At 72.3% G+C, this 57369-nt stretch carries 52 protein-coding genes and 1 riboswitch (2 of these 53 running past the window's edge); of the genes, 24 read left to right on the top strand and 28 right to left on the bottom strand.

The window, feature by feature from the left end; genetic code table 11:
* Positions 1–103: the 3' end of a mycothiol transferase gene (locus ACX27O_RS21920; RefSeq protein WP_210859231.1), read on the top strand. Its footprint begins 407 nt before the window's first position; 103 of the gene's 510 nt are visible here — the last part of the coding sequence; its start codon lies beyond the left edge, outside the window; its stop codon occupies positions 101–103.
* A 9-nt stretch (positions 104–112) separates the two neighbouring features.
* Here the strand turns inward: ACX27O_RS21920 and ACX27O_RS21915 are convergent, their stop codons facing one another.
* Positions 113–1159, bottom strand: a complete 1047-nt coding sequence (locus ACX27O_RS21915) for an NAD(P)-dependent alcohol dehydrogenase (protein ID WP_030335882.1) — start codon at positions 1157–1159, stop codon at positions 113–115.
* Positions 1160–1323: 164 nt separating this feature from the next.
* Between ACX27O_RS21915 and ACX27O_RS21910 the strand changes: the two genes are divergently transcribed.
* Both ACX27O_RS21910 and ACX27O_RS21905 read left to right on the top strand, forming a co-directional pair.
* A complete protein-coding gene (locus tag ACX27O_RS21910; RefSeq protein WP_458939998.1) occupies positions 1324–1803 on the top strand; it encodes an SCP2 sterol-binding domain-containing protein in 480 nt (159 codons plus the stop codon).
* On the top strand, positions 1800–3857 hold the full coding sequence (locus ACX27O_RS21905) for an amylo-alpha-1,6-glucosidase (RefSeq protein ID WP_030335878.1): 2058 nt from the start codon (positions 1800–1802) through the stop codon (positions 3855–3857). Before ACX27O_RS21910 ends, ACX27O_RS21905 begins: the two co-directional genes overlap by 4 nt.
* A 40-nt stretch (positions 3858–3897) precedes the next feature.
* Here the strand turns inward: ACX27O_RS21905 and ACX27O_RS21900 are convergent, their stop codons facing one another.
* Entirely contained in the window at positions 3898–4401 is a 504-nt protein-coding gene (locus tag ACX27O_RS21900) for a DinB family protein (RefSeq protein ID WP_030335876.1), read from the bottom strand.
* Positions 4402–4535: 134 nt separating this feature from the next.
* On the opposite strand from ACX27O_RS21900, the gene ACX27O_RS21895 reads away from it, so the two are divergent.
* Positions 4536–5441, top strand: a complete 906-nt coding sequence (locus tag ACX27O_RS21895; RefSeq protein ID WP_051708761.1) for a DUF72 domain-containing protein — start codon at positions 4536–4538, stop codon at positions 5439–5441.
* Between the two features lie 37 nt (positions 5442–5478).
* Here the strand turns inward: ACX27O_RS21895 and ACX27O_RS21890 are convergent, their stop codons facing one another.
* Together ACX27O_RS21890 and ACX27O_RS21885 are read right to left on the bottom strand one after the other, a co-directional pair.
* On the bottom strand, positions 5479–5850 hold the full coding sequence (locus tag ACX27O_RS21890) for a hypothetical protein (protein ID WP_030335872.1): 372 nt from the start codon (positions 5848–5850) through the stop codon (positions 5479–5481).
* A 217-nt stretch (positions 5851–6067) separates the two neighbouring features.
* The gene (locus ACX27O_RS21885) at positions 6068–6697 is read right to left on the bottom strand and encodes a hypothetical protein (RefSeq protein WP_210857746.1); all 630 of its coding nucleotides are present in this window, start codon (positions 6695–6697) and stop codon (positions 6068–6070) included.
* A gap of 198 nt (positions 6698–6895) precedes the next feature.
* Between ACX27O_RS21885 and ACX27O_RS21880 the strand changes: the two genes are divergently transcribed.
* Entirely contained in the window at positions 6896–7066 is a 171-nt protein-coding gene (locus tag ACX27O_RS21880; RefSeq protein WP_210857745.1) for a hypothetical protein, read from the top strand.
* A 30-nt stretch (positions 7067–7096) separates the two neighbouring features.
* Here ACX27O_RS21880 and ACX27O_RS21875 read toward each other — a convergent pair whose 3' ends face one another.
* The 3 genes from ACX27O_RS21875 to ACX27O_RS21865 all read right to left on the bottom strand — a co-directional run bounded on the left by ACX27O_RS21875 (position 7097) and on the right by ACX27O_RS21865 (position 10204).
* Positions 7097–7960, bottom strand: a complete 864-nt coding sequence (locus tag ACX27O_RS21875) for an alpha/beta hydrolase family protein (protein ID WP_358130613.1) — start codon at positions 7958–7960, stop codon at positions 7097–7099.
* Positions 7961–8086: 126 nt separating this feature from the next.
* Positions 8087–9343: an SGNH/GDSL hydrolase family protein gene (locus tag ACX27O_RS21870; protein WP_357638669.1), complete on the bottom strand. Its 1257-nt coding sequence runs from the start codon at positions 9341–9343 to the stop codon at positions 8087–8089.
* 174 nt (positions 9344–9517) lie between these two features.
* Positions 9518–10204 carry a hypothetical protein gene (locus ACX27O_RS21865; protein WP_030335864.1) on the bottom strand — a complete coding sequence of 229 codons (687 nt, stop codon included), beginning with the start codon at positions 10202–10204 and terminating at the stop codon, positions 9518–9520.
* Between the two features lie 278 nt (positions 10205–10482).
* On the opposite strand from ACX27O_RS21865, the gene ACX27O_RS21860 reads away from it, so the two are divergent.
* A complete protein-coding gene (locus ACX27O_RS21860) occupies positions 10483–12540 on the top strand; it encodes a DNA gyrase/topoisomerase IV subunit B (protein WP_458939997.1) in 2058 nt (685 codons plus the stop codon).
* A 32-nt stretch (positions 12541–12572) separates the two neighbouring features.
* Positions 12573–15056 carry a DNA gyrase/topoisomerase IV subunit A gene (locus ACX27O_RS21855; RefSeq protein ID WP_458939996.1) on the top strand — a complete coding sequence of 828 codons (2484 nt, stop codon included), beginning with the start codon at positions 12573–12575 and terminating at the stop codon, positions 15054–15056.
* Between the two features lie 260 nt (positions 15057–15316).
* Here ACX27O_RS21855 and ACX27O_RS21850 read toward each other — a convergent pair whose 3' ends face one another.
* Positions 15317–18130 (bottom strand): AfsR/SARP family transcriptional regulator, encoded by a 2814-nt coding sequence (locus ACX27O_RS21850; RefSeq protein WP_458939995.1) that lies wholly within the window; start codon positions 18128–18130, stop codon positions 15317–15319.
* Positions 18131–18479: 349 nt separating this feature from the next.
* Here ACX27O_RS21850 and ACX27O_RS21845 point away from each other — a divergent pair, with 349 nt between their 5' ends.
* Positions 18480–18818, top strand: coding sequence for a peptidoglycan-binding domain-containing protein (locus ACX27O_RS21845; protein ID WP_458939994.1), 339 nt, complete (start codon positions 18480–18482; stop codon positions 18816–18818).
* A gap of 146 nt (positions 18819–18964) precedes the next feature.
* Here the strand turns inward: ACX27O_RS21845 and ACX27O_RS21840 are convergent, their stop codons facing one another.
* The 7 genes from ACX27O_RS21840 to pseB are packed head-to-tail and all read right to left on the bottom strand — an operon-like array spanning position 18965 to position 26281.
* Positions 18965–19600 (bottom strand): alpha-ketoglutarate-dependent dioxygenase AlkB, encoded by a 636-nt coding sequence (locus tag ACX27O_RS21840; RefSeq protein ID WP_030335857.1) that lies wholly within the window; start codon positions 19598–19600, stop codon positions 18965–18967.
* Between the two features lie 55 nt (positions 19601–19655).
* Positions 19656–20711, bottom strand: a complete 1056-nt coding sequence (locus tag ACX27O_RS21835) for a PseG/SpsG family protein (protein WP_358130638.1) — start codon at positions 20709–20711, stop codon at positions 19656–19658.
* Complete coding sequence (locus ACX27O_RS21830) at positions 20708–21472, bottom strand: glycosyltransferase family protein (protein ID WP_307857804.1); 765 nt, start codon at positions 21470–21472, stop codon at positions 20708–20710. Before ACX27O_RS21830 ends, ACX27O_RS21835 begins: the two co-directional genes overlap by 4 nt.
* Positions 21469–23295, bottom strand: coding sequence for a methyltransferase domain-containing protein (locus tag ACX27O_RS21825; RefSeq protein ID WP_458939993.1), 1827 nt, complete (start codon positions 23293–23295; stop codon positions 21469–21471). Before ACX27O_RS21825 ends, ACX27O_RS21830 begins: the two co-directional genes overlap by 4 nt.
* On the bottom strand, positions 23285–24133 hold the full coding sequence (locus ACX27O_RS21820; protein ID WP_210859779.1) for a hypothetical protein: 849 nt from the start codon (positions 24131–24133) through the stop codon (positions 23285–23287). Before ACX27O_RS21820 ends, ACX27O_RS21825 begins: the two co-directional genes overlap by 11 nt.
* Positions 24134–24143: 10 nt before the next feature.
* The gene (locus ACX27O_RS21815) at positions 24144–25301 is read right to left on the bottom strand and encodes a DegT/DnrJ/EryC1/StrS family aminotransferase (protein WP_458939992.1); all 1158 of its coding nucleotides are present in this window, start codon (positions 25299–25301) and stop codon (positions 24144–24146) included.
* Positions 25301–26281 carry a UDP-N-acetylglucosamine 4,6-dehydratase (inverting) gene (pseB, locus tag ACX27O_RS21810; protein WP_030335851.1) on the bottom strand — a complete coding sequence of 327 codons (981 nt, stop codon included), beginning with the start codon at positions 26279–26281 and terminating at the stop codon, positions 25301–25303. Before pseB ends, ACX27O_RS21815 begins: the two co-directional genes overlap by 1 nt.
* A gap of 365 nt (positions 26282–26646) precedes the next feature.
* On the opposite strand from pseB, the gene ACX27O_RS21805 reads away from it, so the two are divergent.
* Positions 26647–28383: a hypothetical protein gene (locus tag ACX27O_RS21805; protein ID WP_458939991.1), complete on the top strand. Its 1737-nt coding sequence runs from the start codon at positions 26647–26649 to the stop codon at positions 28381–28383.
* A gap of 102 nt (positions 28384–28485) precedes the next feature.
* Here ACX27O_RS21805 and ACX27O_RS21800 read toward each other — a convergent pair whose 3' ends face one another.
* A complete protein-coding gene (locus ACX27O_RS21800) occupies positions 28486–28995 on the bottom strand; it encodes a GNAT family N-acetyltransferase (RefSeq protein ID WP_458939990.1) in 510 nt (169 codons plus the stop codon).
* Positions 28996–29095: 100 nt separating this feature from the next.
* Here ACX27O_RS21800 and ACX27O_RS21795 point away from each other — a divergent pair, with 100 nt between their 5' ends.
* Genes ACX27O_RS21795 through ACX27O_RS21780 form a run of 4 tightly spaced genes read left to right on the top strand, consistent with a single transcriptional unit; the run spans position 29096 to position 31817 of the window.
* A complete protein-coding gene (locus ACX27O_RS21795; RefSeq protein ID WP_030335845.1) occupies positions 29096–29347 on the top strand; it encodes an acyl carrier protein in 252 nt (83 codons plus the stop codon).
* Complete coding sequence (locus ACX27O_RS21790) at positions 29344–30609, top strand: AMP-binding protein (protein ID WP_458939989.1); 1266 nt, start codon at positions 29344–29346, stop codon at positions 30607–30609. The genes ACX27O_RS21795 and ACX27O_RS21790 overlap by 4 nt, the downstream gene beginning before the upstream one ends.
* Entirely contained in the window at positions 30602–31357 is a 756-nt protein-coding gene (locus tag ACX27O_RS21785) for an SDR family NAD(P)-dependent oxidoreductase (RefSeq protein ID WP_458939988.1), read from the top strand. Before ACX27O_RS21790 ends, ACX27O_RS21785 begins: the two co-directional genes overlap by 8 nt.
* Positions 31341–31817 (top strand): hypothetical protein, encoded by a 477-nt coding sequence (locus tag ACX27O_RS21780; RefSeq protein ID WP_245233725.1) that lies wholly within the window; start codon positions 31341–31343, stop codon positions 31815–31817. Before ACX27O_RS21785 ends, ACX27O_RS21780 begins: the two co-directional genes overlap by 17 nt.
* Positions 31818–31885: 68 nt before the next feature.
* Here the strand turns inward: ACX27O_RS21780 and pseI are convergent, their stop codons facing one another.
* A complete protein-coding gene (gene pseI / locus ACX27O_RS21775; RefSeq protein WP_387221908.1) occupies positions 31886–32938 on the bottom strand; it encodes a pseudaminic acid synthase in 1053 nt (350 codons plus the stop codon).
* Between the two features lie 121 nt (positions 32939–33059).
* Positions 33060–34220 (bottom strand): glycosyltransferase family 2 protein, encoded by a 1161-nt coding sequence (locus ACX27O_RS21770; protein WP_458939987.1) that lies wholly within the window; start codon positions 34218–34220, stop codon positions 33060–33062.
* A gap of 287 nt (positions 34221–34507) precedes the next feature.
* Between ACX27O_RS21770 and ACX27O_RS21765 the strand changes: the two genes are divergently transcribed.
* The 4 genes from ACX27O_RS21765 to ACX27O_RS21750 all read left to right on the top strand — a co-directional run bounded on the left by ACX27O_RS21765 (position 34508) and on the right by ACX27O_RS21750 (position 38660).
* Positions 34508–35737: an acyltransferase family protein gene (locus ACX27O_RS21765; protein WP_458939986.1), complete on the top strand. Its 1230-nt coding sequence runs from the start codon at positions 34508–34510 to the stop codon at positions 35735–35737.
* 92 nt (positions 35738–35829) lie between these two features.
* Complete coding sequence (locus ACX27O_RS21760; RefSeq protein WP_357638651.1) at positions 35830–36252, top strand: hypothetical protein; 423 nt, start codon at positions 35830–35832, stop codon at positions 36250–36252.
* A gap of 129 nt (positions 36253–36381) precedes the next feature.
* Positions 36382–37152, top strand: coding sequence for a hypothetical protein (locus tag ACX27O_RS21755; RefSeq protein ID WP_458939985.1), 771 nt, complete (start codon positions 36382–36384; stop codon positions 37150–37152).
* Between the two features lie 284 nt (positions 37153–37436).
* A riboswitch (cyclic di-AMP (ydaO/yuaA leader) is annotated at positions 37437–37578 on the top strand.
* Positions 37579–37811: 233 nt separating this feature from the next.
* Positions 37812–38660, top strand: coding sequence for a C39 family peptidase (locus tag ACX27O_RS21750; RefSeq protein WP_458939984.1), 849 nt, complete (start codon positions 37812–37814; stop codon positions 38658–38660).
* Positions 38661–38733: 73 nt separating this feature from the next.
* On the opposite strand, the gene ACX27O_RS21745 is transcribed toward ACX27O_RS21750, so the two are convergent.
* On the bottom strand, positions 38734–39771 hold the full coding sequence (locus tag ACX27O_RS21745) for a hypothetical protein (protein WP_458939983.1): 1038 nt from the start codon (positions 39769–39771) through the stop codon (positions 38734–38736).
* 136 nt (positions 39772–39907) lie between these two features.
* On the opposite strand from ACX27O_RS21745, the gene ACX27O_RS21740 reads away from it, so the two are divergent.
* Positions 39908–40654, top strand: a complete 747-nt coding sequence (locus ACX27O_RS21740; RefSeq protein WP_458939982.1) for an alpha/beta fold hydrolase — start codon at positions 39908–39910, stop codon at positions 40652–40654.
* A 4-nt stretch (positions 40655–40658) separates the two neighbouring features.
* Here ACX27O_RS21740 and ACX27O_RS21735 read toward each other — a convergent pair whose 3' ends face one another.
* The 4 genes from ACX27O_RS21735 to ACX27O_RS21720 all read right to left on the bottom strand — a co-directional run bounded on the left by ACX27O_RS21735 (position 40659) and on the right by ACX27O_RS21720 (position 45732).
* Complete coding sequence (locus tag ACX27O_RS21735; protein WP_458939981.1) at positions 40659–42329, bottom strand: CDP-glycerol glycerophosphotransferase family protein; 1671 nt, start codon at positions 42327–42329, stop codon at positions 40659–40661.
* 33 nt (positions 42330–42362) lie between these two features.
* Positions 42363–43880: a D-ribitol-5-phosphate cytidylyltransferase gene (locus ACX27O_RS21730; protein WP_458939980.1), complete on the bottom strand. Its 1518-nt coding sequence runs from the start codon at positions 43878–43880 to the stop codon at positions 42363–42365.
* Between the two features lie 147 nt (positions 43881–44027).
* Positions 44028–44804: an ABC transporter ATP-binding protein gene (locus ACX27O_RS21725; RefSeq protein ID WP_036412239.1), complete on the bottom strand. Its 777-nt coding sequence runs from the start codon at positions 44802–44804 to the stop codon at positions 44028–44030.
* Between the two features lie 34 nt (positions 44805–44838).
* Positions 44839–45732: an ABC transporter permease gene (locus tag ACX27O_RS21720; RefSeq protein ID WP_458939979.1), complete on the bottom strand. Its 894-nt coding sequence runs from the start codon at positions 45730–45732 to the stop codon at positions 44839–44841.
* Between the two features lie 180 nt (positions 45733–45912).
* On the opposite strand from ACX27O_RS21720, the gene ACX27O_RS21715 reads away from it, so the two are divergent.
* From ACX27O_RS21715 to ACX27O_RS21705, 3 genes are all read left to right on the top strand, one after another.
* A complete protein-coding gene (locus ACX27O_RS21715; protein WP_210857973.1) occupies positions 45913–46551 on the top strand; it encodes a TetR/AcrR family transcriptional regulator in 639 nt (212 codons plus the stop codon).
* A gap of 125 nt (positions 46552–46676) precedes the next feature.
* Positions 46677–48791 carry a DUF6077 domain-containing protein gene (locus tag ACX27O_RS21710; RefSeq protein ID WP_458939978.1) on the top strand — a complete coding sequence of 705 codons (2115 nt, stop codon included), beginning with the start codon at positions 46677–46679 and terminating at the stop codon, positions 48789–48791.
* Positions 48792–49019: 228 nt separating this feature from the next.
* Positions 49020–50777 (top strand): CDP-glycerol glycerophosphotransferase family protein, encoded by a 1758-nt coding sequence (locus ACX27O_RS21705; RefSeq protein WP_357638637.1) that lies wholly within the window; start codon positions 49020–49022, stop codon positions 50775–50777.
* 122 nt (positions 50778–50899) lie between these two features.
* Here the strand turns inward: ACX27O_RS21705 and ACX27O_RS21700 are convergent, their stop codons facing one another.
* Entirely contained in the window at positions 50900–51238 is a 339-nt protein-coding gene (locus ACX27O_RS21700) for a DUF952 domain-containing protein (protein ID WP_030335806.1), read from the bottom strand.
* A 113-nt stretch (positions 51239–51351) separates the two neighbouring features.
* Here ACX27O_RS21700 and ACX27O_RS21695 point away from each other — a divergent pair, with 113 nt between their 5' ends.
* From ACX27O_RS21695 to ACX27O_RS21685, 3 genes are all read left to right on the top strand, one after another.
* Complete coding sequence (locus tag ACX27O_RS21695; protein WP_030335804.1) at positions 51352–51663, top strand: hypothetical protein; 312 nt, start codon at positions 51352–51354, stop codon at positions 51661–51663.
* Between the two features lie 98 nt (positions 51664–51761).
* Positions 51762–52418, top strand: a complete 657-nt coding sequence (locus tag ACX27O_RS21690) for a response regulator transcription factor (protein ID WP_030335802.1) — start codon at positions 51762–51764, stop codon at positions 52416–52418.
* A gap of 9 nt (positions 52419–52427) precedes the next feature.
* On the top strand, positions 52428–53873 hold the full coding sequence (locus tag ACX27O_RS21685; protein WP_358130772.1) for a sensor histidine kinase: 1446 nt from the start codon (positions 52428–52430) through the stop codon (positions 53871–53873).
* Positions 53874–53882: 9 nt separating this feature from the next.
* On the opposite strand, the gene ACX27O_RS21680 is transcribed toward ACX27O_RS21685, so the two are convergent.
* From ACX27O_RS21680 to ACX27O_RS21665, 4 genes are all read right to left on the bottom strand, one after another.
* Entirely contained in the window at positions 53883–54830 is a 948-nt protein-coding gene (locus ACX27O_RS21680) for a TAXI family TRAP transporter solute-binding subunit (RefSeq protein ID WP_387221899.1), read from the bottom strand.
* 71 nt (positions 54831–54901) lie between these two features.
* The gene (locus ACX27O_RS21675) at positions 54902–55645 is read right to left on the bottom strand and encodes a hypothetical protein (protein WP_245233724.1); all 744 of its coding nucleotides are present in this window, start codon (positions 55643–55645) and stop codon (positions 54902–54904) included.
* Between the two features lie 107 nt (positions 55646–55752).
* Positions 55753–56550: a peroxide stress protein YaaA gene (yaaA, locus tag ACX27O_RS21670; RefSeq protein ID WP_358137702.1), complete on the bottom strand. Its 798-nt coding sequence runs from the start codon at positions 56548–56550 to the stop codon at positions 55753–55755.
* Positions 56551–56614: 64 nt separating this feature from the next.
* Positions 56615–57369, bottom strand: partial view of an ArnT family glycosyltransferase gene (locus tag ACX27O_RS21665; protein ID WP_458939977.1) — the end only. The gene runs 931 nt beyond the window's last position; the window shows 755 of its 1686 coding nt (coding positions 932–1686); the start codon falls outside the window, past its right edge; the stop codon is at positions 56615–56617.

Genomic DNA, 57369 nt, shown 5'->3' with positions numbered 1-57369 from the left:
TCCGCCGGTCACCCTCGGCGTCCGGTTGGTCAGCGTCGTCGAGGACGACCTGCAACACGTCGGCCAGGCCGCCTACGTGCGTGGCCTGCTCGAGGCCGGCTGACGGCCGGGCTCACGGCACGATCACTGCCCGGCCCTCCAGGGTCCCGTCGCGCATCTGGCGGTACGCGTCCAGGGCGTCGTCCAGCGCGAAGGTGGTGATGCTCGGCCGGACCAGGCCCCGGGCGCCCAGGTCGAGCACCTCCACCAGCTCGGGTCGGCTGCCCCAGTAGGTGGTGGCGATACTCAGCTCGTACGGCACGGAGAAGAACGACACTCCCACGGTGCCGCCGCCGATCCCCACGATGGTCAGGTCGCCCACGGTGCGGGCCGCCGCCACGCCGAGCGCCAGGGTGCTGTCCGCGCCGACGAAGTCCAGCACCACGTCGGCGCCCCGCCCTCCGGTGGCATCCCGGATCTCCTCGGCGGCGGTCGGTCCGGAGGTCACCGTGCGATCCGCGCCGCACTCCTCGGCCAGCCGCAGCGCCTCGGCCCGGGTGTCCACGGCGATCACCCGCGCGGCGGTGGTGGCCTTGAGGATCTGCACGCCCACGTGCCCCAGCCCGCCGACCCCGATCACCACGGCCGTGCTGCCCGGTGGCAGCTTCGGCCAGGAGCGCCGGACGGCGTGGTACGGGGTGAGCCCCGCGTCGGTCAGCGGTGCGGCTTGCACCGGATCCAGACCCTCCGGTAGAGGTACGACGTGCCGCGCGTGCGGGACAAGTTCGAACTCGGCCATCCCGCCGTCCAGTCCGAGCCCACCGCCTCCGCTCGGCACCGGCGCGGCGGAAGGGTTCTCGCAGTACGGGTCGATCCCGAGCCGACAGCGGGCGCAGGTGCCACAACCCCATGCCCCGAACACCGCGACCGGTTGCCCGACGGACAGCCCGGTCACCCCGTCGCCGAGGGCGTGCACCCAGCCGGCGTTCTCGTGACCGAGGGTGAACGGCGGGTTCCAGGGCACCGTGCCCGGCTCGAACTCGTCCATCAGGTGCAGGTCGGAGTGGCACGCGCCGGCACCGCCGATCCGGACCACCACCTGACCCGGCCCGGGCGTCGGGTCGGGGACCTCGACCAATTCCGGTTCCGACTGCCACTCCCGCAACCGCAGTGCACGCATGCCGGTGCTCCCGTCTGTGTCGGCTGAACCACTGGCCTGCCCACCTCGTCGCGCGGCAAACGGGCCGCCACCGGCGCGACCCCGGGGCACCCTCACCCGTTCCGGGTGAACCGGCCTCACCCGGGCGCGGGTGATCCTGCGGGGAACCGTGGGGAGGGGATCTGATGGGTGCGACGGCGGAGCAGTACCTGCGACAGCTGGACACCGGTCGGCGACCCGACCTGCCGGAGACCACCGCGGGGACGCTGCGGTTGGATGTCCGTGACGACGGCAGCACCGACCACTGGTACCTGACCATCGCCGACCAACACGTCCAGGTGACCCGTTCGGCCGAGGACGCCGAGCTGGTGGTGCGGGCCGACCGGGCGGTCTTCGACCGGATGGTTCGCGGCGAGTTGCACCCCGGAGCGGGCCTGCTGCGCAACGAGGTGACAGTGCACGGCAACGTGCAACTGCTGATGCTGCTGCGGCGGATCTTCTCCGGGCCGGACGGCGCCCGTCACCCGCGCGAGCTGGGCCGGGCCGCGCTTGCCGGCCGAACCACGCCTGCCGGCGGGGGCGCGCCGGCTGGCTGGGCCGCGCCGGCCGGCGGGGCCGTGTCTGCTGGCCGGGCCGTGACGACCGCTCGGGGTGGTCGGCCGTGAAGCAGGAACTGGTGCACGTCATCGCGGGCAACATCTTCGCCATCACCGACGCCCAGGGCGACATCGAGCCCGACCCGCAGCTCCCGGTCGGACTCTTCGCGTACGACACCCGGTTCCTGTCGCACTGGGTGCTGCGGATCGACGGTGAACGGACCAACGCCCTGTCCCGGGACGACCTGACCTACTTCGAGACCCGGTTCTTCCTGGTTCCCGGCACGGCGAGCCACTACATCGACGCCGACGTGTCGATCATCAGGCACCGTTCGGTTCACGACTGTTTCCACGAGAACATCACGGTGCTCAACCACTCGTCGCAGCCCGCCGAATACACCGTCCGGCTGGAGATGGCCAGCGACTTCACCGACATCGTCGAGGTCGGGCAGGTGCGGCAGCGGGCCGTCGAGGTCGCCGCCGACCCGGCGCGTCAGCAGCTCGTGCTGCGCTACCAGCGGGAACGGTTCATCCGGGAGACCACGGTGTGCAGCACCGTCCCCGCCGACGTGGACGAGCAGGGGATGACCTTCCGGATCCGCATCCCACCCGAGGGGAGGTGGGAGACCGACCTGCACGTCACAGTGACCATGGGCGGCGAGGAGGGTCGGGATCTCCGCGCCGACCTGCAGTCGCACCAGCACGCCCTGCGCACGGGGATGGACGAGGACCTGAGCCGGTGGCTGGACCGTGCGCCGCAACTGGTGGCCGAGCGCGCCGGCCTGGAAGAGCTCTACCAGGGCAGCCTCGCGGACCTGGCAGCGCTGCGCTACCAGCCGTTCTCGTACCGCGAGCGGGTGCCGATCGGTGGTCTGCCGTGGGCGATGGGTCTGTTCGGGCGGGACAGCATCATCACGTGCCTGCAGACGATGGCGTTCACCCCCGAACTGGCCCCGTCGACGCTGCGGATGCTGGCGCTCGTGCAGGGCGGTCAGCTCGACGACTGGCTGGAAGAGGAGCCCGGCAAGATCCTGGCCCACCTGCGGTACGGCGAGACGGGGGCGTTCCGCGAACGGACGAGCGCGTTGTACTACGGCGCTGCCGACACCACCCCGCTCTTCGTCGTCCTGCTCGACGAGTACGAGCGCTGGTCCGGTGACGCGGACCTGGTCCGCGAGCTGCGCCACCCGGCCCGGATGGCGCTGGACTGGATCGACGAGTACGGCGACCTGACCGGCGACGGCTACGTGCGCTACCAGCGCCGCAACGAGCGCTACGGCGCGGTCAACCAGAGCTGGAAGAACTCCCCGGACGCGATCGTCGACGCCCACGGTCGACAGCCCGCCTTCCCCCGCGCCACCTGCGAGTTGCAGGGTTACGCGTACGACGCGAAGCGCCGGGGCGCCCGGCTGGCCCGCGAGTTCTGGGGCGACCTCGCGTACGCCGACCGGTTGGAACGGGAGGCGGCAGCGCTGAAGGAGCGCTTCAACCGGGACTTCTGGTTGCCACACCGGGGGTACTACGCGTTGGCGCTCGACCCGTACGGAGAGCCGGTCGACGCGCTGGCGTCCAACATGGGGCACCTGCTCTGGAGCGGGATCGTCGCTGACGACCGCGCGGAGGCGGTAGCCGAGCACCTGGTCGGGCCGCGACTGTTCAGCGGTTGGGGGGTACGCACGTTCGCCACCGGGCAGCGCACCTACAACCCGGTGGGCGCGCACCTGGGCGCGGTGTGGCCGTCGGACAACGCGGTGATCGCCGCCGGGCTGCGTCGCTACCGCCTCGACGCTCAGGCGGCCCGGATCGCCGCCGGCGTCTTCGACATGACGCTGACGCTCGGTGGCGAGGTGCCGGAGGTGATCGCCGGCTACGAGCGCAGCCTGACGACCTACCCCGTGCAACTGGCGACGAGCTGCCGCCCGCAGGCGTGGTCGTCGGGGTCCCTGCTGATGCTGCTCGCCACCGTGCTGGGCCTGCGGCCCACCGGCGACAACCTGCTGGTCGACCCGGCGGTGCCCGAGGGGTTCGGCCGGCTGGAACTGCTCGACATCCCCGGCCGTTGGGGTCACTCCGACGCCTACGCGAGAGATCGGAGCACCGAACGCCGGCACCGCCTGCGGTGAGGCCGAGAATCAGCGCAGGCGGTGGCGATGACGGTCGGCGTCAGCCCATCGTCTTGGCGCCGTCGATCGACTCGCGCAGGATGTCGGCGTGCCCGGCGTGCTGGGACGTCTCGGCGATGAGGTGCAGCAGCACCCGGCGGACCGTCCAGCTCGCCCCCGGCTCGAACCAGGGAGCCTGCGGCAACGGGTGCGCCGCGTCCAGGTCGAGGGTGGCGACCAACTCGTCGGTCCGGGCGGCCACCTCCTGGAAGCGCTCGACCAGCCCGGCCAGTGTCTCACCCGGTGCCATCTGGAACTGACCGACCCAGTCGACCTCCTCGCGGCCCATCGCCTCCGCGCCGCCCACCGCGAAGAGCATCCACCGGTGCTCGACGCCGGCCACGTGCTTGATGAGGCCGCCGAGGCAGAGACCGCTGACGGTGGGGCGACTGGCCGCCTGCTCGTCGGTGAGCCCGTCGACGGTCTGCAAGAGGAAACCGCGGTGCCTGCGGAGCGCCTGCAGGAGATCGGTGCGCTCACCGGTGAGCTGCTCAGTGCTGGTCATGCCGCCACCCTTTCGTCGATGTCCACCCGGTGCCACCGTATTGCCGGGCACCGACACTTCCCGGGCACGGCACCAGGTCGACGGAGGACCGCCAGCGGTTGCCGATCCGCGTCGATGGCGGTCCACTGAATGACATGGCTGTGATTAAGGTGGGCACGTCGTCCTGGGCGGACCAGTCCCTGCTGCGCTCCGGGTGGTACCCCCGCTCGGCCAGCACGCCGGCGCGTCGGCTGGGCTTCTACGCCAGCCAGTTCCCGTTGGTCGAGGTGGACACGTCCTACTACGCCATCCCGGTGCCGGAGACGACCCAGAGCTGGGTGGACGCCACACCGGACGACTTCACCTTCGACGTCAAGGCGTTCAGCCTCTTCACCGGTCACCCGACGCCGGTCACCGTGCTGCCCCGGGATCTGCGTCCGGCCGCCGGCCCGAGCCGGATCCGCCGCCGTGACCTGCCGGAGCGGGCGTACGACGAGCTGTGGACCCGGTTCCGCGCGGCCCTGGCGCCGATCGCGGCGGCCGGCAAGCTCGGTGTGGTGATGTTGCAGTTCCCGCCGTGGCTGGTGCGCAGCCCGGCGGCCGAACGCCGGATCGTCGAGCTCGCGCAGCGCTGCCGGCCGTGGCGGGTCGGTGTCGAGCTGCGGCACGGCTCCTGGTTGGACGACGCGGCCGCGGCGGACACCCTGGACCTGCTCCGCGCCCACGACCTGTCAGTGGTCTGCGTCGACATGCCACAGGGACACCCGTCGTCGGTGCCGCCGATCCTGAGCATGACGGCGGAGCCGGCGGTCGTCCGGTTCCACGGTCACAGCGACGCCTGGGTCGAGGGCGACAAGCAGGAGAAGTTCCGCTACGCCTACGCCGAGGACGAGCTGCGGCACTGGGCGGGACGGCTGGCCGAGTTCGCGGCTCTCCCCGACGAGCTGCACGTGCTGTTCAACAACTGCTGCGCCGGGCAGGCCCAGCGCGACGCCACCCGGCTGGCGCAACTGCTCACCGAGACGATGGTCGCCGATCACGCCGTCCCGACGAACGGTTGACCGGCGCACCTGCCGGCCGGCCGGGGCGCGGGTCCGGTCAGGACCGCCGTCCCCGGCTGCGCAGCGCGTCCTGGGTCGACTCGCCGATCTCCGCGTCGTCGGGGAAGGTCCGGCCACTGGGCGCGGGATCGGGTGGGGCGCCCGGCCCGGCCATCGGCGTGCGCGTCGGCTCGACCGAACCGAAGCCGTGTCGACCCGCCGGGCCCGTCCGACCCGCCGGGGCACCCGCCCGCCGCTCGCCGCGCCGGCCCTCGGGCACCGCTGTCTCCTCGCTGCCCTCGTCCATCGGTGAGTCGTCGTCGGTGCCCCAGGGCGCGTCGGCGTCGAAACCGTCGCCGGTGCCCCACGGGTTGGTCGCCTCCGGCTCCAGCCGGTCGTTGTCGCCGCTGCGTCCCTTGTGCGCCGTCATGGCCACCCCGCTCGTCGGTCCGCCGCCACCGGCGGACGATGTGCCGTCCTCGGGCCGGTCTGCCCGCCCGCCCTCGCCGCCCGACAGGTCACCGGCACGCCGCCGCACGGGCGCCGACTCGTCGTCGCGCGGGATTCGTCGTCGCTCCGGTACGCGCGCGGGGCCGGCCAGCGCCCCGCCGTCGAGGTGGCGGCGGGACGCCGGCCGGCCCGACGCTTCAGCGTCCGGCCATCGCCATCGGCCGCTTGCCGTTGCTCATTCCCGCCATCTTGATCATGCTCTTGGACGCGCCCTTCATCCCACCCGCGCGACCGAGCATCCCGCGGAACACCTGGCCGGGCTTCTGCTGCTCACCCATGTACGCGGTGACCACGACCAGCGTCCCGGTCAGCGCCGGAATGGCCCACTGGAGCAGCTTCATCTGCCGTTGCGACGAAGCCACACTGGCCGGGGTCTGGTGGTTCGGCTCGGTGGCACCGCTCACCGACGGGCCGCCGGCCTTCTCCAGCCGCATGCCGACCAACCGGCTGTAGCCGGTGACCGCGAGCGCGCCGATGGTCAGCGCGGTCTTGATGGCGCTGGCCCGGCCGACGCCGGACTGGGCCGCCACCCGTGGGCTCTCGGTCACCAGTTCGCCGACGGCGCCGGCCAGGTGGGCGCCGATCGCCGCCGCGTTGACCGGCGTCCACTTGGACCATCCGGCCGACGCGACCGGGAGCCGCTGGGTCGAGTCGCTGATTTTCGCCGCTGCGCCGTTGACACCGAAGGCACCCATGAGGGAGCCGCCAAACCAGGCCGCCAGGCCCAGATCGTGCATCGAACGCAGTGCGGTGTGCCGTTCGGACATGTGATCCCCTTCCGCCGTGTCGGGCGGTGCGGCTTACCCGCCGCTCGGGCGGCTAACCCCGGCCCGCCAGGGCCGATCCGCGCCGTGGCGGGCAACTACGGGACATCCGTGGCGTCGGTGCGTCGGCCTCGTCCGGGCAGGAGTCGTTCGCCCGGTGGCGGGTAGATCCTCCAGCGACGCCGACGAGAGGGGAACGCGATGTCGCAGCCGGACGAGAGCCGGGAGAAGACCCCCAAAACAGACGCGGTGCTCATGCACCCCGACAACGACCCGAACCGGAACACGGCCGAGGTCGCGCCCCGCAAGGAGCACGCCGAGATCCAGGTCGAGCGGGACGGTGAGCTGGTGCCGCTGGACCAGGACGAGTGAGCCGACCCGCCCCCGACGGGCCGGTACGGCTCAGCGGGGCGGCAGGTCGGTGGCGAAAGCGGCGATCCGCCGCGCCAGCGGAACGCCCGCGCGGACCCAGGTGAAGTGGTCCAACGGCGCTCCGGCCTGCGCCACTGTGTACCGTTCCCGGGTCACCGGCGCGTCGCCGAGCTTCGCGCAGAGGTGGTCCATGGTCTGGTGCGGCGTGTACTGGTCGTCGTCGACGCTGACGGCCAGCACCGGTGTCCGTACCGCGCGGACCGCGGCCTCGGTGTCCGTACCGTTGAGCCGGGGGAACCGACCGGTCCGCGCGGTGTACGCCCAGTCGCGGATCACGCCGCGCGCCTGCCGGCCACCGAAGCCCCAGCCCGGCCAGACGCCGAGCAGCGCCGCCGTGGCGGCGATGCCCTGGGTGTAGGGCAGCACGCCGAGGCCGCGCCGGCCCGGGTAGCTCCGCCAGTGCGGGATGCCGACAGCTACCAGCGCCAAGCCGTCCACCTCGCCGCCGCCGTGCAGGGCGAGGTGCAGCAGCGCGGCCTGCCCGCCGAGTGAGTGCCCGAGAAGCACTCGGGTGCGCCCGTCCAGCCGCGGCTTGAGGGCGGCCAGGACGGCGCCGACGTCGTCGGCCAGTTCGGCGTAACCGTGCCGGTCCGCCCGACTCGGCGCGGGCGTGCTCGCCCCGGTGCCGCGCAGGTCGGCGACGACCACGGCCAGCCCCGCGGTGCGCAGCGCGGCGGCGAAGGGCCGGTAGTAGCGGGCCCGGACGCCCATCGCGGGCCAGATCACCACCACCGGTGCGCCGGTCACTCCGGACGGTTCCGGATAGACCTGCACACCCAGCCGGCCACCGTCGACGTCGACGAACTCCTGCGCGTACTCCAGATCCCCGTTCACCGGCCCAGCCTACGGCCCTGACGTTACCGGCGGGTAGCAGCAGGCCGTCGACGACCGGGGCGCAGCTGACGCCGCACGCGACGGAGGGCCCCGCCACCTGGCGGAGCCCTCCGACCGACGCTGCGCTCAGGAGACCGAGATGGCCCCGTTGCTGGCGCGCACGCAGGCCACCGAGCGGGCGCTGGTGGAGGCCGCGCCGCTCAGGCACTGGCCGAGCACCTGGTGCCCGGTGGCGTTCGGGTGCCACGACTCCTGGCAGGTCTGGAAGTAGCTGACGCAGGTGTTCGCGATCCGCTGGATGGCGATCTTGTCCTTGCCGGCGAGGCTGGTGACGAAGGTGCCGGTCGCGCCGTCCTGAAGCCGGATCGGAGTGGCCAGCGCGCCGGTCGGGCTGCCGGTCTGCTCGCAGAGCCGGGCACCGTTGAAGGCCTGCTGCACGTTCAGGTACACCAGGTCGTCGGCCGGGAACTCGGCGGCCAGCGTGTCCCTGGTGGACTTCACGATGCTGCCCAGGCCTTGGGAGAAGCGGTGCCCCGGCGCCAGGCTGGCCCGGTGGATCGGGCACCCGCCCGCGTACCGCTCGGCGCCGAGGTCACGGAACTTGTCCCGGGTGTCGTCCCGGCCGTCCTCCTCGTGGAACGTCTGGTTCAGGTCCAGCGGCAGCGGGTTCGTGTAGTCCTGGAACACCACCCGGTGCTGACCGTCCGCGTCCACCTGGTCGAGGGTGGTGAGGATCTGGCGTACGGCCGCCGTGGTCTCCGCGGTCGCGGCGCTGAGCTGCGCGGCGGTGGCCAGGTCGGCGTCGCTGCACGGCTTCTGCTCCACCGGGCCGTTCAGGTACGCCCAGAACTCCCACCAGCCGGTCCAGGCGTCGGCGATGAACCGGTTGGCGCACTTCTCCGCGACGCTGCCGAAGGTGAACGAGCTGTTGTTGGAACCGAGGCCGATCAGCACCAGGTCGATGTCCTGGGTCTGCGCGACGGCGCGCAGCTGGCTCAGCTGCGAGGCCACGGTACGACCGTTGGCCCGCGCCTGGGAGGCGTTGGCGATGTCGTGCGGCTGGCCGCCGGAGCAGGCCAGGTTGAACCGGTTCTGGATGCCCGGCAGGTTGGCCTGGTGGAGCGAGGCGTTCGCCGAGCGGTGGCAGAAGAACGCGTTGTTGTTCGCCGCCGTCCAGCCGGGGAAGCCCTGGCTGACGCCGTTGACGTCGACCACCGGGGTGTACGCCCCGGCGCCCTCGCCACTGATGAAGCTGTCTCCGAGCGCCACCGCGGCGGTGGGCAGCGCGGCGGACGCGGGTGCGGGCAGCGCGACGGCGGTCGACAACGCGGCCATGGCGATCGTGAGTCCCGCGGCGAGCGCGGTACGCCGGAACCTGGGCATGGGGCTCCCATCCATCGAAAGATGAAAGATTCTCTGAGGGCGCGATCAGATCACCCCTGCACGACGGACGTCAATGGCCCGTAACAGATTCGTTCGATGAAAGACACGCGCGCGTAGGCAGGACGCGGTACCGCGTCGAGGTCGGCGTGCGGTGGTGGGTGGTGGCGCGCGGCGCTACCGGGCGACCCGGCCGCCGCGGTTCAGCACCGCCGCGCCGGCGACGTTCAGACCGACACCCCAGATCAGGAGTACGCACAGCCACTGCACCCACCGCAGCGCCGTCATCTCTCCCGAGAGCAGGTTGCGCACGCTGCCGAACGGGGTGAGCCACGGCTGCGCGGCCTCCACCCCGCCCAGCAGCGCGAACAGCCCCAGCGGCAGGACGATGGTGGCCAGGAACGCCACCGCCGCCGAGCGCACCAACAGGCCCAGCCCGGTGCCCACCAGCCCGGCGACGAACTGCACCAGCACACTGCCCACCGCTACCGTCCAGGCGTTCCGCCACGGCTCGTCGGCGACCTCGGCCGTGGTGAGGGCGAGCGTCGCGGCGCAGATCAGCACGCCGATGACGCCGATGACGACCGCCGGCAGCCCCACCGCGAGCACGGTGGGCAGGATCGCCGGGCGCACCGGCGCCCGGCGCAGGTCGCTGACCAGCAGGATGCCGAAGAGCGGGGTCGCCACCGACATCAGGCTCTGGACGGTGCCCGAGAGTTCGGCGAAGGTCCGGTCGGCCGGAGCCACCGCCGCGACCAGCGCCACGGCGGCCAGCAGCCCCGCCACCAGGGTGCCCACCAGCAGCCACCGCCGGGCCCGGGTGCCAAGGGAGCGCCGCAGGGCGTCGCGAAACGTCTCGGTCACCGCAATCGCCTCCCGATCTCCTCGACCCGGACCGGCGCGCACCCCGCGCGCACATCGGCCGCGATCACGGCTGAGCGTACCGGCGGCGCTGTCTCTGCGTGGCCCCATGATCACCCGCCGGCTGTTCGTTGGCTCACGTCCCGAGGGACCCGCGCGGCGGGTCGCACAGGGCCTCCGACACTTGTCCTAGCCTCGGGCTAGGCTCGCTGCGGCGCGCCACGCCGGCTGATGTCGCCGGTGACCGGCAGCACACCGCCGAGACCGGGGAGTACGACCAGTTGACCGCAGAGCCTGACACCCTGTACGGGGCCGATGACCTCACCCACCTTGAGGGGCTGGACGCTGTCCGCAAGCGGCCCGGCATGTACATCGGTTCCACCGACAGCCGTGGCGTGGGTCACCTCGTCAACGAGATCCTCGACAACTCCACCGACGAGGGAGTCGCCGGCCACGCCAGCCACGTCGAGGTGATCCTGCACCCCGACGGCTCCGTGCAGGTCGACGACGACGGCCGGGGCATCCCCACCGACGTGCACGCCAAGTCCGGCATCTCCGGCGTCGAGCTGGTGCTGACCCGGCTGCACGCGGGCGGCAAGTTCGGCGGCTCCGGCTACAAGACCTCCGGCGGTCTGCACGGCGTCGGCGCGTCGGCGGTCAACGCGCTGTCCCGCCGCTTCGACGTGACCGTCCGCCGGGCCGGCAAGATCCACACGATGTCGTTCCGGCACGGCGTCCCGGGCATCTTCGACGGCGACGGGCCGGACGCCCCGTTCACCGCCGGCCCCGGCCTGCAGGTGACCGGCGCCATGAAGCGCGGCCAGCGCACCGGCACCTCGATCCGCTGGTGGCACGACGCCCGCTACTTCGAGACCGGTGCGGCGCTCGACGTCGACGCCGTCCGGATGAAGCTGCGCAACACCGCGTTCCTGGTCCCCGGCGTGACCTACCTGCTGCGCGACCTGACCGGTGAGGCGCCCGCCGAGGAGCGGTTCCACTACCCCAACGGGCTCAGCGACATGGTGGAGTTCCTCGCCCCGGCCGGCGACCGGCCGGTCTCCGGCATCCTGCTGGTCAACGGCGAGGGCACCTACCGGGAGAACGCCGCCGACGCCAACGGCGTGATGCAGTCCAACGTGCAGCGGCGGGCCGAGGTCGAGGTGGCGTTCCGGTGGGGCACCGGTTACGAGCGCACCGTCGAGTGTTTCACCAACACCATCCGCAACGCGCACGGCGGCACCCACCGCAAGGGCTTCGAGCGGGCCCTGGTCCGCGCGCTCGCCGACGCGATCCGCAACACTCGCGGTCTGCTCAAGGCCAAGGAGGAGCCACCCATCCTGGACGACGTCCTGGAGGGGATGACGGCCGTGGTGCATGTGCGGATCCCCGAGCCGCAGTTCACCTCCCAGACCAAGGACGAGCTCTCCACCACCGGCATCACCAAGGTGCTCCAGTCCCTGGTCGACGCGCACGTCAAGGCCTGGCTGGAGGACCGGCGCACCAAGGCCGAGGCGCGCACCGTCCTGCAGAAGATCGTCGACGCCGCCCGGGTGCGGCTCACCCAGAAACAGCAGAAGGACGCCGCCCGGCGCAAGACCGCCCTGGAGGGCGCGTCCATGCCGCCGAAGCTGGTCGACTGCCGGGCCACCGGCATCGACCGCAGCGAGTTGTTCATCGTCGAGGGTGACAGCGCCCTGGGAACGAGCCGGATGGCCCGCTCCTCGGAATACCAGGCGCTGCTGCCGATCCGCGGCAAGATCCTCAACGTGCAGAAGGCCAACCTCCAGCAGGTTCTGGACAATGCCGAGTGCGCGGCCATCGTGCAGGTGCTCGGCGCCGGCTCGGGGCGCACCTTCGACCTCTCCGCGCTGCGTTACGGCCGTGTGCTGATCATGGCCGACGCCGACGTGGACGGCGCCCACATCCGGACGCTGCTGATCACCCTGTTCGCCCGGTACATGCGGCCGCTGATCGAGGCCGGTCGGCTCTACGCCGCGATGCCGCCCCTGCACAAGATCACCACCAGGGGGCGCAACCCGCAGACCGTCTACACCTACACCCAGGCCGAGATGGAGACGACGGTCCGCAAGCTGGAGAAGGCCGGCAAGCAGATCGTCACCCCCATCCCACGGTTCAAGGGTCTCGGTGAGATGGACGCCGACGAGCTGTGGGACACCACGATGAACCCGGCCACCCGTGCCGTCCGCCGGATCACCCTGGACGACGTCGAGGCCGCCGAACGCATCCTCGAACTGCTGATGGGCGAGAAGGTCGAGCCGCGCCGCAACTGGCTGATCGACTCCGCCGACCGGGTCGACCGGGAAGCGATCGACGCGTGAGCATCCGTCTCGCTCTAGTGGAAAGCTGAGTCATGGCACGCCGTAAGGAAAACAAGGTCGACCTCTCCTCGTTCGACCAGGCCGGCGCGCGGGTCTTCGACAATCCGCTGGTCACCGAGGTTTCCGACTCCTACCTGGAGTACGCGTTCTCGGTCATCCACTCCCGCGCCCTGCCCGACGCCCGCGACGGCCTCAAGCCCGTGCACCGGCGCATCCTCTGGTCGATGTACGAGCAGGGGTACCGCCCCGACCGTGGGCACGTGAAGTCCGCCCGAATTGTCGGGGATGCGATGGGTAAGTACCATCCGCACGGCGACACGGCGATCTACGACGCCATGGTGCGCCTCGCCCAGGACTTCTCGCTCAACGTGCCGCTCATCGACGGGCACGGCAACTTCGGCAGCCCTGACGACGGCCCGGCAGCATCGCGGTACACCGAAGCGCGGATGTCCCGCGAGGCCATGCTGCTCGTCGGTGAGCTGGGCGAGGACACCGTCGACGTCGAGCCCAACTACGACGGGTCGCTGACCCAGCCGACGGTGCTGCCGGCGGCCTTTCCCAACCTGCTGGTCAACGGCGCGTCCGGGATCGCGGTCGGGATGGCCACCAACATGATCCCGCACAACCTGGCGGAGGTCGTTTCCGCCGCCCGCTGGCTGATCAACCACCCGGACGCCACTTTGGACAAACTCATGGAGTTCGTCCCCGGCCCCGACCTGCCCACCGGCGGGGTGCTGCTGGGCCTGGACGAGGTGCGCCGGGCGTACGAGACCGGGCGCGGCGTGGTGCGGATGCGCGGCAAGGTGGAGATCGGCCCGATCGAGGGCAGCCGGGGCCGCCAGGCGATCACCGTGGTCGAGCTGCCCTACGGCGTCGGCGCGGAGAAGGTCATCGCCGCGATCACCAACGAGGTCACCAAGACCAAGCGGCTGACCGGCATCGCCGACGTCAAGGACCTCACCGACCGGGAGAGCGGCACCCGGCTCGTCGTCGAGTGCAAGGTCGGCGTCAACCCGCAGGCGCTGCTCGCCGACCTCTACCGGCTGACCCCGCTGGAGCAGTCGTTCGGCGTCAACAACCTGGTCCTGGTCGACGGGCAGCCGCGCACGCTGGGTCTCAAGGCGCTGCTGGAGGTCTTCCTGTCGCACCGCTACGAGGTGGTCACCCGACGCACCTCGTACCGCCGCCGCAAGCGTCAGGAGCGGCTGCACCTGGTCGACGGTCTGCTGATCGCGCTACTGGACATCGACGAGGTGGTCCGGCTGATCCGGGGCAGCGACGACGCGCAGGCCGCGAAGGACGGGCTGATGAGCCGGTTCGGCCTCTCCGACATCCAGGCCACGTACATTTTGGACACCCCGCTGCGTCGGCTGACCAAGTTCGACCGGATCGAGCTGGAGGCCGAGCAGGAACGGCTGCGCGGCGAGATCGCCGAGCTGAGCAAGATCCTCGACGACGAGCGGGTGCTCCGCAAGGTGGTCTCCGACGAGTTGGCGTCAGTGGTCAAGCAGTTCGGCACCGACCGTCGGACGACGCTCGTCGACGGTGACCTGAAGGAGGTGCTGGCCGCGTCCGCGCCGGCCGGCCCGCTGGAGGTCGCCGACGATCCGTGCCAGGTGATCCTCTCGGCTACCGGGCTGGTCGCCCGGACCGCTGCCGAGTCGGAGGAGAGCGCCGAGGGGCGTCGCCGCAACGGCCGGGTCAAGCACGACACGGTACGCGCCATCGTGCATTCCACCGCCCGGGGCCGGGTGCTGCTGTTGACCAGCGCCGGTCGGGCGTTCAAGGTCGACGTCCTGCCGCTGCCGGTGCTGCCCGAGCAGGCGGGCACGGTGTCACTGCGGGGCGGTATGTCGGCGGCCGAGCTGGTGCCGTTGGCGGCGGGGGAGACCGTCGTCGGCCTGGCGCCGCTCGGCGGGCAGGCGGATGGCTCCCCGGGGCTGGCGTTGGGCACCCGGCAGGGCGCGGTGAAGATCTGCGCGCCGGAGTGGCCGGTGCGCTCCGACGAGTTCGAGGTGATCGGTCTGCGCGACGGTGACGAGGTGGTCGGTGCGACCTGGCTGACCGACGGCGCCGAGACGTTGACGTTCGTCACCTCGGAGGCGGCGCTGCTGCGCTTCCCCGCCGGGTTGGTCCGCCCGCAGGGCCTCAAGGGCGGTGGTATGGCTGGCATCAACCTGCCGGCTGGCGCGCGGGTGGTGTTCTTCGGCGCGGTGCGCACCGACGATCCGGGGCATGGCGATCCGATGGTGGTGACCTCCACCGGCGCGACGGTGAAGGTGACGCCGTTCAAGGCGTACCCGGCGAAGGGTCGGGCGACCGGCGGCGTGCGCGCGCACCGCTTCCTCAAGGGTGAGACGGACGTGGCCGTTGCCTGGGTGGGCCCGCGACCGGTCGGCGCGACCGGCACCGGCGACCCGGTGGAGCTGCCCGCGGCGGATCCTCGGCGCGACGGCAGCGGCTTCGCGGTGATGCTCGGCCCGACGGTGGTGGGTCACCTGATCGAGCGCGACTGACCCACCCACCTGCGGCGTCGCCCGAGCGTGCCAGGTCCGCCGAAGATCGTGCTCGATCCTGGAAGTAGTGGCATCACCGACGCGGTGATGCCACTCGATCCTGGATCGAGCACGATCATGGGGAGCGGGGTCTCCGGAAGAGCGCTATGGTGGGGCCCTCTGTTGTCGGCGGCGGTGGAGATCCCGATGGTCGGCCACGGCTACAGCCTGAACGTCGCGGTAGCCGGCTCCCTGGTCCTCTACAAGTTAGCCGGCCTCCTCTAGCACAAGGCGAGACGTTCGAGGCGGCGGCGGACCTCCTCGGCTGCGGGGTCGCGCACGTCCTCGTAGATCCGCGCGGCCAGGCGCCAAGCGGCAGCGGCGGCGTTCCGGTCGCCCATCCCTTCCCGGGTGTCCCCTAGCCGGATGAGGGTTTCCGCCTCGTGGTACCGGTCCGCGGAGGCGCGAAAGAGGTGGATCGCCTGCTCGTAGCAGTCGACCGCGCGGTCGCGTTCACCGAGGCGGTCGTAGGCGAAGCCGAGGCTGTCCAGCGTCGCGGCCTGACCGTTGCGGTCGTCGGTCCGGCGTTGCTGGTCGAGGGCCTCGCTGCAGCTGGCGATGGCCTGGACGTAATCGCCGGTGGTGGCGAGCAGCCAACCGATCGCGTTCAGGGTCCGGGCTTCGCCCGCATGGTTGCCGACGAGCCGGTAGAGCCGCAGCGCCTCGCGACCGTGTGTGAGCGCCTCGTCGAGCCGGCCGTCCAGGTAGCAGAGTTCGCAGTAGTTGTGCAGCGTCTGGGCCTGGCCGATCGGGTCGCCGAGCCGTTCGTGCAGCTCAAGCGCGCGCTTGAGCCGGTGCTCGGCCGTGGTGCGGTCGCCCAGTCGGATCAGTGCGCGGGAGAGCAGCCGGTTGGCGACGGCCTGTCCGGCGAGGTCGTCGATCTTCTCCGCGGCCGTCAGCGCGACACTCTGGATGGCGAGTTGGTCCTGCCAGAGGCCGCGCGGCGCCGAGAAGGTGGTCAGCGCCCACGCGATCTGCCAGGCGTACGCTTCGAAGCCGTTCTCGGCGGCCTGTCGGACCACCCGGACCAGCACCCGATGCTCCGCCGTGAACCAGGCGAGTGCGCCGTCGTGATCGGTCACCGGCCGCCTGGCGGGTACGGGAAGCGGGGCCACCGGCTCGATTGCGGGCCACTGCGGCTGCAGCAGCAGGGCGGCCGGGTAGGCGGCGTGCAGGTAGTGGTCGTACAGGCGCTGTCGGGCTGCGACGTGTTCGTCGCCGCGTTCCGACGACTGCGCGAGTTCGGCAGCGTAGGCGCGCAGGAGGTCGTGGAAGGCGAACCGGCCGGGCGTGTGTTCCGTCAGCAGGTGGAGCCGGGTCAGTTCCCGCAGGATCGGTGTGACGGCGGTGGCCGGCACGCCGGCGAGCGCCGAGGCCGCGGCGGCGGTCAGGTCCGGGCCCGGATGCAGCCCCAGCAGGGTGAACAGCCGGGCCGCGTCCGCACCGAGGGCCAGGAACGACCACGAGAAGACGCGCCGGACGTCGCCGTCGGCCAGCGCGTCCAGCCGTGCCTCGGCCGAGTGCAGTTCGGCGGCGATCGCGCTGAGCGGAAACGTGGGATGGGTCGCGGCACGCGCCGCGACGATCGACAGTGCCAGCGGAAGCCGGCCTGCGGCCTCGATGATGTCGGCCACGGCCCCTGACGCGGAGGTTAGCCGGTTGTCCCCGAGACGTCTGGCCAGCAGGCTCATCGACTCCTCCGCCGTGAGCACGTCCAGTGTCAACGGCGTGGCGCACTCGCTGGCGACCAGGCCGCCGAGTCGGTCACGGCTGGTTACCACGACCATGCAGCGGCCCGCGCCGGGCAGCAGGGCGCGCACCTGGGCGGAGTCGCGAGCGTTGTCGAGCACCAGGAGCATCCGACGGGAGGCCAGCAGGCTGCGGTAGAGACCAGTCCGCGCCTCCGTGTCGGAGGGTATCCGCGCGTGGGGCACGCCGAGCGCTTCGAGGAAGCCGGACAGGGCGTCGGCCGGGGACACCAGGCCGACTTCGTCGTAGCCGCGAAGGTTCACATAGAGCTGGCCGTCCGGGAAACGGTCGGCCACCCGGTGCGCCCAGTGCAACGCCAGGGTGGTCTTGCCGACTCCGGCCATGCCGGACACCACAGAGATGGTCACGCTCGTGGGCAACTCGGCCCCGCCGCTCAGCAGCCTGTCGAGGCTCGCCAACTCGACGCTGCGTCCGACGAACTCCGGCACCGCACGTGGCAGTTGCTCGGGACGTTGGTGGAGCGGCCCCACCGCCGTGCCCGACGCCGGCCGGTCCGGCCCCGTCGGTGGTTGCGCCGTCAGTCCCGGGCGGTGATGCAGGATGTCGTCGTAGAGTGCGACGAGCTCGGGTGCGGGATCGAGGCCGGTCTCCTCGGCCAGTTTCTGTCGGGCCTGCCGGTAGGCGTCCAGCGCGCCGGCCACGTCTCCGATGCGGTACAGGCCCACCATCAGTTGGCCCCACGCCCGCTGTCGCAGCGGGTGCCTGTCGAGCAGGCCGCGTAACCGGTGCACGACGTCGGCCGACGCGCCGAGGGCCAGCATCGCCTCGGCGTGGTCCTCCTCGACGAGCAGCCGGCGTTCCTCCAGTTGCGCCACTCGCCGCGCCAGCCGTGGGCGCAGTGGCAGGTCGGACAGTGGTGCACCACGCCACAGGCGTAGCGCGTCGGAGAGTTCGGCCTCGGCCCGGTCCAGGTCGGACGCCGCGAGCGCCTCACGACCCCGCGCCGCGGCGGCGTCGAACAGGTCCAGGTCCCGTTCGCCGGGGCCCACCCGCAGCAGGTAGCCGCCGGCCGCGGCGGTTATCCCATCCCAGCTCGCCCCACCGCCCAGCGACCGCCGCAATCCACGCACGTAGGTGCGCAGGTTCGCCGCGGCAGACGCCGGCGCGTCGTCGCCCCACAGCATCGCTGTCAACTCGTCGGTGCCGACGACCTCATTCGGGCGCAGCAACAGGGTCGCCAGCAGGAGACGCTGCTTCACCGAGCCCAGTGGAACCGACCGGCCGTCGTGGTACACCCGGAACGGGCCGAGGAGTTCGAAACGCAACCAGGCACCTCACCTGTGGGCACTGCCATGTGCTGCCACGTTTACAACACCCGGACAACGCGGGCGAGCGGATGTCTGTACGCCAGTTGTGCGGCGGTTGTACGGGGCCCACCGTACCGTTCTACCGTCCGCACCGCCCCATCCACGAGCGTCCACCCCTTGCCCCCGGTCGACTCGTCTCGTCGTGCCCGGGGTGGGACCGCGTGGCCGGCCGCCTGAGGGCCGATGTGGCCGGTTTGACCCCTCGTCATCATCCCGACGACCTGAACATCAGATTGGATCACACTCAATGAAATCCAGGATTGCCGCGCTACTGACGGCCGTCGCACTGGCATTCACAGCAATGGTCGTGACAGCAGGTCCGGCCTCCGCCGCCACGGCCCCGTGCCGCCAGTACAGCTACGGCTACGGCGGAACCGGCAACTGCGTCAAGGCCATTCAGGGCATCGCGAACGTCCTCTCGATCACCAACGGGGCGCGGTCCGAGGCGGGTCCGGTCGCCCGGGACGGTCGCTTCGGCTCCCAGACGCAGGCCGCGATCATCAAGATCCAGCGTGCGGCAGGCATCGCCGTCGACGGATACGTCGGCCCGCAGACGTGGCGGGCGCTCTGCTACTACGGGGCGTTCTGGGGACACGACATGCAGGCCAAGGCCGACTACCGCTGGGCGAAGTCGTACGCCTGCTGATCCGCCCATCAGCCGGCTGCGACGCACCTGCCGACCAGCGACTCGCAAGGTAGGTCCGGACGCGGGGGGTGTCCGGACCTATCTTGCGGCTCCCCCGGCCTCATCGCCGTCGCGGCGGTGGGGCGGCTGCCGCCCGGGGGCCAAGGTCAGGCGACGTTGTGGGGGCGGAACTGAACGCTCACCCGAGGGCCCACCGGGCGGGTGGTCTTGGGGATGGCGTGCTCCCAGGTGCGTTGACACGAGCCGCCCATGACGATCAGGTCGCCGTGGCCCACCGGGAAGCGGAGGCTCTCACCGCCGCCGCGTGGGCGGAGCAGCAGCGGTCGGGGCGCTCCGAAGGAGACGATCGCGACGATGGTGTCGCTGTGCGCGGAGCGGCCGATGGTGTCGCCGTGCCAGGCCACGCTGTCGCGCCCGGAGCGGTAGAGGCACATGCCGGCGGTGACGAAGGGCTCGCCCAACTCGGGCGCGTAGTGGCTGGTCAGCGCGGCCCGTGCGGCGGTGAGCACGGGGTGGGGGAGTTGCCGTGCGCCGTCGTACCAGCAGAGCAGCCGGGGCACGTCGACCTCGGCGTCATACATGGTGCGCCGCTCGGCCCGCCAGGGCACCTCGGTGAGCAGGGTGTCGAGGACCGAGTCGGAGCCGCGCACCCAGCCGGGGAGGTGGTCGACCCAGGCGCCCCGGCTGAGCTGGTGTCGGCGGATCTGGCCGGGCAGTGGTCCCAGTGTAGGCCCGGCGTCGGCCAGGTCGAGCATCGACGGCTGGTAGGCGGCCTGCGTCATGCAGCCACCCTAGCAGCAGTTTCGTACACCCGTGCGAATGGTGGCGGTGGCGCGGTCAGCGCGGCACGGCGACACGCACCGCGTCGAACACCGCGTCCACGACCCGGGCCCGACCCTGCCCGTCGACCGTGGACCAGGCGCGCGCGGCGAGCGTCGCCCGCCGCTGCGGCGAGCTGAGCAGCCTGTGCAGGGTCCGCGCCGCCGTGGCGCGGGCGGCGCGTCCGGCGACACCGCCGGCGGTCAGCTCCGGCAGTTCGCCGAGGCCGGCGGCCAGGCCGTGCCGCACCACCCGGGTGTACGACTCACGTTGGTTGTCGACCACGCAGACCAGGGCGCTGGGGGCGCCCAGGCAGCAGAGTTCCCAGGTGGACGTGCCGGCGGCGCTGACCACCAGGTCGGCTCCGGTGATCAGGGCCGGCAGCGAGGTGGTGGGCGGGACCGGTCGGATGATCTGCCCCCGCCCGGGGGTGACGTCCTCGATCTCCGCTTCGATCTCGGGTCGCCCGACGATGACCGTGAGGTCCATCGGGTGACCGGCGGCCACCAGCACCCGGGTCAGCACCGGGGCGGCACCCACCGCGTCGGTGCCGCCGAAGAAGGCCAGCACCCGGGGGCGGCTGACCGCCGTGGCGGGCGGGGCGACCGGCGGCCGGGCGTTGATCACGCTGTCGCGCAGCAGGGCGTACCCGCTGCCGGCGAGCAGCCGGCCCGGCAGCCCCGGCAGCTCCGCGCCGAAGTTCTGGTCGAGGTAGAGATCGGCGACCTGGCCCCGGCTGTCGCCGTCGATGATGGCGACCGTGTACACACCGGCGGCGCGAAGCGCGCCCGCGCCGGCCGGGTCCAGGTCGTAGGAGTCGAGGACCAGCACGTCCAGTTCGTGTCGGCGGGCCGCCTCGACCAGATCGGCCGCCGAGTCCGGGCCGGGGAGCAGCGGGATGCCCCGCGCGGCCAGCTCCGCGGTGGCCCAGTCGAGCCGTTCGACGGTGCCGAACACCGTGACGTCGGCGCCCCGGGCGAGGAACTCCTCGGCGAGCGCCAGGCAGCGGACGAGATGGCCGACACCGCGCCGGGGGCCGGCGTCGCAGCGCAACCCGACCCGCACAGTGCTCAGGACTCCTCCAGTTGCTTCTGTCGGACGTCGGCGTTGAGCGCGCGCAGCCGGGGCTGACCGTCGAGCCAGTCGGTGAGCTTGGCCAGCGGCACGCTGACGTCCCCGAAGTGGTCGATGATCGCGCTGACCAGCGCCCAGTCCTGCTCGGTGTCGAGGGTCAGCCGCAGTGCGGAGCGGTCCGGGGTGAGCGTCACCCCGAGCACCCGGAACAGCTCCGGGTGGGTGTACGCGTACGAGGTGACGTGTACCCGGTGGTGGTCGGTGGCGAGCCGGCCCAGGGTGCGGAGCGTCTCCGCTCGGATGATCTCGACGTCCAGCCCACGGGGCAGGGTCCGGGCGATCGACGTGCTCGCGTAGTCCAGCCCGGGGACCGCCCGGTACACCGACGCGACCAGGTTGATGATCTCCGGGTCGAGCAGCGGGCAGTCGGCGGTGAACCGCATGACGGCGTCCCCCGGGTGCGCCGCGAGGGCGCCCACGAACCGGTCCAGCACGTCGTCGACCGGCCCGCGGTGGCACGGCACGTCCAGCCGCGCGCACTCGTCGGCCACCGCGTCGTCGACAGTGTCGGTGCTGGTGGCGACCACCAGGTCGGCGAGGACGCCGCTGTCCTGGGCGGCGCGGACCACCCGGCCCAGCACGGACCGTCCGGCGAGCGGGCGGAGCACCTTGCCGGGCAGCCGGGACGAACCCATGCGCGCCTGCACGATGCCGACGATCCGTGGCCGCGTGCCGGTCCCGGGCGGCGGTAGGCCGGTCACTGCTGCTCCTCCTGCTTGGGGGCGAGCACCGCGATGGCCCGGCGTTTGGCGGCGCGGGCGCCCCGCTTGGCCAGCCGGGCCGGGGTGATGGCGAGCCGACCCACCCGGTAGCTGATCGACCCGCTGAGCAGGCTGATCGTGGTCTCGGCCCGGCGCAGCGCCCGTTCCCGTGAGGTGAGCAGTTCCTCGGTCCACGCGGTCAACGCGGCCAACCGGGTGAGTTCCTCGCGCTGGCGCAGCCACGCCTCACGCAGCTGCTGGTAGCTGTGCCCGCCGATGGGTGGGTCGGTCGGGGCGACGGCGTGCAGCTCGGTGGCGAGGTCGGCAGTGCCGGCGGCGTCCAGCCCGTGCAGGGCCGCGGCGATGGCCGCCTCGGCCTCGACCGCCTCGCTGACTGTCGCCCGGTCGAGGTCGTGGCCGGCGAGGCCGCCGAGCACCACGGTCAGGCCCGCCACGTCGAGGGTGGACGGCCACGGATGGGCGTACCCGCCGGTGAGCAGGCCCGTGGCGAAGCGCCACAGCGCGCGGGCGAGCACCACGTCGGCGGGGAGCGCGGCGGTGACCCGCCAGCTGGGGTCGAGCACCGCGTACCGCTCGCCGTCGAACACGACGTTGTCGGTGCCGGCCAGCGCCGCAGCGCCGGCGATCCGGCCGTCGGCGTCGGCCTGGTCGGTGAGCCAGCCCGCGTACCCCCGCAGCAACGCGCGCACCGTGCCCAGGTCGCGGCGCACTGCCGCGTCGAGCAGCACGGTACGCAGCAGCCGGCCGGACGGCACCGGCCCGGACAGCGCGTCCGCGTCCCGGTAGGCGGCCTTCCCGCTGGCGAACGGTGCGCCGGCCGGGGTCCTCGGGTTGCTGGTGGGGATGAGTCCCCAGCGCCAACCGGAGGGGCCGTGCAGCACCTCGAGCACGCCGATCCCGGGACGGCCGGTCTGCACGAGCGCCACCGGCAGGTCCCGGTCGGCGGTCGGCGTGCTCGGGTCCTCCGGGTCGGCGGGGCGGTGGGCGAGGGTCAGCCAACCCGGCGCGAGGTCGGCGGCGCGCCCTGCGTGCAACGCGTCCACCGCCAGCCGGGCCGGGTCCTGGAGCACTGTGGCGCTGGTGAAACCCCCGGCGCAGGCACCGTGCAGCACCGCGTCGAACAGACCGGAGCCGGCGTCCCGGTCGAGGTGGTCGGCGTCCAGCAAGGCCGTCGGGGTGCTGACATCGGGGTACGCGGCCCAGCACGTGGCCGGCATCAGCCCCGCCACGCTGAGCCGCTCGCGCAGCTGGTCCCGGTTGGCCGGGCGGGCGCGGTCCAGCACGCCGCCGATCGCCCAGGCGGCATCGTCGCGGCGGGCGTACCAGGGGGTGGTGTCGACCAACCGGTGCAGGCCCAGTGGGTTGTCCAGGCGCAGCAGCAACGCGCCACCCGGTCGCAGCACGGTGACCAGTCGGGCCAGCACGCCGTCCCAGCCGAGCTGGGTGCCCTCCACCGACTCCACCGGGTCCAGTCCGGCGGCCGCGATCACCACGTCGTACGTCTCGTCCTCGGGCAGCCCGGCCGGGCCGCCCACCACCAGGCGGGCCGCCCGGTGCGCCAGCGCCACCGCGTCCGGGTGGCTGCGCAGCAGGCAGGTCACCTCGGCGTGGGCGAGCTGGTCGAGCAGCGCCGGGTCGTGTGGACCGGCCACCAGGACCCGGGCGCCGGGCGGCACCAGCCGGGCGGCCAGCGCGGCGAGCGGCCCGCCGTCGGCCAGCCGTTCCTGCGGCAGGTCGGACCAGGCCAGCATCTCGCCGCCCGGCAGGGTGATCCGGCCGGCGGGTGCCGTCTCAGTCGTCACGGTCTTCCTCTTCCTCCTGGAGGTTCGCCCAGCCGAGCAGCTCGCGCAGTTCGGCCGGCGTGCAGCGGTGGTCGGTGCCCAGCTCGGCGCGGGCGATCTCGACCGCGGTGGGCAGGTCGACAGTGCTGCCGTGCAGCTGCGGCCACTGCCGCCGGATCCGCGCGGTGCCGCCGAAGGTGGGGTCCTCGTTGGACAGGATCATCGGGTCGCCGTAGACGGCTGGTTCACACCCCGCCGCGATGCCGTAGAAGATCGCGCTGGTCAGCCGGTTGGAGGCGACCCGGCGGTGCCGGCGCAGCTCGGTGAGCTGTCGGTCGAGGAAGTCCGGGTCGGTGTCCTTCCACCAGTGCCCCCGGTAGCCGTGGCAGATCACCCGGAATCCGGCGCGTTCGTAGAGCCGGCGCACGTTGCGCATGCGGTACTCGTGCCAGTAGAGGCAGACCGTCACCGGGCCGGGTTCGGTGTCCCGGATCAGGGCGATCAGTTTGCGGTGGTCGCCCTTGACGTGCTGCCCCTCCCAGCCGTGGAAGGGGTACCAGATGGTGCCTTCGCGCTCTTCGGCCGGTGGGTCCTCGGGTCGCAGGGCCAGCAGGTAGACGAACGGCGCGCCGATGACGACCACGTTGCGTCGCCCCACCGACCAGGCACGGCGACGGGTCTGCTCCGACCAGAGCAGGCTGGGGGTGCGCTCGGCGTACGGGTGCCCGGGGGCCAGACCGTCACCGATGTTCCAGCCGTGCTGCACGTACCCGTTGATCCGGGGTGGGTGCCGGTCGCCGAGGCCGGCGTAGCGGGCCAGCACGTGCGCGTGGCCGTAGAAGTGGTTGGCGTGGTGCATCAGGTTCCCATCAGGCGGCGGTACGCACCGAGCCGACCCGCACCGCGGCGGTCAGCGCGTCGATGACGCGGTCCTGGTCGGCGTCGCTGAGCCCCGGGTAGAGCGGCAGCGACAGCTGTTGGGAGTAGAACGACTCGGCCACCGGGCAGGAGCCACGTCGGTAACCCAGGTCGGCGAAGGCCGGGTGCCAGTGCACCGGGATGTAGTTGACCTGGACCCCGATGCCGGCGGCCCGCATCCGGTCGTACACCTCGCGGCGGCGACCGTCGAGCACCCGGATCGGGTAGAGGTGCCAGGCCGGGTCGGCCCACGGTTTGCGGGTGGGCAGCAGGACGCCGTCCAGGTCGGCCAGCGCCTCGTCGTAGCGGGCGACCAGGGCGCTGCGCCGGGCGGTGAACTCGCCGAGGCGACGCAGTTGGCTGCGGCCCAGGGCGCAGAGCACGTCGGGCAGCCGGTAGTTCAGCCCGAACTCGTGGACCTCCTGGTGCCAGCCGCCCTCGTCCGGGAACCGCAGGTCGTCGCGTTCGCGGACCACGCCGACGCCACGGAACCGGCGGGCCCGTTTCAGGATCTCCGGGTCCAGCGCCGCGACGGCGCCGCCCTCGGCGGTGGTCAGGTTCTTGGTGGGGAAGAACGAGAACGTGGTCAGGTCGGCGAGCGAACCGACCGCCCGACCGTGGTACGTCCCGCCGATCGAGTGCGCCGCGTCGGCGAGGAGCAGCGCGTCACTGCCCTCGACCGACGTGCGCAGCGCGTCGTAGTCGGCGGGGTGGCCGGCGTAGTCGACTGCGGCGACGACAGTGGTGCGGGAGGTGACAGCGGCGGCGGCCGCCGCCGGGTCGAGGCAGAACGTCTCGTCGTCGACGTCGGCGAACACGATTTTCGCGCCGAGGGCGACCGCGCTGCTCGCGGTCGCCACGAACGTCATCGGCGGGACGACCACCTCGTCGCCCGGTCCCACCCCGGCTGCCGCGTACGCCACGTGCAGCGCCGCGGTGCCGTTGGAGACGGCGGCGACGCCGACCCCGCCGGTCCACCGGGCCAGGTCGGCCTCGAAGGCGTCGACCTGCGGGCCGGTGGTGAGCCAGTCGCCGCGCAGCACGTCGGCGACCGCCGCGATGTCGTCCTCGTTGATCGACTGCCGGCCGTACGGGAGCATCCCCGTCATCAGTTGATGCCGAGCATGTCGCGCAACTGCTCGACGGTGAGCCACTCGTCGTTGGTGTCCGACTGGTAGGCGAAGCCGTCCGGCACCGGGTCGCAGTCGACCGGTGCCTGGTAACCCCAGGTGGCGATGGTCGGCTGGACGATGAACCGCCCCTCGGCGCGCAGCGTCCGCCGGCTGTCGTCGGGCGCGATCATCTCCTCGTGCAGCTTCTCGCCCGGCCGGATTCCGATCTCGTGCGTGGTGGCGTCCGGGGCCACGGCCTCGACCAGGTCGAGGATGCGCATGCTCGGGATCCGTGGCACGAACAGCTCGCCACCCTGCATCTGGTCGAACGAGTCCATGACGAACTGCACGGCCTGGTCGAGGGTGATCCAGAAGCGGGTCATCCGCTTGTCGGTGATCGGCAGGCTCTTGCCCTCGGCGGCCAGCCGACGGAACAGCGGGACGACCGAGCCGCGGCTGCCCACCACGTTGCCGTAGCGCACCACCGCGAACCGAGTGGGGTGCTGGGCGGCGTAGTGGTTGGCCGAGACGAAGAGCTTGTCGCCGACCAGCTTCGTCGCGCCGTACAGGTTGATCGGGCTGGACGCCTTGTCGGTGGAGAGCGCGATGACCTTCTTGACACCGGCCTCGATCGCCGCGTCGACGACGTGCTGCGAGCCGGTGATGTTGGTCGCGATGTACTCCGAGGGGTTGTACTCGGCGGTGTCCACCTGCTTGAGCGCGGCGGCGTGCACCACGTGGTCCACACCGTGCATGGCCCGGGTGAGGCGGTGCCGGTCCCGGATGTCGCCGATGAACCAGCGCAGCCGCGGGTCGTCGCCGAGTTGCTGGCGCAGCTCGTACTGCTTGAGCTCGTCGCGGGAGAACACCACCACGCGGGCGGGGTCGGCCTCGTTGAGGATGTGCCGGAGGAACGTCCTGCCGAAGGAACCAGTTCCCCCGGTGATCAGAATGGACGATCCATTCAACTCACTCAATGTGGTGCTCCCGTGTTCGTGGATGAACGAGCGGCCCTGGGCCAGCCGACCGGGGTGACACGCTAGCCATGGCGGGTTAACTCCCCGGCGCTCGCGGGTGAACCGCAACCTCTGCTCCTGTGAATGCCGGACACCGCGCAGGCGAACACTTCCGGTCGCCCCGGATGTGGGCTGACCTGGGCGGATCCGACCGCTACAGTGGCCGCGCGAACGACCGGCGGCAGTGCGTGCGACCCGGTCCCGCGTTCACCCGACATCCACACCAGCTCGGTGCGAGCGGGCCAGCCAGTGCGGCACCGACGCCAGCCGACGAGCCCGACGGGCCGGCGCGGGGCCTGGTCCGGCCGGCAATTCTGGAGGCGTTGATGGCACCCGGTAGTGACGTGATCGACCGGCCGGTGGTGGTGGCCGAGACGCCCAGCGGTCCGCCCGCCAGGCGGTGGCTGGTGCCGCTGGTGCTGCTGGCCGGGTGGGTGCTCAGCGTGGCCTGGCGGATGTGGTTGTCCCGGCACATCGTGCTGCCGATCGCCCACACCGACGAGGACAGCTACCTGAACACCGCCCGCGCGCTGGCGGGCGGACCGGGCGGCTTCAGCAGCGAGAACGATCTGCTGCGTCGGGTCGGCTACCCGATGCTGATCTCGCCGGCGTTCCTGGGGGACCGGGATTTCACCGACAGCTACCGGATCGTCCAGCTGATCAACGCGATGGTGAACTCGACGCTGCTGCCGTTGGCGTACCTGTTCGGTCGCCGACTGTTCCAGCTGCGCCGGTCGTACGCGCTGCTCGGCGCGGTCGCGGCGGCGACGCTGCCGGCCACCGCCTTCTACGCGGGCGTCGCCATGATCGACGCGGTGTTGGCGCCGCTCGTGGTGGCCTGGCTGCTCGCCGTGCACCGCTGGATCGCCCGGCCCGGCCCGGTCGCCGCCGCCACCGTCGGCCTGCTGGTCGGTGGGTTCCATCTGCTGCACTCCCGTGGCCTGGTGATCGTGGCCGTGCACGCCGGACTGGTGCTGCTGCTGTTCGTCCGCCGCCGGATCAGCCCACCCGTGGTGCTCGCGGCGCTGCTGCCGGTCCTCGCCATGGCGCTCGTCAACGAGGCCGCCATCCGCCACCTCGGCGGCAGGGTCTACCTGCTCGGCAGCACCCCCGACGGCAGCACCTTCGAGGCGCTCGCCTCCGCCCAGGGGCTGGTCCGCACGAGCGCGGCGGTCGCCACCCAGCTCTGGTACCTCGTGGTGATCACGTTCGGGATGGCCGGGGTGGCCTGGGCCGGTGCCGTGCGCGAGCTGTGGCGCCCCCGGCACGGCGACGCGGGCCGTTGGACGATGGGGGTGGCGCTGGTGGTGACCATCGGGGTGGCCGGTGGCGCGTCGGTCATCCTGTCCGGAGTCACCGGCAAGCCGTTGGACGCCATCTACGGCCGCTACGTGCAGATGCTGGCGCCGTTCTGGCTGCTGGTCGGCCTCGGGGTGCTGTTCACCGCCGGGTGGCGGGAGGTGCAGCGCCGGGCGGCCGTCGCGGTGGCGCTGCTGGTCGGTGGCGGTGCGCTGGTCGCCGCTCGACTCGCCTATGTGGCCAGCCAGGGCCACCGGTTGCGGTACGGCGGTTTCAGCGCGCCGGACCTGATGGCGTTGACCGGGGGCTGGCGGGAGCTGCGACCGGTGGTCGGTTCGCTGGTCGGCATCGCCGGCTGCGTGCTGCTGGTCGCCACGGTCCGGGTGCCCCGCCTGCGGCTGCCGATCCTCGGCGTCCTCGTGGCGGCCAACCTCGTCACGATGCAGGTGATCGACCAGCGGATCGTGCGGCCGACCGCCGAACGCACCCAGCCGACGCCCCGGGTGGCCGACGTCGGCGTACGCCCCGGTGAGCGGGTGTGGGCCTCGACCGGTGTGCAGTACATCCTCCGGTTCAACCTCAGCCACCAGGTGACCTGGACCGACGTGCGGTGGTTCGACGACGGGCGACCGCCGGCCGTGGCGCAGGTGGTCTTCGCCCGCTGGGCGCCCGGGCAGGCCGACGACTGGGACGGCACGGCGTACGGCTTCGTCCGGCTCGGCGGCAACCCGCAGCAGCACTGGGCGGCGTGGCGGCGGGTCTGATCCGCCAGGCCCCGGTGGACACCGCTGTCCGTGAACGGCGGATGTCCACCGGAAGCACTGTCGGTTAATGATTCCGGTCCATTGCGCGAAAGTGTCCGACAATCAGCGCTGGCGGCGATCCTCCCGAGCCAGGGAAATCGGGATGACGGTGATTTCCCGGCCGTCGGTCAGCTCCTGTTTCGGGGTGCCCTCGACGAATCGGAAACGCCGGTTCATCTGTCGTACGACGGTATTGTGGCCGAGCACCTCGCCGTCGAGCCGGTCCAGGTGCAGGCCGTCGAAGGCGTACTCGACGGCCTCCCGCATGACCCCCAGCCAGGCGGGCAGCGTCTCATCCCGCCCGGCCAGCCCCTCGGCGTCGAGATAGAACCCCCACGCCCCGGTACGCGGGCCGTCCAGCTGCAGGTCGAAGAAGGTGACCACGCCGCAGGGGCGGTCGTCGCGCACGTACACCAGCACCCGTCGGGACGGGTCTTCGCGGACCGCCGACCACCACCGGGCGTGCTCCTCGGCGGTGATCTCGTGACTGGTCTTGCTGACCTGTCGATTGGTTTCCTGATTACGCCAGGACAACATCAGATGAACGTCGTCCGTCGTCGCTTCGCGCAGCACGTGCGTCTCGCTTTCCTAGCCGTTCACGTCGGGTGCCGGCACCTTACCCGGGCCTACCGGGAAATGGGATACGCATTCATTGGGTTGTAGACTGCGGCGCATGAACGAATTGAGTCGCGCGCAGATCCGCGACCTCATGGCTCAGGTGCTGAAAAACCAGGACAAGGAGCTGCCGGGCGACGACGCCGCCCAGTTGCGGGAGATCGGCTTCCGGTCGCTCGACTTCTCCGAGCTGGCGCTGCGGGTGGAGGACGAGACGGGGGAGGAGCTCAACTTCGACGCCCCCGGGCTGCGTCGCATCGCCACCGTCGGGGACGTCCTCGACTTCCTCGTCGAGTTGCAACACCAGTGACCGTCGCGACGTCGCGCCACAGCGCCCCCGCGCCCGCGGAGCCGGCCGGTGTGGACAACCGGCTCGTCGTCGGTGGCACCGCGCTGACCTGGCGGTCGCTGCCGACCCCCACACTGCCCGACCCGGCGGCGGTGCTCGCCCACTCGGCGGTGCACGCGCTCACCGCGGCGCGGCAGCACGCCGTGCACGGCACCGAGCTTCTGCTCAGCACCGCGAGCCGGGTCGACGCGGCGCTGCGTACGGAGCTGCTGCAAGCCGGGTTCACCGTCGGCGTCCTCGACGACGACGGCCTGCACCCGGGCGCACCGGCCCGGCCGCGAGCCGCCGAGCCGGGCCGGCTCTGGCTGCTGACCTCGGGCTCCACCGGGCGTCCGAAGCGGGTCGGGCACACCCTCGACACGCTGACCACCGTGCGGGTCGACCAGCCCGGCCGGACCTGGCTGTGCCCGTACGCCCCCGGCACGTACGCCTGGTGGCAGGTGGTCACCCTGTCGTTGACCCAGCCGGGCCAGCACCTCGTGGTGGTCGAGCCCGACGAGTTGGACGACTGGCCCGGTGTCGCCGCCGCGCACGGGGTCGACGCGGCCTCGGGCACCCCGACCTTCTGGCGGCGCACCCTCTACCGCGACGCCGAGGCGCTGGCCCGGGTGCCGCTGCGCCAGATCACCCTCGGCGGTGAGCCGGTGGACCAGGCGATCCTGGACCAGCTGCGGGAGGTCTTCCCGGCGGCCCGGGTGTCCTGGATCTACGCGTCCTCGGAGGTGGGGGCGTCCATTGTGGTGCACGACGGGCGGGCCGGGTTCCCTGTCGACTGGCTGGACCGGGACACCCCGGGCCGACCGACGCTCTCCGTCGTCGACGACGAGCTGGTGGTCACCTCCCCGTACCACGGTGCCGGTCTCGCCGGCCCGGTCCGCACCGGCGACCGTGTGCAGGTGCTCGACGGCCGGGTGCTGATCACCGGCCGACTGGACTCCGACGAGATCAACGTCGGTGGCAGCAAGGTCTCCGCCGGCATGGTCCGCGGCGTGCTCGCCGGTCATCCGGCGGTGGCCTGGGCCCGGGTGACCGGCCGCCGGGCCCCGGTGCTCGGGCGGATGGTGGTCGCCGAGGTGGTCCTCGCCCCCGCCGCCAGCGGTGTGCCGGACGAGGCCGCGCTGGTCCGCTGGTGCGCCGACCGGCTTCCCGAGCACGCGGTGCCGCGCCGCATCCGCGTCCTGACCGACATTCCCGTCAAGGAGACCCTGAAGAGCGATGTCTGAGCCCGCCGACACCCAGCTCGTCCCACCCAGCTCCGTGGTTCTCGTCTCCGGCGGGTCCCGTGGCCTGGGCCTGGCCATCGTCACCGACCTGCTCGACGCGGGCGTACGGGTGGCCGCGTTCGCCCGCACCATCACCCCTGAGTTGGAGAAGCTCGCCGCCGAGCACCCCGACCGGGTGCACGTCGGCGCCGTGGACGTCACCGACCTGCGGGCCGCGCAGAGCTTCATCCGCGAGGTGGAGCAGCACCTCGGCCCGATCGACGGCATCGTCAACAACGCCGCGATGGGGCAGGACTCCCTGCACGCGCACACCGCCAATGACGACATCGCCCGGATCATCGAGACCAACCTGACGGCCCCGCTGCAGCTGACCCGGCTGGTGATCCGCCGGATGCTCGCCAAGGGGCTGCGCGGGCGGATCGTCAACATCACCTCGATCTGCGGGCAGCGCGGTTTCCCCGGCCTCGTCGCCTACTCGGCCACCAAGGGCGGCATGGACGCGGCCACCCGCTCGCTGGCCCGGGAACTGGGCGGCCGGATGCTGGTCAACTCCGTCGCGCCCGGCTTCTTCGCCTCGGAGATGTCCGCGGTGCTCGGTCCGACCCAACTCGACCAGATCGTGCGCCGTACCCCGACCGGTCACCTGACCGAACCGGCGGAGGTCACCCCGGTGGTGCGGATGCTGCTGCGGGAACACACGAACATCAACGGCCAGGTCATCGTGGTGGACGGTGCCGCCTCCGTCTGACCTGCGACCGGTTCTGGGGCCGGCGCGGCACGGCGACGTCGCCGTGCCGCGTCCGGTGCCGGGGCTGCTCGCCGCCGCCGAGCAGCATCTGCGGATCGGGTCACCGGCCACGATGGCCGACGCGGTGACCCGTAGTCACGTCGACGATGGACGGTGCGTCGGCTGGTACGGCCCACCGGTGCCCGGCTGGCGGGTGGCCATCGACGCGGAGCGCGCGGACGCCCCGGTGCCCCCGGCGCTGGCCCGCCGCTTCGGCACCGGTGACTTCTGGGCCCGCTGGACCCGGGCCGAGTGCTGCTGCAAGCTGGCCGACGTGCCGATAACGCTCTGGTGGCGCCGACACGGCCTGACCATCCCGTCCGACGGCGCCGCCCTCTGGCGAACCCTCCGCCCGCAGAACCTGGTCATCACCGTCGGCTTCGCCCCCACCCTCCCGCCCTCGCGATCTTGCACTTTCTGACGCCGAATCGCGGCTGATGCGCCTTTCGTCGGGACAGTAACTGCAAGATCGCGGGGGTGGGGGCGGGGTTAGATGAGGTTCCAGGTGAGGGGGGTCCCTCGGGGGACGTCGGTGGTGAAGGTGCGGCCGAGGACCCGGTCGATCTCCACCGGGGGGAGGCCGCCGGCTGGGCGGATCGAGCGGACGTTGTGCGCGGTCACCGGGTCACCGGCCCGGACGTCCTCGACCACGAAGAGCGACCGGCGGAACCGCAGCCCCTCCCGCTCGGCGGGGGTCGGGCCGATCGCGGTGCCGCCCAGGGCCGCGTACGCGCGGCCGGACTCGGCGACCAGGGCCGAAAGCTCCGCCGGGTTCAGGGAGAAGTCCGAGTCCACGCCACCGTCGGCCCGGTCCAGCGTCACGTGCTTCTCGATGAAGCAGGCGCCGAGCGCCACCGAGGCGACCGCGACCCCGATGCCGGGCGTGTGGTCGGAGAGCCCCACCGGCACGTCGAACGCACCGGCCAGCACCGGCAGCCGGCGCAGGTTGCTGTCGGCCGCCGGCGCCGGGTAGGACGCGGTGCAGGCCAGCAGGATGATGCCCGCCGCGCCACCGGCGCGGGCGGTGCGCACGGCGGCGTCGATCTCGGCGACCGTCGCCATTCCTGTGGAGATCACCATGGGCTTGCCGGTGCTGGCCACCAGTCGGATCAGCGGCAGGTCGACCAGCTCCGACGAGGCGATCTTGTACGCGGGCGCGTCCAGCGACTCCAGCAACTGCACAGCGGTCGCGTCGAACGGTGACGAGAAGACGGTCAGGCCACGCTCGCGGGCCCGTTCGAAGATCGGGGCGTGCCACTCGTACGGGGTGTGCGCGCGCTCGTAGAGGCGGTACAGGTTCTCCCCGCCCCACAGCTCGTGCCCACTGGAGATCCGGAACGCTGGGGCGTCGACGTCGATGGTGATGGTGTCCGGCCGGTACGTCTGGAGCTTCAGTGCGTGCGCCCCGCTGTCGGCCACCGCGTCGACGATGGCCAGCGCCCGATTCAGATCGCCGTTGTGGTTGCCGGACATCTCGGCGACCACGAACGGTCGCTCACCGGCACCGACCGCGTGCGGTCCGATCTTGATTGTCGCCGTCATTCCGACCTCTGCTCAGGTACGCCCGCACCGGAGTGCGGTGGTGCTGTCGTCGTCCACCCGGCGGGCGGACGACCTGGAAAACCACGGTGCCGGGTGCCGCCTCGGGGTGCGGTGGGGTCGATCACGTCAGCCGGCCGCCGGCCAGCGCGTCACGGCGCTCCGGGGTGGGCGCACCACTGCGTGTCGGCGCGTTGTCCGCCCGTCGGCCCGGTTCCTCGTCGACGGCTGGCGAACCGCCGTCGGCAGCCGCCGGGCTCGGCCGACGCAGCCGACCGGCGACCCGGTGGGCCTGGCGCAGCGCCGAGTACGCCAACCAGTCACCCCGCCCGACGAGGCGGTGCTTGAGCCCCGTCGCACCGGGGGGCAGCGGGTAGCCGCCGCTGGGCAGGTACCGGCGGTAGTGCGCGGCGGCCCGGTGGAAGAAGTCGCGCCGCAGGTGCGGGTGCAGCCGGCCGTCGTTGCCCACCACCACCAGGTAGTGGCTGATCATCAGCTCGAAGAGTTCGGCCTGCAACCGCTCGTCCGGGTGTTTCCGGGCAACCCAGTCCATCAGCCGCTCGTACTGGGCGAAGGCGTCGAAGTGCCGGCCGCTGCGGGTGGAGGTGATCGCGCCCTGGCGGCCCTGCCGGTACAGGTAGCAGACCCGGTCCAGCACGGAGATCTTCTCGGCCCCGATCAGCAGCGGGTGGCTGAACGGGATGTCCTCGTACCAGCCGGGGAAGAAGCGCAGCTCCAACTCGTCCATGAAGCCTCGGCGGACCACCTTGTTCCAGGCGGTGTGCTGCACCCGCAGCAGGCGCGGCTGGTCGGCCAGCCGGGTGACGCCGGTGATCCCGCGCAGCAGCGGGCTGCTCGCGTCGATCTCCCGCCGGCCGTCCTCGTGCACCCGCAGGTGGTCGAGCATCAGCACGTCGGGCTGGTGCTGGCGCAGCCGGTCCAGCACCTCCGCGATGGTGCCCGGCGGCAACCAGTCGTCGCTGTCGACGAACCAGACGTACCGGCCGCTGGCCACGTCGAGCCCCGCGTTGCGGGCCAGCCCCAGGCCCACGTTGCTGCTCAGATGCACGACGCGGACGCCGTCGCGACCGGCCGCGTACGCGCGGAGCATGTCGCCGCAGCCGTCCGGGGAGGCGTCGTCGACGGCGATCAGCTCGACCGCGTCCGACTCGCCCGCCGGGATGTCGGCCCGGATCGACTCAAGGCACTGGTACAGGTACGCCTCGACGCTGTACACGGGCACGACGATGCTCAGCAGCGGTGCGTGCGTCGGCTCATTGACCACGCCCGCCACCTTCGACGACCCGGGTGGCCGGCCCCGGAACCTGACGTTGCCGCCGATGGTGGAGTCTCTGAACTCCCGGGCAGCGGAAGGTTAACGCCGACTGGCGGGTGGTGCCGTGGCGCGGAAAACGGCGGGTGGGACGCGTCCGGTTCACCCAGGAGTGACCCGGTAGGGTGCCTCGGTGCGGCCCTGCCGGGCCGTCGCGGGCGTCGCCGTCGCGCCGTCCGACGCCGCGCCGAGGAGGCTACGACAGTGCTGGTGACCCCGCCGAGCGCCGGGATCCCGGCATGACGAGCGTCGCCGCGACGTCGGCCGCCCCACCAGCACCCGCCCTGCCCCGGCTGCCGTCGCTGACCGGGCTGCGCTGGATCGCCGCCCTGCTGGTCTTCGGCTTCCACGCGGGCACCATGCGGATCATCGCCGAGCCGGACTACAAGGCCGTGGTCGACGCCCTGTTCACCCTGGGCCTCTCCGGGGTGCAGTTCTTCTTCATCCTCAGTGGTTTCGTGCTGGTCTGGTCGGCCCGGCCGGGTGACTCCCGGCGGACCTTCTGGCGGCGGCGGGTCGCCAAGATCTACCCGAACCACCTGGTGCTGTGGGCGGCGACGCTGGTGGTCGCCTGGTGGTTCGCCGACCCGGTCCTGCCGGCGGCCGCGCTGGAGAACCTGCTGCTGCTGCAGGCCTGGGACCCCCGGCCGGGCTGGTTCTACAGCATCAACACGGTCAGCTGGTCGCTCTCCTGCGAGTTCTTCTTCTACCTCTGCCTGCCGCTCGCCCTGCCGTTGCTGCGCCGGGCCCGGCCGAAGCTGCTCTGGGCGCTGATCGTCGCGCTGCCGCTGCTGATCCTCGCGCTGTGGCCGGCGCAGGAGTTGGTGCCGGAGGTGAGTCGGTGGTGGTTCACCCAGATCTTCCCGCCGGTCAGGTCGCTGGAGTTCTGGTTGGGCGCGGTGGCCGCCGAGTTGATGCGCCGAGGGCTCTGGCGCGGGCCGGGTCTGGCCGTAGCCAGCGCGATCTTCGTGGTCACCTGGGTGGCGGCCGCGCAGTGGATCCGCGCCGAGTTGTGGACCACGTTGCTCGCCGTCGCGTACCTGTTGGTGATCACCGCTGCCGCTGACGCGGACGTGCGGGGTCGGCGCTCGCCGTGGCGTTCCCGGCCGTTGATCTGGCTCGGTGAGGTCTCGTTCGCCTTCTATCTGGTGCACGTGCTGGTGATGACGAGCGTGCTGCGCTGGAGCGGGGACTGGGGGACCGGCTTCGCGGGCTGGCGTGGGCCCGCCGTGGTGCTCGGCTTCCTGGTGGCGAACCTGATCCTCGCCGGGCTGCTGCACCGCTTCGTCGAGACCCCGATGATGCGCCGGCTCGCACCGCGCCGTCCGGCCCGGCCGGCGCCCGTCCCCCGGCAACGCACGGCCGGTGCCCCGACCGCCGGTGACGGCGACGCCGAGGGCGGGGCCGCGGGGGCCGCCGACGAGGTCGGTCCGGCCAACGGCCGATCACCGTACGCCGACCGGCGCTGACAGCGTCCACCCTGGTCAAACGGGTCGGCGCGGCGCGATCCGACACGCCCGTGGTCGGTGCGCCCGCCTCGGCGTGACGGTAGCGTGGGGATGTGCTTCCGGTCGCGTTCACCTGTCCGCTGTGGTGGGTGGCGCGCTGGGCGACGCGGGTGCTGACCAGCCTCGCCGTCGTCGCGGCCCTGGCGCTCGGCGCAGGCCCGGCCACGGCCGCCGCGTCGACGCCCAGCCCGGTGCCACCGTCGAGCGTGGTGTCGGCCTCCGTCGCCGCCGGGCCGCTGGCGGCCTCCGGTCGGCACGTCGGGGCGCACGCTGCGGCGCGCCCGGCAGCGGCGATCCCACCGGACGCCGTCGAGGAGGCCGTTCCCGCCTGGGCCGTCGACTCGCCCGGGGCGCTCCCCGAGGAGCACTGCGTCACCGCGACCGGCGTGCTTCCGGTCCGCGCGGCGGAGTCCGACCGGCTGCCCCTCGTCGACAGTGCGAGCGGTCGGGCCTGCCGGGCCCCACCCCGGCGCTGAGCCACCGGGACGATCGTCCCGCCGCCGCGCCTGTCGCCCCACCCGCTTCCCACCCGCCGACCGGTGGCCCGCCGTGGCCCGCCGGCCGGTGTGGCCCCATCGCACTGCTCTCTCCCCGAGGTGCCGACCATGGAGACCGCCGTCTTCTACCAGTTCGTGACCGAGGTGCCGCGAGCCGCCGCCATCTGGTCGACCCTGGTCCTGCTGACCCTGGGCCTGCTCACCGTGCTGGCCGCCCGCCCCGAACGGGACCGGCCCGCCGACGACCCGCTCCCGGCCGCGCCCACCGCCCGGGAGGTGGCCGCCGCCGAGGCCGCCGACCTGCGCCGCTACGCCGAGGAGGTGGCCGTCGCCGCGGCCGGCGCGGCGACGACAGCCAGGCGGCGACGCGCCGCCTGGCTGAGCGCCCAGGAGCAGATGGAGCGGGCCTGGACCGGGTACGACGCGGCGGACACCGCCGCGCGTCGCTTCGCGGGCGCCGGGGCGCTGCCCACCCCACGGACCCCGCACACCCCCGCCGAGTACGCGGCCCGGGAGCGCTATCTGCACCGGGCGGCGATGGCGGCGTACTGGCGGGGTGACCTGAGCATGGCGCAGCTCGGTGACGTGTTCGGGCACCGGCACGGCTGGGATCCCCGACGCCACCCGGTCGAGCAGGAGGTGTTGATCAGCCGGGTGGTCCGGGATGCGCGGCTGGCCGACTACCAGGCGGCCGCCGACCGTGAGCGGGCCGCCTGGCGTGACGCGGAGCTGGCCGCCGAGTCGGCTCGTACCCTCGCCGAGGAGGCGTACGCGGCGGCGGCCCGGCTGCGCCCGCACCCGGTGGCCGCCCGCCGGACGGTGGCGGGGGCGTTGCGCCCGGCCGTCGTGGCACGGTGGCGACCGGCCCGGGCGGGTTGAGCCCGATCTGTGATGTGAGGCCGGTCACGCAATTGTGAAATCGGACGTCCGACGCGAGCCGCGCCATTGTTCCCGCGATTATGGTCGCGTTCTTCGTCGCCTGTCCGGTTGTCGCCCGCAGGCGCGCCCGTAACCGGTTGTCCCATCGAGTCACATCATCGGCAATACGCGCAGAAATTGCCTCGCCGATTGAGGTTTACGCAGGTGAACCCGGCTTGGCAGGGCGCGGAGCCGCCAGTACTGTCGTCCTGTCCGATGCGGTAACCGATCGCAAGACGCGACGCCGCATCGACCCGCTTAATCGTGATCAACGAACCGGGGACCCATCAGTAAGTCCGGGGTGAATCCGCGAGCCACGGCCCGCGGTAGGGCGATCTTCCCGCCCGAATCCGTCAGCTAACCCGGTAGGCGGTGTCGGAAGGAGTCCCATCCTCGTGCAGCACCTTTCCACCCCTCGGTTGTTCCCTCGCCTCCACGGCGCGGCGGTGCACCCGCTCATTCGTCCAGTGACGGTGAGCTGACCCCCCGGGTCATCGCCTTCCCCGCCCGGCCACGCCGGGCGTTCCCCTGAGCGGTTCACCATCCGCGGACCACGGTCCGCGCGCTGGCGCCTGCCCGGATACCGGTCCGGCCCCGGTGTGCCGCTCTCCCCCCGATCCGTGGAGGACCCCGTGAAGCACACCCTGCAGCGTCAGCTCCGCCGCCTCGCCACCGAGCGCCCGTACCAGATCGTTGTCGCCTCCGCCGCGGCTCTCGCCATCGCCACCACCGGCGGTGCCCTGCTCACCACCGCCGACGACGCCCCGGCCGACCAGCGCACCGCGACCACCGTCGCCGAGATGCGCAGCGACGTCGCCGCCTCCCGGGGCGACGTTCGGGACGCGTCCCCCTCGGCCAGCGCCGCGCCGACCACCGCCGCGCCGGCCACCAGCGCCGCGTCCCCCGCCGCGAAGGCCAAGAGCAACCCCGACCTCACCCGTAAGCCGACGCCGCCGAAGCCGCCCGCGACCAAGGTGCTCGACTACGACTACGAGGCGCAGAACACCTACTACAACTGCGGTCCGGCGGCCACCCGCAACGCGCTCAGCGCCGCCGGCATCGACCGCACCCAGGAGGAGCTCGGCGCCGAGCTGGGCACCACCGAGATGGGCACCAACTCGGCCGAGGACACCACCCGGGTGCTCAACGCCGAGGTGAAGGGCTCCCCATACCGGACGCGGATGTTCCCCAGCGCGCCCAGCCCGGCGCAGATGGACCGGCTCCAGGCCGACGTGGTGAAGGCCATCACCGACGGCCGGGGCGTGGTGGCCAACGTCGTCGGGGACGCCACCGACACCGACGGCGGCTGGCACTCCTACGGCGGCGGGCACTACATCGCCGTCGTGGGCTACAAGGACGACGGTCGCACCGTGCGGATCGCCGACTCGGCGAACCCGGCCGACCCGTCGTACTGGATCACCACCATCGACCTGGCCAACTGGATCACCAGCCGGGGCTACTCCGCCTGACCCGGGCACGCCGAGGACCGCGGGCGTCGTCCCCCACAAGGGGCCGGCGCCCGCGGCGTCTTCGGCGGTGCGGTCAGTAGGTGATGAAGCCGTACAACGCCTTGTGGTTCGACTTCGTCCCGACCACGGTGTGGTCGACGGCGGACGACTGCACACTGCCCCTGACGAACAAGTAGTCGATCTTGCTGGAGCCGTTGGTGGCCGCCGACCCGTACCCGGTCATGCCGTAGCCGCTGAGCGTGCCGGGGGCGATGCCGGTGCGGTTCGCGTCGATGCCCACCACGCGGATCGTCGACGCGTTCAGCAGCGTGGTCGCGTCCGCACCGAGGTGGATGCCGCTGTTGGCGATGCCCCGGTCGCCGTCACCGGCGCAGGCGTTCTGCCGGTTCTCCTGCGGCAGGTGCATCGTCGCGGCGAACACGCTGGTGCCGGTCGCCTTGATGGTGAAGCGCGCCGCGATCGCGCTGGTCCGCTTCCACTTGTAGTAGTCGGTGCTGTCCGGGTCACTGTTCGGCGGCTTGTACAGCGTGCACCCGGCGCCGTTCGCGTACGCCGTGCCCGGCTTGAGCCAACCCGCGCTCCAGTACTTCGAGATGTCGCCACTGGCGAGGTTGAGCGTGCGCTTGTTCCAGATGATGGCGTTGGTCTGCTTCTTCTTCAGGTCGCCGAGCGACTGCGAGCTGCACTTGTGCGTGCTGCCCCACGGCTCCGGGTCGTCCCACGCCACGATCGCCCCGTAGCTGCCCGCCGGGTAGCCGAACTTCGCCGACAGCTGGTCGGCGTACGCCTCGGCCTGGCCGGTGCCGCGCACCTGCTGCACGATCAGGATGTCGGGCGCCACCACGCCGCTGGTGCCCGTGCGACCGGCGTCGTCGACCAGGATCGAGGTCAGGTGGTCCGGTCCGGAGATCCGGGTGCAGCTCCCGTCGGAGTTGTTCACCACCAGGTTCTCGATGTTGTTGTTGTAGACCCGCAGCACCCGGTCGGCCGCCGTGACCGCTGCGCCGTCCGGTGCGGCCACGTCCGGTGGCGTCGCGGACGCCCGGTGCGGTACGCCGAGCGTGACGGCTGCCAGTGCCGCGACCAACGCCGACCCGTACATCCTGTACACAGTGGCTCCCCTCGGGACGGAATCGACAGGTGGCTCTGTCCGTCCGGCCCGGAACTCTACAGTGGATCATCGTTTGGTGGGGGCGGCATGGATGACGGCTCTCGTACCAGGCCGTGAACCGTGGGAGACTGCGGCCGTGGTGGATGAATCGGGTGGTCAAGCCGGTCGCGGGCGGGTCCTGCTGCTCCTGCACGGGATGGGCACGACCGGGGACGTCTGGTTGCCGTGGGCGCCGCTGCTGGAGCAGCGCTGGGCGGGGCGGTGGCTGGCACCGGACCTCGCCGGCCACGGCTGGGCGGCACCGCTTCAGTCGTACACGTTCGCGGGGTTCGCCGACCGGATAGCGCGCGGCCTGGCGCCCGGCGACCGGCTCGTCGTGCTCGGACATTCGCTGGGCGGGGTGGTCGGCCTCGCGCTGGCCGCCCGCGCCGCCGGTGCGCCGGTGGACGCCGTGGTCGGGTTGGGCATCAAGGCCGTCTGGTCACCCGACGAGCTGACCCGCGCCGCCGACCTCGCCGCCCGCCCGATCAGTTGGTTCGCGACCCGCGCCGAGGCGGCGCGCCGCTACCTGCGGGTCTCCGGGCTGGCCGGCCTGGTCCCGCCGGACGACCCGGTGGTGGACGCCGGGCTGCGCCAGGTCGACGGCCGGTGGCGCCTCGCCATGGACCCGACCGCGTTCGCCGTCGGCGAGCCCGACCTGGCCGCGCTGCTGGCGGCGACCGACGCGCCGGTCGTGCTGGCGCGCGGGGAGCACGATCCGATGGTCACCGACGAACAGCTCAAGGAGTACGGCGTGCCGGTGGCCACCCTGCCCGGCCTCGGCCACAACGCGCACGTGGAGGACCCGGCGGCCGTGCTGGCGCTGCTCGACCCGTACCGCTGAGCGGTTATGCCGGGGTGGACGCGGTGAGCGTCTCGGCCGGTGCCAGCTCGCGGCGGGCGGCTGCCAGGAACGCCTCGGCGTACGACTCGGCGGGGAAGTCACCCAGGTAGCGGCGGCGGGTGGCCCAGCGGGCCTCGGCCAACGGGTCGGTGTCCAGCAGTGCGGTGAGCACGTCGTCCACGTTGGACATGTCCCGGCGCAGCACGTAACCGGACCCGGCCAACGGGAAGCGCTCCACGAACCGCTCGCCCTCGCCACCCATGTCGGTGACCGCGTACGGCTTCCCGGAGTAGAGGAAGTCGGAGATCACGCCGGACACGTCGGAGACCAGCGCGTCGGAGGAGTTGACGCACTCGGTGAGGCTCAGCTCCCGAGCCGCCGCGCCGACCACGTGCTGGCGGCCGGTGCGCGCCCGGTCGACGACGAGCAGTTCGGTGAGGCGGCCCAGCTGACGGGCCGACGCCGGGTTCTGCGCGGTGTACGGGTGGGCCCGCAGGATCACCGTCGCGCCGCGCTGCAGCAGCCGCTGCAGCAGCCTCTCCGCCACCGGCAGCGAGCAGTAGTCGGCGTCGGCGTGGTGCCCGGTCCAGGTCGGGGTGTACAGCACCGTGGGGTGTGCCAACCCGCGCGCCGGCTCCGCGCGTACCTCGATCGACTCGACCTGTGGGCGACCCACCACCACGAACTTGTCCGCCGGGATCTGCACCCCGGCGCGGGCGTACCTGTCGATCGCCGCCTGCCCGGCCACGAAGATCCGGTCGAAGATCCCCGACACCGGGTTGGCGCTGGGCGCCTTGTCGCTGTCGCCGTGGTGCAGCTGGACGTGGGTGAGCTGGGTGAAGCGGACACAGTGGCTGTTCTTCGCCCCGTGGTTGACGTAGAACGCCACCCGCAGGCTCGGCACCAACGCCTCGTCCATCGCTCCCAGGGTGGGGCAGTAGACGACCGGCGCGTCGGTTGCCGCCGCGATCGGGGCCAGGAACTCTGGTTCGCGCACCACGACCAGGAACGGTCGGCCGATCCGTTCCAGGTACGGCAGCCACATGGTGACCTGGTATTCCGACCCGGGGGGTGCGGAGAAGTAGAGCAGGAACTCCGGGCGGTGCCGGCGCAGCGCGGCGGCCACCGGCCCACCGCCGGCCCGCGGCCGGAACCGTCGCCGGGCCAGGTCCAGTGCGACAGCACCGGCGCCCGCCCCGACCAGCAGGCTGGCGGCCAGCGCCACCCCGGCCGGCAGGGCGAGCGCGGCGGCGAGCGCCAGGGCGGCGAGCAGCCCGAGCAGCGCCGTGCCGAGCTGGTTGGCGACCAGCGGCGTCCAGGCGCGGACCGGCAGGTTGGCCGCCCGGATCTCCAGACTGCCGGCGGTGCGCAGCGGACCCACCAGCAGCACCAGCCCCAGCAGGACCAGCCCGGTGACGACCAGTGCGACGTTGAGCCCGTCGTCCAGCCGCCGGGCGTAGCCGACCAGGATCGCCGCGGCGATCAACGTGGTCTCCGCCACCAGGTCGGCGCCGGGCCGGATCCGCTGCTCGGCGGCCGTGGCGGCCAGCGCGGCGACGGCCAGTGCCAGCCCCCAGCCGGTGGCACCCGTGAGTGCCAGCACGACAAAGGCCAGCACGGCCAACCCGATGGTCAGGCACCGGGCGGCCAGCTTTCGGACCAGGTCGCCGCGCATGTCGCTCCGTTCGTGGTTCCGCCGCCGCCGGCGTCAGTTCGCGGACGTCGCGCCGGCCGGTGCCTCGAGAGGACCCGACCCGGCCTGGGCCGGCACGTTCGGCGTGGGCCCGTCACCGGGCGCCCGGCGTACGTCGATGACCTGACCGGTCAGGTCGGAGATCAGCACGTCCAGCGACGACTGGGCGACGGCCTCGGCGGCGAGCAGGGTGTGCTCCGGCTCCTCGCCGAAGGCCCGGGTCCGCATCGGGGTGGCGGTGCGCTCCGGGTTGATGCAGTTGACCCGGACGCCCACGTCGGCCCACTCGTCGGCGAGCGCCTGGGTGAGGTTGACCAGGGCGGCCTTGGTGGCCGAGTAGAGCGCGTAGCGGGCCCGGCCCCGGGTGTAGGAGCTGGAGGTGTAGAGCAGCAGCTGACCCTTGGTCTGCTGGAGGTACGGCAGGGACTGCCGGGCGATGGTCACCGGGCCGACGAAGTTGACCTGGAGCACCCGGTCCATCGTCTCCTCGTCCATCTCGGCGAGGGCGCCCCGCTCCAGGATCCCGGCGGTGACCACCACGTGGTCGATCCGGCCGGTGGCCTCGAAGGCGGTCGTCAGCGCGGCCTCGACGTCCTCGGCGCGCTCGACGTGGGTGCCGGTGGTGGAGCGGCTGAACGGGAAGACCTGCGCGCCGTAGCGGCGGGCCAGCTCGGCCAGCTCGTGACCGATGCCGTAGCTGCCGCCGAACACCACGATGGTGCGGCCGGTCAGCTCCTCGGCGTAGCTGCGGTGGTCGGTGAGCCGTGGTGCCTGCGCGGCGGCGAGCTGGAAGAGCTTGTCCGCCAGGTGCACGTCGACCGGGTGGGTGACCTTGATGTTCTCGTCGGAACCGTCGATCACCTTGATCGGGGTGCCGGGCAGGTAGCGCAGCACCACGCCACAGTCGTCGGTGGCGGCGAAGTCCGGGTCACCCTCGGCGATCCGGTACGCCTCGCGGATGGTGGGGGAACGGAACGCCTGCGGGGTCTGGCCACGGCGCAGGCGGGAACGCGTCGGGATGTCGGTGATGCAGTCGTTGTCGTCGACCTGGATGATCGTGTCCGCGGAGGGGATGGCCACGTCCACGGCGGCGTAGCTCCAGAGCGCGTTGACGCACTCGCGCACGATCCGGCCGCTGAGCAGCGGACGTACCGCGTCGTGGAAGAGGATGTTGCAGTCCGCCGGGCCGACCGCGTCCAGCGCGATCCGGGTGGTGGCGTTGCGGGTGTCGCCACCCTCGATCACCTTGGTGACCTTGCGCAGGCCGGCCTTCTCGACGATCTGCCGGGCGTCCTCGACGTGGCCGCTGGCCATCAGCACGATGATCTCGTCGATCTCCGGTGCCGCCTCGAAGACCGCAAGGGTGTGCTCGATGATCGGCTTACCGGCGATCTTCAGCAGCTGCTTCGGGATGCCGAGGCCCAGCCGGGTCCCGGTGCCTCCGGCGAGAACCACCGCCACTGTCCGTGAGGGGCGCCACGGCGTCGGGTTCTCCGCTTCGGCGTCCGGGCCAGTGGTCTGGTCCTGCGTCATTGCCGGATCCTCACTCTCAGGGATGCGTTAACGGAAGGTTCCGCCCGAGCGGCGACGGAATGAACCTTAACGCGCGGACCGCGCCGCCCCAACGCGGGCGACGCGGTCCTCGGGGGTGCCATGTCGATGCCGGACGTTCGCGGAACTCTACTTGCTGTTCGCGTACGCCTCGTATGCCCGGATGACCTCGTCGGTGGGGCCGTCCATCCGGATGACGCCCGATTCCAGCCAGATCGTCCGTTCGCAGGTGTCCCGTACGGAGGAGAGCTGGTGGCTGACCAGGAACACCGTTCCCGCGCCCTCGCGCAGCTCCCGCACCCGCTGCTCGCTGCGCTTGCGGAAGCCCTTGTCGCCGGTGGCGAGCGCCTCGTCGATGAGCAGCACGTCGTGCTTCTTGGCGGCGGCGATGGAGAACCGCAGCCGGGCCGCCATGCCGGACGAGTACGTCCGCATCGGCAGGCTGGCGAAGTCACCCCGCTCGTTGATCCCGGAGAAGTCGATGATCCCCGCGGCCTGCTTGGCCACGTCATCGGGATGCATGCCCATGGCCAGGCACCCGAGAACGACGTTGCGCTCCCCGGAGAGGTCGTTGAGCAGGGCGGCGTTGACGCCCAGCAGCGACGGCTGCCCCTGGGTGTGGATGGCGCCCCGGTTGACCGGCAGCAGGCCGGCGATGGCCCGCAGGATGGTGGACTTGCCGGAGCCGTTGCTGCCGATCAGCCCGATCGCCTCGCCCCGGTACGCGGTGAAGGAGATGCCCTTGACCGCGTGCACCTCCCGGACGTTCGGCGCGTGGGTGCGCTTGACCAGCCGGCGCAGCGCGGCCACCGGCGTGGTGCCACCGGCGGCGCCCTGGTGCACCCGGTAGATGATGTGCGCGTCGTCCACGACCACTGTCGGGATGCGTTCCTGCGTCCGGGTCATCGTCGCGTTCGCCTCGGTGTGGGCGTTGAAGTGCTCAACCACGGCCGTACTCCTGTTCGCCGCGCCAGAAGTAGAAGAAACCGCCGATGCCGGCCACCAGCGCCCAACCGGCGCCGACCAGCCAGAGCTGGGTCAGCGACTCGTTGAGCAGCGGTGCCTCCTCAAGCAGCGCGTACCGTGCCAGCTCGATGTAGACCAGGAGCGGGTTGAACTGCACCAGCGTCGTCGCCCAGCCGGGCAGCCGCTCGAAGAGGCTGACGCTGTAGAGGACGCCGGAGCCGTACATCCAGGTGCGCATGATGAACGGCATGACCTGCTTCAGGTCGCTGGACTTGGAGCCCAGCCGGGCCACCAGCAGCACCACGCCGGCGTTGAACACCGCCTGCAGCAGCAGGGCCGGCACCAACAGGAACCACTCCCAGGTGAGCGGTTCGCCGGTGACCAGCACGATGCCGACGAGCACCACCATCGAGGCCAGCAGTTGCTGGAACTGCGTGATCGTGGTGGACAGCGGCAGGCTGGCCCGGGGGAAGTGCAGGGCCCGGATCAGCCCCAGGTTGCTGCTGATCGACTGGGTGCCGGCCAGGACGGCGCTCTGGGTGAAGTTGAAGATGAACAGCCCGGTGGTCAGGTAGGCGATGAAGTTCGGGATGCTCCTCTGGTCCAGCACCACCCCGAAGATCAGGTAGTAGACCGCCGCGTTGGTCAGCGGGGTGAGCACCTGCCAGAGCTGACCCAGCTTGGCGTTGCTGTACGAGGCGACGAGCTTGGCATTGGCGTACGCGGCGATGAAGTGCCGGTAGGCCCATAGTCGGCGGCTGTACTCGACGAGGCTGGGGCGCTCACCGGCGACCCGGAGCCCGTGCCGAGCGGCCAGCTGCGCCTGGGTCAGGCCCGTGTCGGGGTCGACCAGCGCGGTGGTGGCCATGGAAATGGCGCTCCGATCTTTCGTGCAGACGGGGGTTGCTCGCGACGATCGCATCCTAGTGGGAAATTTGCGCGGGGCGCCGCCTCGTCGCTGCCAGGACAGTAGTCCGAAACACGTCGGGACGCAACCGTACCGTCGTTGCGCTAGGCTGTGCGCCGTGACCTGCGATAAGAGCCCTCGATGACCACCGAGAAGAGGCGGGCACCGGCCGGCGCGGCGGTGCTGCGCGACGAGATCACCACGGCGATCCGCCGCGCGCTGATGCAGGAGCTCGCCGCTGTCGGCTACGGCCGGCTCTCCATCGAGGCGGTGGCCCGCCGGGCCGGCGTCAGCAAGACGGCGATCTACCGACGGTGGAGCTCGAAGCTCGACCTGGTGCTGGAGATCGTCGCCGCCGCGGCCCACGGCAAGCTCCCCGCGCTGGACACCGGCACGCTGCGCGGTGACCTCGCGCTGCTGTTCCAGGTGGTGGCGCACGCGCTGCGGCACCCACTGGCGTCGCAGATCATCCCGGACCTGCTGGCCGAGGCCGCCCGCAACCCCACCATCGACGCGACCCTGCGTCAGGTGCTGCACACCCGGCAGCAGGAGATCGGCGGTCGCCTGGTCACCCGGGCCGTACAGCGTGGTGAGCTGCCCGACGACACCGACCTGGACGCCGCCGTCGACCTCATCGTGGGGCCGCTCTACTGGCGGCTCGCCATCGCCCGGCTCCCGCTCACCGACGGCTACCTCGACAACCTGGTCGAGTCCGTGGCGGCCGGGCTCGGCGCCGACAACGTTCTGCCCCGCCCCCGGGCGGCCCCGAGATCGGACTGACCAGCACCCCGACACTCGGTCGCCGGCAGCAGCGGTCGCTCTGCCCGATTCCGCTACGCTGCCCCCTTGACACCCGGCCATCACCGTGCCGAGGCCCCTCATCCGTCTGACGAGTAAGGACGCCCGTGGCCAACGTCGACAGCATCGCCGTAGCGCCCGCCGAACCGGATCCGACGCCCCGGAGCGGGCAGGCACCCCGACCGTCCCGCGCTCGGGGGCTGTCCCGGGTAGGCGCGCTGGTGGCCCACGCCCCGGCGGTGCTCACCGATGGCGCCGTGATCGCGTTCGCCCTCTTCACAGTGCTCTACCACCTGGCCTTCCTGGGGGACCTGCGTCCGTCGGTGATCTTCCGGATCTGGCTGGTGGCCTGTGTGGTGCTCGCGGTGGTGGCCGTGCTGCGCGCCCGCCGCCGCGCCGGCGCCCGGACCGACAGCGCCCCGACCGACAGCGCCCCGGCGGTTCCGGAGGAGCCTGACGGTGCGCGGCCCGCCACCGACCGTCGCCTGCTGATCGGCGTTCTGGTCGCCGCCGTGGTGGCCGCCGTCTCCGCCGGTGCGGCCGGTACCAGCATCGACCTCACCTGGTGGATTCCGGCCGTCGCCGGCCTGCTCGCGGCCGTCGGCGGGCTCCTGCTGGTACGCCAGGCGTGGCTGCGCGGCCCGGTGCCCGCCCCGGCCGCCCCGGCGCCCACCGCGTCGCAGTCGGCGTACGCGCTGGTCGTCTCGGTACTGGTCGGCATCTCCTCGTTCTTCATGGCCCGCAACACCCCCGACGACGTCTACTACGTCGGCAAGTCGGTGTGGATCGCCGAGCGTGACCTGATCCCGCTCAACGACTTCCTCTTCTCCGAGAACGTGCTGCCGGCCATGGGCTCGCAGCCGCCCATCCCATCGATCGAGGTCTTCGACGGCGCGTTCGCCAACGTCGTCGGCATCCACGCCAGTTCGGCCCTCTGGTACGTGCTGCTGCCGATCATGGCGGTGCTCGCCGCGCTGGCGCTGTGGCGGTTGACGCACCGGTGGGCCCCGCGCCGTGTGCTGCTCGCCTTCACCGTGGCGATCGCGTACCTGTACCTCGTCGCCGGTGACGATGCCGCACTGGGCACGTTCCACCTGCTCCGGCTGCACGAGGGCAAGGGCATGTTCGTCTCGGCGGTCATTCCGCTGATGTGGCTCTACCTGACCGAGTGGTTCGACACCCGGTCGCGGCGCAGCCTGGTGCTCATCGTGGCGCTCTCGATCACCGCGATCGGGCTCACCAACACCGCGGCGATCATCCTGCCGATGCTCGTCGGCGCCGCCGGCTTCGCCATGCTGCTGGTCGGCCGCTGGAAGGCGGCCGTCGTGGCGGCGGTCGCCGCCCTCGCGTACCCGATCGGCTCGCTGGTGGTCTCCCGCCTGGTGCTCGGCGGGATGACCGCGACCGGCGCGGACGACGCCTTCTTCGACGCGGCGTACACCTACCGGCGGACCCTGCTGTTCGGCGTGGTCGGGGTCATCAGCGGTCTCGCGCTGTGGTGCGGCGCGTTGCTCGCCCGCCGCCGTACGCCCGCGCTGCTCGCCGCCGGCGCCGCCCTGGCGTTGAGCGTGTTGTTCGTGCCCGGCGTGCTGGAGGTGCTCAGCGCGTTGAGCGGCATCTCGGTGGTGTTGTGGCGGGTGCCGTGGCTGCTCGCCCTGCCGACGCTGATCGGTCTGCTCTGCACCGTGCGTGTGCCGGCACCGAGCCGGGCGCTGCGCCGGGCCGCGTCCGGTGGGATCGCGGTGTTGCTGGTCGCGTCGTTCGCGCTGTTCGCCACCCCGATGTGGTCGTCGAAGAGCTGGGTCGAGGTGCACCCCCGCCCCACCTGGAAGCTCCCGCAGCAGCGTCAGGCGATCGCGTTCTGGATCAAGGGTCTGGACCGCCCGGAGGGTCTGCTGCTCGCCCCGAAGACGATCATGCGTACGACGCCGATCGTCACCAGCGAGGTCCGGGTCGTCCTGCCCCGTGACTTCTACCTCGTCGAATACGACCTCAACTCCCAGTTCGCCAAGGACCGACTGTTGCTGTCCGAGTTCGCCGACGGCACCGCCAGCCCGACGCCGGCCGAGCTGACGCCGGCCCTGGACCGCCTGGACGTGGGCACCATCTGCGTCTACAACGGCAACCGGTACGCCCGCGACACCGCGTCGAAGCTGGGCTACCAGGAGTTCGCCAAGCGCCCGAGCCCCGGCGGGATGACCTGCTTCCGGCGGGCCGGCTGACCGCTGCGCCCACCCCACGCGCCCGACCCCGTGCGGGGGTCGGGCGCGTCCCGGGCCGGAATTTTGCCCGAAATGGTGCCGGATACCCGAGCGACACCGAGCTGTCCGCTCGCGTTAAGGTCGCAGTCACACGCAGCGGGCCGCGACTGAGCCACTGCGCGACGGGGGAGTGACGTCGGTCCATCACGGGCACCGCCCGCAACGAAATCTCGTAGGGAGCGAACTCGCTTGTTCGGCACGTTGACAGGACGCCTCGGAGTGGCCGCCCAGAGTGCGCTACTGGTACTGGCCTACCTGGTCATGCTCGTCGCTGGCGTATTCGGTTGGGTCGGCCTGTTCGCCGTCGCCGGGTTGGCCGCCATCATCGGCGAGTTCGCCGTCGCCCGCTGGTCACCGCCGTCGCAGCTGCTGTTGGAGAAGGTGGGCCTGCACTGGTCGTACCGGCAGTTGACGCGGGACCTCGCCGCCGTGCTGCTGGTCGCCGCCGAGGTGCGGCTCAGCGGCGGCGAACTGACCCTGCTGCTCGTACTGCCGGCCGCGGTGTGGGTCGTGTCGGTCTTCGCCGGCGCGTTCTCCACCATGATCGAGCGTCGTAACCCGATCTCCGCCATGGTGCGCAACATCGAGCTGGGTCCACTGTCCAGCGCGCCCACGCCGCCCGCCTGGGCGGCGGCGGTCGCCGGTGACCGGATGCCCCTGCTCAACCTGCTGCTGGTGCCGGCCGGTGTGGCCGCCGCGGTGCAACACGACCCGACGCCGTTCTTCGTGGCCGGTGCGGTGGCGGTCGTGGCGACCGGTCTGGTGGGCGCCATCATCGCGCTGACCTGGCTGCGGGGTCGGGGCGCGGGACAGGGTCCGCTGCTGCCGGCGGTCCAGCGGTGGCTGGACAACTACCGGCCGGAGGTGGCGCTCTACTTCGCCGGCCCGGCCAAGGACGTCTACCAGGCCAACATGTGGCTCGCCCCGACCGAGGCGCTCCAGCAGCGCGCGGTGGTGCTGATGCGCAGCCGGGAGGCGTTCCTGGAGCTGGCCGACACCCGGCTGCCGGTGATCTGCGTACCGGCCGGTGTCGACTTCATGAACCTCGACCTCGGCGGCGTCCGCGCGGCGCTCTACGCCGCCAACGTCGGCGCGAACATCCACATGCTCCGCGAGCCGGGTACGAAGCACGTCTTCGTCGGGCACGGCGACAGCGACAAGCAGGCCAGCGTCAACCCCTACAGCAAGGTGTACGACGAGGTCTGGGTCGCCGGCCTCGCCGGTCGGGAGCGTTACGCGCGAGCCGGTGTGGGGGTCCTCGACTCGGACATCGTCGAGATCGGCCGGCCGCAGCTCGCCGGGGTGCACACCTTCGGCGCCGAGTCGGTGGACCGGCCGTTCACGGTGCTCTACGCGCCCACCTGGGAGGGTTGGCTCGACGACGACCCGTACCACACCTCGCTGGTGCTGATGGGTGAGCGGATCGTCAAGGGGCTGCTGGCCACGAACCCACGGCTGCGCCTGATCTACAAGCCGCACCCGCTCACCGGGTCGCGGTCCAAGGCGGCGAGGGCGGTGCACGAGCGGATCGTCGCCGCGATCCGCACTGCCGGGGGCGACGCCGACGCGTCCTCGTTGGACGGCACCGCGCACCTGGTGGTCACCGGCCGCACGCCGGCGCTGTTCGACTGCTTCAACCAGACCGACCTGCTGATCAGCGACGTGTCCAGTGTGGTGTCTGACTTCGTGCAGAGCCAGCGGCCGTACGTGGTGGCCAACCCGGCCGGCCTCTCGGAGGACGACTTCCGCCGCGAGTACCCGACGGCTCGGGCCGCGTACCTGCTCTCCAAGGACTGCGGTGAGCTGGAGAAGATCGTGACGGTCACCCGGGCCGGCGACGACCCGATGACCGAGGCCCGCCGGGAGCTGAAGACCTACCTGCTCGGCCCCGCCGAGGCGAACCCGATGGACCGTTTCCAGCAGGAGATCGACCGGCTCTGTCACTGAGCTGTTGTCAGTACGGCAGCGCGCCCGGCCCGACACCGTCGGGCCGGGCGCGTTCGCGTCAGCGTGGGTTCGCGTCGGCGTGGGTGCGGGTCGGCGTGCGTGCGGGTTAGCCCACGTTCGGGTCAGCCCAGCAGGGCGGCCACCGCGTCGGGGACCGGAAGGTCCACCGGCAGCGCCCGCGCCGCCACCACCGCGGTGACCGGCAGCGAGCCGTACACGTGCGGGAACAGCTGACCGCCGCGCGACGGCTCCCACCGCAGCGCGTCGCCCAGTCGCTCCTCCTCGACGCTGAGCAGGGTCAACCCGGTGGCACCGGCGAAGTGTCGCCGTGCCGTCTCCACCACCTGGTCGCCGGCGGAGAGGTGGATGAAACCGTCCTGCCGGTCCACGGCGGAGCCGGCGAAGGCGCCGACGGCGAGAGCGTCGTCCCACTCCGCGCTCGACAGCAGTTTGTAGATCACCACAGCAGCGTACGGGGCGACCGTCGGCGCGCTCGCCCGGTTTTCGCCGGTACCGCCGCGCCCGCCGCCTCCCGCCGGGCATGCTCAGGTCAGAGGCCGCGGAGGGATGGGCGATGCAGAGCTACGACGATGACTGGACCGACAGCCAGCGGGCACTGTACGACGAGTGCTACCGGGCCGGCGGCGAGTGGGCCGAGGACCCGGACACTCCGTCCGACGACGTACAGCACGTGATCAACCTGGCCGAGGCGGACGACGACGCCTTCGACGATGCCGAGATCGACTACCCGCCGCTGGTCGACGCTGTCACCCAGGCCAGCGGGGTCACCGTCACCAGCGTGCCGGCCAGCCACGAGGACCCCGGTTTCCGCGGATTCACCGACGGCGTCCGGGACGCCACCGCCGAGGACGTCTTCGGCCTTTAGGGCGTGGGTCGCCGCCCGGCGCGGGCGGGCGGCCTCCCGGTCCGCGCGCGCTTCTGCCACCATTCGCAGAACAAGCGCTGCGACGGACGGGGGCACGGGTGCGAATCCTGCTGGTGGAGGACGACCGCCGGGTGGCCGCTGCGCTGTCCTCCGCCCTCACCCGCCGGGGGTACGAGGTCGAGCACGCGGCCACCGTCGCCGCCGCGCTCTCCGCCGCCCCGTGCGACCTGGTGCTGCTCGACCTGACCCTGCCCGACGGGGACGGCACCGACCTGTGCCGGGAGCTGCGTCGGCGCAGCAGTCAACTCGGCATCATCGCGGTGACCGCCCGGGGTGAGGAACGGGACCGGGTGCTGGGTCTGCGCCTCGGCGCGGACGACTACGTGGTCAAGCCGTTCTCGATGGTGGAGTTGCAGGCCCGGATCGAGGCGGTGCTGCGCCGCGCCGCGAACGCCGCCCCCGAGCGGCACCTCATCGAGGCCGGTCCGGTACGCATCGACGTGGCCGCGCGGACGGTCACCGTCGACGGGCGGGTCGTCACGTTGACCCGCAAGGAGTTCGACGTGCTGCTCTCGCTGGCCCGCCAACCCGGGGTGGCGGTGCCCCGCGACCGGATCCTGCTCGACGCCTGGGGCACCACCTGGGCCGACCGGCACACCGTCGAGGTGCACGTCGGGTCGCTGCGCGGCAAGCTCGGCGACGCCCGCCTGGTGGAGACCGTGCGCGGCGTCGGTTACCGGCTGCGCGACGCGTGAGGAGCTGACGTGCGTCGCCGCCTGGTGATCAGCTATCTGCTGCTGATGGTCCTCGTCCTCATCGCGTTGGAGACCCCGCTGGCCGCCACCATGGCCAGCCGGGAGACCGAACGGGTCCGTGCCGACCGGCTCGCCGACGCCACCCGGTTCGCCTCGCTGGCCGGGCCGGCGTTGCGCGACGGCGGGCCCGGCCCGATCGAGTCGGAGCTGACCAGCTACGACGACCTGTACTCGATCAGCGCGGCGATCGTCGACCGGGACCGGAACACCCCGGTCTCGTCGCCCCGGTGGCAGCCCACCCCGGGCACCGCCACGGTCCTGGACGTCGCGCTGTCCGGGCAGCAGACCAGCGCCCCCGAGTCGGTCTGGCCCTGGACGACCGACCCGGTGGTGGTGGCGGTACCGATCAACGACGGCGGTGAGGTGCTCGGCGCGGTGGTGATCGTGACCCCGGCCGACCCGATCCGCCGAGCTGTCGTCGCGTGGTGGCTGCTGCTCGCGCTGGCCGGCCTGCTCGCCGTGCTGGCCTGTGTGCTCACCGCGTTCGGGCTGGCCGGTTGGGTGCTGCGCCCGGTCACCGAACTGGACGCGGTCACGCACGAGATCGCCGAAGGCGACCGGGGCGCCCGGGTGCAGCACCGGCTGGGGCCGCCGGAGCTGCGCCGCCTCGCAGCCAGCTTCAACCACATGGCCGACGTGGTCTCCGACGTGATGGACCGGCAGCGCGCCTTCGTCGCGCACGCCAGCCACCAACTGCGCAACCCGCTCACCGCGCTGCGGCTACGGGTGGAGGAGCTGGGGCCCAGCCTCACCGACGAGGACGGTCGGTCCGAGCACCGGCTGGCCCTGGAGGAGACCGACCGGCTCGCGTTGGTGCTCGACGCGCTGCTCACCCTCGCCAGGGCCGAACGGGAGGAGAACGAGCGCGTCACCGTGGACGCCGCCGCGGTGGCCGCCTCCCGGGTGGCCGCGTGGGCGCCGCTGGCCCGGCACCGGTCGGTCGCGTTGCGGCTGGCCACCACCGACGCCCCGGCGTACGCCCAGACCGTGCCGACCGCCGTCGACCAGGCGTTGGACGCGCTCATCGACAACGCGGTGAAGTTCAGCGGGGCGGGTGGGGCGGTGACGGTGACGGTGGCCCGCCGCGACGGCGGGGTGGCGCTGGAGGTTCGCGACTCCGGCCCCGGCATGACCGAGAGTCAGCTCGGCCAGGCGACCGAGCGGTTCTGGCGGGCCCCGGACGCGCAGAACGTGGACGGCGCAGGGCTGGGCCTGACCATCGCGGCAGTGCTGGTCGACGCTTCCGACGGGCGGCTCACCATGCGCCCGGGGGAGTCGCGGGGGCTGGTCGCCGCCCTGTGGTTCCCGGCGCCGGTCCTCAGCGTGGAGCCGGCGGAGGAGGAACCGGCGCAGGAGGAACCGGCCACCGACCTGCGGCCCAGCCCGGCGCGCTGAGCCCGGCCGTCACGGTTTGGTGGCGCGGTACCACGCGGCGGCGCCCGGGTGCAGCGGCAGCGGCGCGGTGACGATCGCCGAGCGGGGGCTCATCCGTCCCGCCGCCGGATGCGCGGCGGCCAGCTCGGCGCGGCGGTCCATCAGCAGCCGGGTCACCTCACGGACCAACGGTTCCGGCAGCCCGGCCCGGACGATCAGGTAGTTCGGGTTGGCGACAGTGGTCACCGCGTCCACCCCGTACACCGAGCGGGGGATGTCCCGGGAGACGTAGACCTGGCCGTAGCGCGAGCGCAGCGGCTCGGTCCACTCGCTGAGGTCCACGATCCGGATGGCGCTGGCGTCGGCCAACTCCTCAATGCCCCGCACCGGCAGGCCTCCGGAGAAGAAGAACGCGTCGATCCGCCCGGAACGCAGCGCCTTCACCGAGTCGTCCAGACCGAGCCGCTCGCGGTGCACCTCGCCGCCACCGAGGCGGGCCACCTCCAACAGCCGGGTCGCGGTGATCTCGGTGCCCGAGCCGGGCGCGCCGACGGAGACGCGCCGGCCGCGCAGGTCGGCGACAGTGCGGACCGGGCCACCGCTCGTGGTGACCAGGTGCAGTTGGTCGTCGTACACCCGGGCGACGGCGGCGACCGCGGGGCTTCCCGTCGTGCTGGTGGGCAGCACGTCGGCCTGGGTGAAGCCCAGCTCGGCCCCGCCGGAGCCGACGAGCTGGACGTTCTCCGCCGAGGCGGCGGTGACCACCACGCTCGCCCGGACGTCGGGCAGTTCCCGGTTGAGGATGGCCGCCAGGGACTGCCCGAACGCGTAGTAGACAGCGGTGGGGCTGCCGGTGGCGATCCGGATCGACGTCGGCGGGGTCGGGGCGTCCCGGCAGCTGGCGACCGCGAGGTTCGCGATCAGCAGCACCGTCCACAGGGCGGCCAGGCCGGTGCGGCTGGACGAGGTACGACTCACGCGGTGCACTGTGCGCCGTCGTGCCGGTGCGCGCAAGCCCGGGTCGGGCGACGTCCGGACGCCGGCACCGATCAGCAGGCGGCGCGACCCGCCGGCGCACCGACAGCACGCGCCGGGTTCATCCCGCGTGCTGTCGCCGTCCCGGGTGCCGCCATCGGTGCGCGCGCCGGCTCCAACGCCGCGCTGCGCAGGATCCGCTGCCGGTCCGGGCCGTCGGCCACGCTGACCAGGAAGCAACCGGTGCCGGGGCGGAGCCGGGCCGGCACGTCGAGCACGGCCGCGCCCCGGATGAGCACCGCTGCCAACTCCCGGTCGGTGAGCCGGACACCGAGGATGTGCCGGCGGACGTGCCGCCCGGCGGCCAGCAGCGCCGAGCGCCAGGCCGCCTCCGCCAGCCGGGTCACCAACCGCCGCCGGGCCGGCGAGGCGCCGGGCAGCGGCCCGCCGAGCAGCTCGCGCCGCCCCTGCCACCAGCCCGCGTCCAACATCCGGGTGTACGCGCCCTGGTGCTCCCGGGGCACCCACAGCCGGTGCAACTCGTAGCGGCGCCGCAGGCCGCCGACGGCAACCTCGTGGGTGACCGGGATGTCCAGCCGGGCGAGCAGTTGCCGCATGCGCTGCGCGGCGTCCTCCCGATTGAACTCCACCCCGGGGGTGTGCTCGGCCCGTACCGCGCTCGGTCGGGCGGCGGTCGGCGGCGGTGTGCACCGTTGCAGGCAGGCGGCCTCGAACGCGTCGCCCAGTGTCAACCAACCCAGCGGGGCCGGGGACGTCGAGGGGTGGGGCCGGTCGAGCAGGGCGGGTTCGCGGGTCAACGGAGGCTCCCTTGTCGGAGTCTGGGTCGCCTTACCGTGGCCCCTGTCACGCCGTTACGGAACCGCTCCGGCCGAGCCTTGAGCAAATCTTGCGGCTGCCGTGCCCGCTACAGGTCGGTGACGACCACATCCACCTGCCGTACCCGGCCCGCGGCGGTGCCCTGCTCCAACACCGTGTGCTTCAACTCCCGCAGGGTGCCCACCAGCTCCGCCGCGGTACGCGGCCGGGCGCCGGCGACGAGGAGGTCGCGGACCAGCCGCCCCTTGGTGGCCTTGTTGAAGTGGCTGACCACCGAGCGGACCGGCACCCCGTCGACCTCCCGCTCGTGCAGAACCCGCACGGTGACGGTGCGCTCGGCCAGCTCTCCGCGCGGCGTCCAGGTGGCCGCGTACGCACCGGAGCGCAGGTCCAGCACCGGGCCCCGCCCGGCAGCCCCGTCCACCGCCGGCGTCAGCTCCCTGCGCCAGTACGCCGACAGCGCGCCGACCTCGGGCAGTCGGGCGCCGATCGGGCAGCGGTACGGCGGGATCCGGTCGGCCAGCCGTACCGCGCCCCACAGGCCGGAGCTGATCAGGATCGACCGGCGGGCCGCCCGTTGCGCCGCGGCCGGCAGGGAGGCCAGGTCCAGCGCCTCGTAGAGCACCCCGGTGTAGAGCCGCTCGGCCGGGGCGGTGGCCGCCTCTCGCAGTCGGGCGTTGCGCCGCAGTTCGCCGCGTTGACCCTCGCTGAGGCCGAGTGCCGACCGCGCCGCCTGCTCGTCCGGCCCGGCGCTCAGCGCCACCAGGGCGTCCAGCACCCGCACGCGGGCCGGGTTCAGCTCGGGCAGCGACAGCCGGTCCGGGGTCCAGCGCCGTCCGGTGCCGGCGTCGGCCTTCCCCTCCGAGGGCGGCAGCAGGATGAGCATGGGTCTCCTCGACGGGCGAAACGCGGCGCCCCACGCGCCGGCCCGGCCAGCGTACGACCAGCCCCTACCGCCAGGGCCGCACCGGGGTGTCGGGGTGGTACACGCGATAGCCGCCGACCTCCCGCACCGGCGTGGCGTCACCCCGGTCGGCGAGCAGCCTCCGCAACCGCCGGTCCATCGGCGAGCCGGCCTCCACCACGTAGCCCGGCCGCTCGGCTCGCCCCACCTGCCGCCAGTACGGCCGGTAGCGGTTCTGCCCGGGGGACAGGTCGGCGTCGAGCACCCCGCAGACCACCGACTCGTCCGTGTTGAAGATCAACCGGTTGCAGGTCCAGTAGTCCCCGTACACCTCGTGGGGCCCGTCGGCGCGCAGCGCGGCGGCCAACTCCCGGGCCTGGCGCTCCTCGGTCCGCGACGCCGCGGTGCCGGTGGCCGCGAAGAGCACGGTGATCACCAGCGTGGTCACTGTCAGCGCGGCCAACACGGCGGCGGACAGCGCGCCGGCGATCCGGCCCAGCACGCTGCTGGTGCCCCGCCAGGCGGTCAGCGCCGCCACCCAGAGCGGCCAGAGCACCGCCGGCAGCGACAGTTGCAGCACCGACAGGTAGCGGGCGTTGTCCAGTGGGCTGGTCGCGGCGAGCGGGCTGCGCACGTACGACAGCAGTGTCAACGCCGCTCCGGCGATCAGCGCGAGCTGCACGACCGGCCCGACCCGCTCTGCACGCAACCCTCCGGGCCTTTGCTCTGCACCCGCGGACGCGACACCGGCGCGTTCGACCCGCTCCCTACCCGGAGTTGCGGCCGCGCGACGGTACGCGA

It is taken from the genome of Micromonospora sp. SD19 (assembly GCF_054462275.1).
The sequence above is the reverse complement of the archived record's forward strand: the minus strand, read 5'-3'. Positions and strand labels throughout refer to the sequence as shown.

Excerpts from the sequence above, each read along its gene's own strand:
- ACX27O_RS21915 (WP_030335882.1), bottom strand. The coding sequence starts at position 1,159 with ATGCGTGCACTGCGGTTGCGGGAGTGGCAGTCGGAACCGGAATTGGTC.
- ACX27O_RS21910 (WP_458939998.1), top strand. The coding sequence starts at position 1,324 with ATGGGTGCGACGGCGGAGCAGTACCTGCGACAGCTGGACACCGGTCGG.
- ACX27O_RS21900 (WP_030335876.1), bottom strand. The coding sequence starts at position 4,401 with ATGACCAGCACTGAGCAGCTCACCGGTGAGCGCACCGATCTCCTGCAG.
- ACX27O_RS21895 (WP_051708761.1), top strand. The coding sequence starts at position 4,536 with ATGGCTGTGATTAAGGTGGGCACGTCGTCCTGGGCGGACCAGTCCCTG.
- ACX27O_RS21890 (WP_030335872.1), bottom strand. The coding sequence starts at position 5,850 with ATGACGGCGCACAAGGGACGCAGCGGCGACAACGACCGGCTGGAGCCG.
- ACX27O_RS21885 (WP_210857746.1), bottom strand. The coding sequence starts at position 6,697 with ATGTCCGAACGGCACACCGCACTGCGTTCGATGCACGATCTGGGCCTG.
- ACX27O_RS21880 (WP_210857745.1), top strand. The coding sequence starts at position 6,896 with ATGTCGCAGCCGGACGAGAGCCGGGAGAAGACCCCCAAAACAGACGCG.
- ACX27O_RS21870 (WP_357638669.1), bottom strand. The coding sequence starts at position 9,343 with ATGCCCAGGTTCCGGCGTACCGCGCTCGCCGCGGGACTCACGATCGCC.
- ACX27O_RS21855 (WP_458939996.1), top strand. The coding sequence starts at position 12,573 with ATGGCACGCCGTAAGGAAAACAAGGTCGACCTCTCCTCGTTCGACCAG.
- ACX27O_RS21840 (WP_030335857.1), bottom strand. The coding sequence starts at position 19,600 with ATGACGCAGGCCGCCTACCAGCCGTCGATGCTCGACCTGGCCGACGCC.
- ACX27O_RS21820 (WP_210859779.1), bottom strand. The coding sequence starts at position 24,133 with ATGCACCACGCCAACCACTTCTACGGCCACGCGCACGTGCTGGCCCGC.
- ACX27O_RS21815 (WP_458939992.1), bottom strand. The coding sequence starts at position 25,301 with ATGACGGGGATGCTCCCGTACGGCCGGCAGTCGATCAACGAGGACGAC.
- ACX27O_RS21805 (WP_458939991.1), top strand. The coding sequence starts at position 26,647 with ATGGCACCCGGTAGTGACGTGATCGACCGGCCGGTGGTGGTGGCCGAG.
- ACX27O_RS21795 (WP_030335845.1), top strand. The coding sequence starts at position 29,096 with ATGAACGAATTGAGTCGCGCGCAGATCCGCGACCTCATGGCTCAGGTG.
- ACX27O_RS21785 (WP_458939988.1), top strand. The coding sequence starts at position 30,602 with ATGTCTGAGCCCGCCGACACCCAGCTCGTCCCACCCAGCTCCGTGGTT.
- pseI (WP_387221908.1), bottom strand. The coding sequence starts at position 32,938 with ATGACGGCGACAATCAAGATCGGACCGCACGCGGTCGGTGCCGGTGAG.
- ACX27O_RS21765 (WP_458939986.1), top strand. The coding sequence starts at position 34,508 with ATGACGAGCGTCGCCGCGACGTCGGCCGCCCCACCAGCACCCGCCCTG.
- ACX27O_RS21755 (WP_458939985.1), top strand. The coding sequence starts at position 36,382 with ATGGAGACCGCCGTCTTCTACCAGTTCGTGACCGAGGTGCCGCGAGCC.
- ACX27O_RS21735 (WP_458939981.1), bottom strand. The coding sequence starts at position 42,329 with ATGCGCGGCGACCTGGTCCGAAAGCTGGCCGCCCGGTGCCTGACCATC.
- ACX27O_RS21730 (WP_458939980.1), bottom strand. The coding sequence starts at position 43,880 with ATGACGCAGGACCAGACCACTGGCCCGGACGCCGAAGCGGAGAACCCG.
- ACX27O_RS21725 (WP_036412239.1), bottom strand. The coding sequence starts at position 44,804 with ATGACCCGGACGCAGGAACGCATCCCGACAGTGGTCGTGGACGACGCG.
- ACX27O_RS21720 (WP_458939979.1), bottom strand. The coding sequence starts at position 45,732 with ATGGCCACCACCGCGCTGGTCGACCCCGACACGGGCCTGACCCAGGCG.
- ACX27O_RS21715 (WP_210857973.1), top strand. The coding sequence starts at position 45,913 with ATGACCACCGAGAAGAGGCGGGCACCGGCCGGCGCGGCGGTGCTGCGC.
- ACX27O_RS21695 (WP_030335804.1), top strand. The coding sequence starts at position 51,352 with ATGCAGAGCTACGACGATGACTGGACCGACAGCCAGCGGGCACTGTAC.
- yaaA (WP_358137702.1), bottom strand. The coding sequence starts at position 56,550 with ATGCTCATCCTGCTGCCGCCCTCGGAGGGGAAGGCCGACGCCGGCACC.